Below are 57,671 nucleotides of genomic sequence, written 5' to 3'. Positions count from 1 at the left end.
TCAATTTTTGAGTTTGTATTTTCTATTTTTATTGTTTGGATAGTGTTTTGTCTAATCTTTTTTATCGTATTTTAACTGCTTTTGTTTTTGGCATCATTGCTTTGTATTTAACATGGTTTGGAGGAGCTTTATTTTTTTTGTTTGTATGGGCTATTGGTGGTTTTATTCTTTATGAATGGATGCGTATTACTAAAGAAAAGTGGCATGTTTTACAAAAAATATTAGCAAGTATTTTTTATTTGATTTTTGGTTCTTTTTTGCTATTTGGCGTCTCTGCTTCATTGATTTTTTGTATTTTGATCGTTTGCGCAGCAGTGTTGGCCATTGGACCCATGAAAAAGAGTGGTTGGGTTTTTTCAGGTTTTTTATATGCATCTTTTCCGGTTGTCGCTTTATCCTTTTTACGAGGCTATGAAACGTTAGGATTTCAAGCTGTTATTTTTTTATTTACGATCGTGTGGGGGACAGATATCGCTGGCTATTTTAGCGGACGGGCATTGGGTGGTCCTAAATTAGCACCACAATTTTCTCCTAATAAAACATGGGCAGGGGCAATTGGTGGTACGGTTTTTGGAGTTTCTGGAGGTATATTCATTGCTTTTCGATTTTTTGAGATCAATTTAACGAATTTTTTTGTACCATTGCTCGCACTTGTTTTATCCATTGTTTCGCAATTGAGCGATTTAGGACAATCATGGCTAAAAAGACAATTTTCTGTTAAAGACTCCAGCTCTTTCTTGCCTGGACACGGTGGGTTTATGGACCGTATGGATGGTTTGGTAGGAGCTGCTTTCCTTCTTTATTTAATTGGTTCGTTTATGTCTGATATGGATACACCTTTTAATCTTTTTTGTATGGTTTAAGTGGGAGGAAATATTTTGGAACTTTTAAATCATATGATCACTGTAGGCGATTTGCTTTTAAGAGTTTTTAGTGTTCTTTTTGTTATTATGATTATCATTTTTGTCCACGAAATTGGGCATTATCTTATTGGACGGTGGTGTGGTATTAAGGCATCGGTTTTTTCACTTGGGTTTGGTCCAAAAATAGTGGGATATACAGATAAACACGGTACACAGTGGTGTTTAGCGCTTATTCCTTTAGGGGGGTATGTAAAGTTTATTGGAGAGGAAGAAGGGATAAATGCGCCATCATCTCAGTCATCTCCGATTGTTAAAGGTTCATTTGCTAGTGCGCATGCTTGGAAAAAAGCTGTAACTGTTTTTGCTGGTCCCTTATTCAATGCTCTTTTTACCATTGTTATTTTGACATTTTTTTTCTTTATTTATGGTCGTGTAGCGACTGAACCAATTGTTGGTTCTTTAGTAAAAGATTTCCCTGCTATCCAATCCGGTTTGGAATTAGGGGATCGTTTTGTTGAGATGGATGGACAACGGGTTGAAAGCTTTGAAAGTTTGATGAATTATGTAGCTTTTCATGGCAAAGATCCTATAGAGTTTAAAATAGAACGCATGGGGCAAGTGTTTACGGCGGTGATTACACCCAAAATGATTGAGCGAGATGATGGATTTGGTAATCTGGTTCAAAGCAGTATGATAGGGGTAGGTGTTCCTGTTGATCCAGATAATCCTACGCGTTTAGATCCAGTTTATGTAAAACATATTCACTATGGTTTTGTAAGAGCTGTAAAAGAAGCATCGGAACGTGCTACGTTTATTGTTACGCAAACGATTTTTTTTATTGGTCGTTTAATAGGGGGGAAAGAAGATCATTGCCAGCTAAGTGGGCCTTCTAAAACCGTTAAAATTGCGTGGAAAGTAAGTGAGACAGGTTTTATCTCTTTGTTGAATTTTACAGCTTTTCTCTCGATAGGCATTGGTCTTATTAACCTTTTTCCAATCCCGCCACTTGATGGTGGGCACTTTTTACTTCATGTTATCGAGGTTTTTACGAGGAAGCCAGTATCCACTAAAATTCGAGAAATTATTTTTCGTATAGGGTTTTTCGTTGTTCTCCTCTTTATGGTTTTTGCATTCTTTAATGATTATTTTTGTTGGTTTAGCTAATAAATGATGGAAAATATTTTATAAATTAGGTAATAATGAAAGAAATAAATCAAAGGTCGTTTACCATGTCCACAAAATATTGTGGCGTCGTGTGTTATAATGAATTAAGGGGTGGAAAGTCTTGCTGTGAATAAGAGAGTTGTTATGGCAGTTAGCTTTTGAGGCATCATGTCCAAGGAATAAGATAAGGTAAAAGAAGCCAATGACTACAAATTCGAAGTTTTTAAATGCAGTATCTGTGTTAGTGTTAGGTATGGGGATAGTGGCTCCAACAACAGCCTTTATGTCAATTGCAATGGTTGGAGAAGTACAGGCATCTGTGGTTCGTTCTATTGAGGTTCGCGGGAATAAATTTGTAAGTGCTCAGGCAGTTCGAGACAATATGGATATTAAAACGGGACAGAGTTTTTCCAGTGGAGATGTCGATGCCGCGGTAAAGCGTCTTTTCGGATTGGGCTTATTTTATGAAGTGAAAATAAATCAGGTTGGTGACAAGCTGGTCGTGTTCGTCAAAGAATATGAGGTAGTCAACCAAGTGTTGTTTCAGGGAAATAAATCTCTCAAAGATCCTGATCTTAAACGATTTATTTCTTTAAAACCGAATGAGCCTTTTAATTCTGCTAAGCTTTCAGCTGATATTAATACGATTCGTGAAGCTTATAAGACTGTTGGTCGTAATAATATTGCAGTAAAAGTTCAAACTATTAATTTGGGAAAAGGGCGTGTAAATGTAGTTTTTAATGTTTCTGAAGGGCGGAAGACAAAGATTGGTGATATTGTTTTTAAGGGAAATCATGCTTTTGGAAGCCGTCGTTTGCGAGATGTAATTTCAACAAAGTCTTCGGGAATGTTCTCCTTGTTACTGGGGGGGGATGTTTATAGTGAAGAGCGTTTAGCTGCTGATGAAGAAGCTCTCCGTCGTTTTTATTTTAATCGTGGTTATGCAGATTTTCGCATTGTTTCTTCCAAAGCAACTTTTGATGAAGCGAGTAATGCATATAAAATTTATTTTGTTCTTGATGAAGGGGTTCGCTATAAAATCAGTGATATTCAGGTTGAAAGCGATGTTGATGGAATTGACATTCAATCTGTAAAAGGGATTCTTAAAACGCGATCAGGTGATATTTACAGTGCAGAGAACATTGAACAGTCTGTTGCAATTATCAACAATAAGGTTGCTGATTCGGGGTATGCTTTTGCTAAGGTTGAGCCACGGGGGAATCGTAATTTGGCAAATCATACAATTTCGATTTTATATAATATTGAACAAGGTCCGCGAGCTTATATTCAGCGCATTGAAGTACGCGGCAATGAAAAGACGCGTGATTATGTCATTCGCCGTGAGATTGATTTAAATGAAGGGGATGCGTACAATCAAACTCTCGTACAGCGAGCAAAGCGTCGTCTGGAGAGTTTAGGCTTTTTCAAAGCTGTTAATATTTCGATGGTTCCAACAGATCAGTCTGATCAGGTTACCTTAGTTATAGATGTCGTTGAAGCTTCGACAGGAGATCTTTCTTTATCTGGAGGATATACAACGGGTGGAACAAGCCCTGGTATGTCACTTGAGGTATCTGTTACCGAGCGGAATCTTGGAGGACGAGGTCAATATGTTCGGTTAGGATTAGGTGCTGGGCAAGAAAAGTCTCGTAATTACAATTTGTCGTTTGTTGATCCTTATTTTTTGGGTTATCGCTTATCTGCTGGTGTTGATATTTTTCGCAGTACTTACCGTGCTGATAAAGCATATGATGTACGGCAGACAGGTGGATCGCTTCGATTTGCGATACCTATTAATGATCAATTATCTGCTAATTTAGCTTATTCTTATGTGCAAGAAGAATATGATTTTGGTAAAGAGTATGACTTAAGCAAAGAGGCTAATATAAGAGAATTATATGGAAAATATTCTGGGGCAATTGTACAAGCAGCCAAGCACAGTCCTTGGAAGCGTTCATCAATTAGTTATGGTCTGACCTATAATACTATTGACGATATGAAAAATCCACATGATGGGTGGTACGTGCGTGTTCTTCAGGAGTATGCAGGGCTTGGTGGGAATGCGAAATTCTTGAAGACGACTGGTAAAGCGATGATGTATAAGACGCTTTCTGAACCAATGGATCTTGTTGGTTTGCTTTCTTTCGGAGGTGGCTATATTCATGGAATGGGTCGAGATGGTGTTCGTATCTTCGATATGTTTAAAGCAAATACTGATATGATTCGAGGATTCAAATACAATGGAATAGGTCCTCGTCAGGTTTCCAATAAAGGTGAAGCTTCTTTCTTGGGCGGAACAACATATATAAATGCGACTGCTGAAGTGCAATTTCCTGTACCTGTTGTACCTGAAGGATTAGGATTGCGTGGTGCTTTATTTGCAGATATTGCAACACTTTATGGAAATAAGTATCAACCCGTTTTTCAGGATGAAGCGCCTGTTACGCATACTAAAAATGCTTGGCGTTCGTCTGCTGGTGTAAGTTTAATATGGGATTCGCCGTTTGGTCCACTGCGTTTTGATTATGCTTGGCCAATAAAGAAGCAGGAAGGTGACAGTTTGCAGAAATTAAACTTTGGTATTTCTACGAAATTCTGATTTAAATTTTCTTGAGAAGGAAAAATTGAAGAGAATGGGTTAGGCTGGGAGAGAAAGTGTTTTGATGGCGGATACATTTTTTTTTACGCCGTCTCGGCGGTTGACAGTTGCTAATGTTGCAGAGTTAACAGGTGCTAAACTTCTTAATCCAGAGTTTTCTAACACTGTTATAAATACTCTTTCTTCACTTGAGAGTGCTGTGGAAGGTTCACTTGTGTTTGTGGAGCATCGGAAGTTTTCTGATGCTCTATTAGGCAGTTCTGCTGTTGCTGTTTTTTGTACGAATGAAGTTGTTTTTAAAGTTCCTGAATCTATGGCGATTTTGGTGACATCCACACCGCAGCGTGATTTTGCACAGATTGGTCGCATCTTATTTCCTGATTCTATAAAGCCAATGCCTTGGTTTGGACAGAGAGAAATTTCACCACATGCACATATTCATCCAAGTGCTAAATTTGCGCATGATGTGTGTATCGAAGCGGGGGCTGTTATTGGCCGTAATGTTGAGATTGGTGCAGGGACTCTTATTTCATCTACTGCTGTAATCGGTGAAAATTGTCGTATTGGGCGTGACTGTTATATTGCCCCCAAGGTAACAGTTCAGTATTCTTTAATAGGAGACAGAGTTCAGCTTTACCCTGGTGTTTGTATTGGGCAAGATGGTTTTGGTTATGTTGGCAGTGTTTCTGGAATTGAAAAAATTCCACAACTTGGTCGTGTTATTATCGAGGATGGTGTAGAGATTGGTGCGAATACAACGATTGATCGTGGGACATTTGAAGACACCATTATTGGTGAAGGAAGCAAGATCGACAATCTCGTACAAATTGCCCATAATGTAAAAATTGGTCGCTATTGTCTTATTGCTGCGCAATGCGGAATTGCTGGAAGTACATCGATAGGTGATATGTCGCAACTTGGCGGGAGTGTAGGAGTAGCAGACCACATTGTAATAGGTAAATGCGTTCAGATTGCGGCGGGTAGTGGTGTTATGAATGATATTCCGGATGGAGAAAAATGGGGAGGAAGTCCAGCCCGGCCATTTAAGCAGTGGTTCCGTGAAGTAGCGGCGTTGCGTAATATTGGCAAAGTTAAAAAGGAGAAAGGCTAATATGGTCAACACCGAAGAAATGAAAAGTCTAGAGGCTGTAGATATTGAAAAGTTGCTGTCAATATTACCACATCGTTATCCATTTTTATTGATTGATCGCATTGTTGAAATTGATGGTGAGCAAGAAGCTATTGGTATTAAAAATATAACGATTAATGAGCCACATTTTACGGGACATTTTCCCGCAAAACCAGTTATGCCTGGGGTCTTGATTTTAGAGGCTATGGCACAAACGGCTGGGGCGATTTCGCTTTTAAAATTAGGAAATAAGCAAACAAATTTAGTTTATCTTATGACTGTTGATCATGCGAAATTTCGTAAGCCAGTTGTGCCTGGTGATCAGCTAAAGATTCATGTGCAGCTTTTAAAAAAGAGGTCTGGTATGAGGCGTTTTTCGTGTGTTGCAAAAGTAGAGGATGTTCGCGTTGCTGAAGCGGAAATTGCTGCGATGATTATCGAAGAAGAGTAGACGATATTGATGGGAATTTAAAAATATGTCCGGTACGAAAATCCATCCAACTGCCCTTGTGGAGAAGGGGGCGCAGCTTGGTGAGAATGTACGAGTTGGGCCATTTTGTCATATTAGTTCAGAGGCTGTTATTGGTGATGGATGCAGTTTGATGAGTCATGTTGTGATAATGGGGAAGACAACGTTAGGAGCCAATAGTAAAGTCTTTTCACATGCAGTTTTAGGGGCAGATCCGCAAAATAATAAACATAAGGGAGGTCATACAACTCTTTCGATTGGTAAAAATTGTACGATTCGTGAAGGCGTAACAATGCATAGGGGGTCCGACTCGAGTATAGGAATGACGATTGTTGGCGATAATTGCCAATTTTTTTGTTATGCACATATTGCTCATGATTGCCATGTAGGAAATTATGTAACATTTGCAAATAATGCGATGATAGCTGGTCATGTTACTGTTGGTGATCACGTTATTATTGGTGGTGGTGCTGCCGTTCACCAATTTGTTCGTGTTGGGCATCATGCATTTATTGGTGGTGTTTCTGCACTGGTTGGTGATCTAATACCCTATGGGACAGCTGTAGGTGTACAGGCAAAACTTGCTGGATTAAATATTGTTGGTATGAAGCGTGCAGGACTTGAGCGTAAAGATATTCATGCTTTACGTCATGCAGTTACGATGCTTTTTGATCATAGTAAACCGTTTAAAGAGCGTGTTAGCGACGTTGCTTCTTTCTATTCTACTTCTCAGTCTGTTATTGACGTTGTTAATTTTATTAAAGAAGAAGGAAAACGTTTTTATTGCATACCAAAATTTGAAGATCATAGAATAAAAGAAAATAAGGATTGAAAATGTCTGTTTCTGGTGCCAGAAGTTTTCTTTCCGGCCGCACTGCTATTATAGCAGGAAATGGTGTTTTGCCGATCAGCGTTGCTCAGGCTCTTGAGAAGGATGGACAAAACCCTTTTCTTATACTTTTACGTGGTGAGGCAGATGCTGTGCTTTATCGCTATGAGCATTACGAGTTATCAATTGTAGAGTTGGGGCGACTCATTAAAATTTTAAAAACAGCTGAAATTCGTAATATTGTTTTGGCAGGTGGCGTGAGAAAACGGCCCCTTATTACACAATTACGACTCGATTGGACGACATTTTTAGCTCTGCCTCAATTAATCAGGGCTTTGAGAGGTGGGGATGATGCGTTATTAAAAGCTTTTATACGGCTTATTGAAGCGCATGGTTTTTGTGTACTTGGTGCTCACGAAATAGTCCCAGATCTTTTAGCACCAGTGAAATTTAATCTAACCTCACGGCGCGCTACTCAAAAAGAGAAAAAAGATATTTTCTTAGCTGTAGAAGCAGCAAAGCTGTTAGGTCGATTAGATATTGGGCAAGCAGCTGTGGCTATCAATGGGAGAGTGGTTGCGGTTGAAGGAGCAGAAGGAACTGATAATATGCTCTGGCGGGTGTGTGAAATGCGCGAAAGAGGGCAAATTCCGCCTAAAGGTGGTGTTCTTGTTAAATGTGCAAAACCACAACAAGATCATCGCGTTGATTTACCGTCAATTGGACCTGCGACAATAATGAATATTACAAAGAGTGGACTATCTGGCATTGCGGTTGAGGCAAATAAAAGTCTGATATTATCAGTAAAAACAACGATAGAAAAAGCCAATAAATATTCTCTGTTTATAGAAACATTTGAAAAGTTTGATCATGAATGATTGTTCCTTTAAAATTGCTGTTGTTGCAGGAGAGGAATCTGGTGATTTACTTGGAGCAGATTTAATTTCTTGTCTATCACAACAGACAGGGTGCAACATTCATTTGATTGGCATTGGTGGAAGGCATTTAAAGGCACTAGGTTTAAAAAGCTTTTTTGATCCTCATGATATTGCTTTAATAGGTTTAGGTGCAGTTTTAAAAAAACTACCTTTATTGTTAATGCATATTCGCAATTTGTCTAAATTTATTGCACAAGAACAACCTGATTGTCTCATTATTATTGATAGTCCTGATTTTACCCATCGTGTTGCAAAAAAGGTGCGTATTTTAGCCCCTTCTATTCCTATTATTAAATATGTTGCGCCCACTGTTTGGGCATGGCGCCCAAAGCGCGCTAAAGCTATGCGCAAGTTCGTTGACCATATTTTAGCAGTTTTTCCTTTTGAAGAAAAGATTATACGGGATTTGGGAGGCCCTCCCACTACTTATGTTGGGCATCGTCTTTTAATTCATCCTCCACTCTTGTCTATCAAATCAGATAAGAAGTACCAATCAGAAAAAAAACAATTGCGTGGTAAAGAAATATCATCGCCTACATTAGTGCTTTTGCCAGGATCACGCAATTTAGAAATTCGCTACCTCCTGCCAATTTTTCAAGAAGCAGTAGAAATTCTTCTACAACGTATTCCTCATTTACGTATTATTTTACCAACCTTGCCACATTTAGTGGATGAAATTCGTGATTTTGTACAAGGTTGGAAAAGCAAAGTGGAAATTGTTGTTGGTGAAGATGAAAAATGGCATGCTTTTGCGCAAGCAGATGTTGCTCTTGCAGCACAGGGGACGGTTTCACTTGAATTGGCCTTAGCAAAAATTCCCATGGTTCTTTGCTATAAACTTGATTATTTTTCTAAATTATTCATTTTTCCTCAAATACGGTTATGGAGTGCTGCTCTTCCAAATATTATTTCTGACAAGCCGATTGTTCCGGAATATTTTAATGAATTTTTACGTCCTGGCATGTTAGCAAGGAAGATAGAACAACTTTTGTATAATTCTTTAGTACGACAGGCACAACTTGATGCTTTTGAGATGGTGGAACAGACCATGAAGACTAAAGTACCATCAGGGGTCGTTGGTGCACAAACAATTATGACTCTTTTAAAAGACAAGACTCAAATTGTATCAATAAAACAACGTTGATGGTTAATGTTTAATTTTAGCAAGAAAATTGCAAGCACGTTGGCTTTTAGGATTAGTAAAAAATTTTTCAGAGGCTGTATCTTCAATAATCGTTCCATTTTCTAGAAAAAGTATTCTTTCTGAAACTTCGCGCGCAAAACCCATTTCATGGGTCACACAAAGCATTGTCATTCCTGTATTTGCTAATTGGACCATGACCTCTAAAACTTCTCCAACGCTTTCTGGGTCAAGAGCTGATGTTGGTTCATCAAAAAGCATTACTTCAGGTTCCATACAAAGGGCACGAGCAATTGCAACACGCTGTTGTTGTCCGCCAGAAAGTTGTAAAGGGTATTTGTTACAGTGTTTTTCAATTCCAACGTCTGTAAGATAACGAATGGCCCGTTCTTTTGCTTGTTTTTTAGAAAGCCCTTGAACTGTCATGGGGGCTAAAATGCAATTTTGCATAACGCTCATATGGGGGAATAAATTAAAGTTCTGAAAGACCATTCCTATTTTACGGAGAACATTTTTTTGTTGGTATAGAGGGGCAGCATGAATATCAATATTATGAACGCAAATTACACCTTTTTGTGCTTTTTCTAATTGATTAATACAACGAATTAAAGTTGATTTTCCTGATCCGGAAGGACCACAGATAACAATGCGTTCGCCAATTTGAACATCGAAATTAATATCATAAAGTACTTGGAAATCTCCATACCATTTATTTAAATTCCGAATAGAAATTACGGAGTCTTGAGTAGTATGAACAAATTTATTATTTTCCAAATTCATCTTATTATATTCTTTCATTAATAAATAAGTTGCTTAATTGAACATTTTGATTTGGTAAAGGTTTTTGCGATCATTTTATTTACCGTAAATATCGGGTTAGACGATTTTCGATAAAAATAACAAAACGACGAATGAATTCAACGATAAGGAGATAAATAAGAGCGGCCCAAACGTAAACTTGGAAATCGAATGTACGTGAATAAGTGAGTTTGGCAATTCCCATTAAGTCATAGACAGTAACTAATGAGGCAATGGCACTGGATTTAATCATTAAAATGAATTCATTTCCTAAAGGACGTAATGCTAAGACCATTGCTTGCGGTAGAATAACTCTAAGAAACGTTACAGAACGACTCAATCCTAAGGCTTTTGATGCTTCACGTTGTCCAATTTTTACAGAGAGAAAACTTCCTTTAAAGATTTCAGATTGATAGGCAGCAGAATTGAGTGCAAAAATGAAAAGGCAACAATACCATGCGTTTTGAAAGAACCACCATAAGCCAACCTGTTGCCAGAAATTGTTCATTGAACCAAGTCCGTAGTAAAAAAGGAAGAGTTGAGCTAATAGAGGAGATCCGCGAAAAAAATAAACATAAGCATATGCAGAATATTGCAAAAACCTATTATTTGATAAACGTGCAAACGTAATAAGCATCCCAATGAAAAAACCAATAGAGCAAGCAATAAAAACAAGCTCAAAAGTAATAATAAAGCCATCAATAAATTTCGGCCCATAACGGCTTAGAAGAGCAGGATTAAAAAGGAAATAAAGCCACTCGGGAATCATCAGCTCAACACCTTTCTATATCCCGCTTGAGTATATGTTTCCAGAGTGTGCAAGATTGCGGAAAAAAATGCTGAAAATAACAAATAAAGTAAGCATGCCACAAGATAAAACAGCATAGGTTTATCAGTTGCAGCAACTGCTAAATTTGTCTGTCGCATGATATCAACAAGTGAAATGGTTGACACGAGGGATGTATCTTTCAGTAGAGTAAGCCAATTATTAGAAAGTCCTGGCAAGGCATTTCGGAACAGTTGAGGAAAGACAATACGAAAAAATGTAGTCGATTTTGAAAGTCCCAGAGCTTTAGCTGCTTCATATTGCCCTTTATCAAAAACATTGAATGCTCCAAGCCAAACTTCACAAGAAAAGGCTGCAAGCACCATACTGAGTGCAACAACACCGGCGACAAAAGCGTTGATACTGAACATTATTTCGATATTAAAATAATCAAGAACAATTTGAATAATATTTTGCAAGCCATAGTAAACTAAAAATAAGGTCAAAAGCTCTGGTAAGCCGCGGAATACTGATGAAAAAAGGGATGCTATAGCTCTCGCTGTTTTAATATTAGATCGAATCATCACTGCTCCTAGAAGTCCTAGAGGCAGTCCCAAGAGCCCACAACACAAAGCCAGTGATAATGTTATTCCCGCACTAGAAAGTATAACTGCACCCCATCCACCATTGCTAAATGATAGCAATGCTAAATTTTCAATCATTCTTGCGCTCCTCACAAAGAGTTAAATAATGTTTTAGAAACAGTTTGTTCAATTTTAGTCCATATTGATATTTAATAAAGATCGAATGAAAAATACTTTTTCATAATTTTATCATAAGTTCCATCCAAACGGATTTCTTTTATCGCTTTATTAAATTTGTTTTTCAGATCATTATTGTTTTGACGTAGAGCAATTGCAATAGGAAATTTTGTTTCTTCCAAAGTTCCTAGAAGTTGGCAACAATCTTTTCCTTCATTTTTGAGCCAGTTTAATGCTTTAAGTTTATCAACGATAACGGCATCAAGCCGATGGCTTAAAAGATCACGATTAACTTCTATTATTGTAGGATAAAGTTTGATATTTGCCCCTTCAGAGGCATAATGATCTTCTGCATACGCAGCTTGTGTTGTATTTGATTGCACACCAAGATTTTTACCTTTAAAAGCTTCTGTCGAGATCTCTTTAATTTCTGAATCTTTGCTAACAATGATGGCCAATTCTGTATTGTAGTAAGGATCTGTGAAGTCAATCTTTTGTAAGCGCTCTTGTGTGAGTGCAAGGGAAGCGATGATCGCATCATATTTTTTCGCAAGAAGACCGGGAATCATTCCCTCAAAATCTTGAGTGATAAGAATACATTTGACATTCATTTTTTGACAAAGTGCATAAGATATATCAATATCAAAACCCTGAAGTTTATTATTTGAGTCAATGTAACTAAATGGGGGGTAGGAACCTTCATTTGCAATTTTCAACGTTTGAGCATTGGCAGATGGGCTGAACAGTATTGTGCTTACTATAAGAGCTACTGCTAATAATTTCATTATGGTCTCCTGTTGGATAAGCGAGAAAATATAAGACTGTCATGTTTTTATAATCTGTAAGCTCTTCTGGGAGCAATGCAAAAAATTTAGGAGTGTTCATTTTGATATCATGACGATGAAAATCTTTTATGAATGTAGCTACCATAAACTTCAAAGAAGGAAGAGCTTTCTCATTGAGAATATTACAGATTATTTTTCATGAGATGATTTATCTTTATCATTTTATTCAAAAAAAAATCAAAAATTATGCTTTGAGAAAAGGCTATTCAATGAAAGCACGAAGAAGAGCTTAGCTATCGAAGAACATATAGAACGGATCTTTTGATCAATATGAATGTTTTTAAAAATAAACAATTTATTTAATTCTAATACATATTGATATTTAATAAATATCGAACGAAAAATACTTTTTCATGATTTTATCATAAGTTCCATCCAAACGGATTTCTTTTATCGCCTTATTAAATTTGTTTTTAAGATCTTCATTATTTTGACGTAGAGCAATTGCAATAGGAAATTTTGTTTCTTCCAAAGTTCCTAGAAGTTGGCAACAATCTTTTCCTTCATTTTCGAGCCAATTCAGGGCTTTTATTTTATCAGAGATAACGGCATCAAGCCGATGGCTTAAAAGATCACGATTAACTTCTATTATTGTAGGATAAAGTTTGATATTTGCCCCTTCAGAGGCATAATGATCTTCTGCATACGCAGCTTGTGTTGTATTTGATTGCACACCAAGATTTTTACCTTTAAAAGCTTCTGTCGAGATCTCTTTAATTTCTGAATCTTTGCTAACAATGATAGCCAATTCTGTATTGTAGTAAGGATCTGTGAAGTCAATCTTTTGTAAGCGCTCTTGTGTAGGAGCAAGGGAAGAAATGATCGCATCATATTTTTTCGCAAGAAGACTGGGAATCATTCCCTCAAAATCTTGAGTGATAAGAATACATTTGACATTCATTTTTTGACAAAGTGCATAAGATATATCAATATCAAAACCCTGAAGTTTATTATTTGAGTCAATGTAACTAAATGGGGGGTAGGAGGCATCACTCGCAATTTTCAGCGTTTGAGCATTGGCAGATTGGCTGAATAATGTTGTGCTTATTATAAGAGCTACTGCTAATAATTTCATTATGGTCTCCTATTAGATAAGCGAGAAAAATAAGACTGTCATGTTTTTTATAATCTGTAAGCTCTTCTGGAGCAATGCGAAAATTTATTTAAGTTCATTCTGCTATTATTATCTCGTATGAACAAAGAGCATTCTCAATTTTATCGCTTTATTGAGAAAAAATTATCAGAAAATTTTCTGCACAACTTCTATGATGGTCTTACTTGCAAAAAGGGTTTCAAAATCAAGGTTTATAAAAAACACTGTTAGGATTGTACCATTGAGTCATTTACAATAAAGCTCCAGTAAATTGAAGCTTTATTGTTTGGTTTTTTTACTTCATTTAACTTATACGTTTTTCTATGGGAACATATTCGCGCATGGTATAGCCTGTATAGAGTTGGCGAGGACGACCAATTTTTTGTGCAGGATCTTCAATCATTTCTTTCCATTGCGCAACCCAGCCGACACTACGTGCTAATGCAAAAAGAACAGTAAACATTTCGGTAGGAAATCCTAAAGCTTTTAATGTAATGCCAGAATAGAAATCGACATTTGGATAAAGCTTTTTTTCAACAAAATATTCATCATTTAAGGCGATTTTTTCGAGTTCTATAGCGATATCAAGAAGTGGATCATCTTGAATATTGAGTTCTTTTAAAACCTCATGGCAGGTTTTTTGCATGATTTTTGCACGTGGATCATAATTTTTATAGACTCTGTGACCAAATCCCATAAGGCGAAAAGGGTCATTTTTATCTTTTGCACGTGCAATAAATTCAGGAATTCTCTTAACAGAACCTATTTCTTGTAGCATCTTTAGGCATGCTTCATTGGCTCCACCATGTGCGGGGCCCCAAAGACAAGCAACACCTGCGGCGATACATGCAAATGGATTAGCGCCTGATGACCCAGCAAGGCGTACAGTGGATGTAGAAGCATTTTGTTCGTGATCTGCATGAAGGATAAAGATTCGATCCATTGCTCGTGTGAGTACAGGGTTGGTTTTGTATTCTTCACACGGAACAGAAAAACACATACGGAGGAAGTTTGCAGCGTAACTAAGATCATTACGTGGATAAACAAATGCTTGCCCGATACTGTATTTATAAGCCATAGCAGCAAGAGTAGGAACTTTTGAGATGAGGCGAACAGAAGCAATCATTCTCTGTTGAGGATCTGTAATATCAATCGAGTCGTGATAGAATGCTGACATAGCTCCAAGGCACGCAACCATGACAGCCATAGGATGCGAGTCGCGACGGAATCCATGAAAGAAGCGCGCAAATTGCTCGTGTACCATCGTGTGCTGCATGATACAACGATCAAAGTCACTTTTTTCCTGTTGTGTTGGGAGTTCACCGTAAAGTAAAAGGTAGCAGCTTTCGAGAAAATCCCCTTTTTCAGCCAGTTGCTCGATAGGATAACCGCGATAAAGCAATATTCCTTTATTACCATCAATATATGTGATTTTTGATTCACAAGAAGCAGTTGATGTAAAGCCAGGGTCATAAGTAAAAGTATCGGTTTGTTTGTAGAGAGAAGCAATTTCAATAACATCAGGACCAAGAGTACCTTTACGCAATGGAAGTTCTATTTTTTTATCATTCACTGTAATATGTGTTTTATTCTCAGACATTAGATATTCCTTTCAGATCCTCCGCTTCTAAAAAACAAGATTTTGCTTTATCAAGTGGGGAGACATATAATTGAAGCTTTTCCTCCTGTATTGAAGGGTAGATTTACCCTAAAAGATGACTCATGCAATCTAAAAAATGCTTTTTATCTGTAATTTTAGAAAATGTATATTTTAATAACTCAAGAGAAAAGATAATTTTTATTTTGTATAGAAGCATTGGTACATGAATGGTATAATGCAAAATCCATTAGACGCTACTGTTTTTACGTTTATGAAGAATAAGCCGGCGGCGTCGTTAATCTACCACCTTCTAATGTTATAATTGATCTTGACATAGACACTTAAGAGGCATTTTCACATCTATTCTTAAATGTTTTTATCCAGACATTGACTTCTTTTGTGATATGTAAACGCACAATTTTTTAATTTACTATGCGTTAAAAGAAGAAAATCTTACAACATTTAGTTCTCTTATTAAATATATGAAACAACAAATTATTTTAAAATCAAAATTTTAATCATAAATACGCATCTCGTTGATAAGTTATGTAGATGTCGTTTTTATGAGTTGGTCATTGATACGGTTGAGAGATTCATCTCGTCCCAATAAAAGAAGAACATCAAAAACTCCAGGCGATATGGTGCGCCCTGTGAGAACAGCTCGAAGGGGTTGAGCAATAGATCCAAATTTCAGATCTTGTGTTTGTGCATAAGATCGGAGAGCTTCATCGAGCGTTTTTGACTCCCAAGAGGGGCATGCTTTTAGGGTAAGATAAAGCCCCTTTAAAATGGTTTGTCCATTTTTATCTAGGAGCATTTGTGCTTTTTCATCAAGCTCTAATGGCCGTTGTGCAAAAATGAAGGAAGCATTGTCGATAAGTTCGCACAGTGTTTTTGAACGTTCTTTCAAATTTGGTATCGCTGTTAGAAATTGAGTACGGGCTTTTTCATCGAGCCTTTTCATTATTTGTAATCCACCCTCAATTTCTGGTAAAATATTAAGAGCAGCATCAAAGAGGCCTTGATCATTGCTTGTGCGCATATAGTAGCCATTAATAGCATCAAGTTTTTTGAGATCAAAACGGGCTGCACCTTTATTAATATCATCAATATCAAACCAAGAAATCATATCTTCGAGTGACATGAGTTCATCATCACCATGGCTCCAACCTAGACGGACGAGGTAATTACGCAACGCAGCAGGAAGGTACCCCATTGTGCGATAGGCATCGACACCTAATGCACCATGCCGCTTTGAGAGTTTTGCACCATTTTCACCATGGATAAGTGGAATATGTGCCATAACAGGAATATTCCACTCCATTGCATTGAAGATGATTGTTTGGCGAGCTGCATTTGTAAGATGATCATCACCGCGTATGATATGGGTTACACCCATATCATGATCATCAACGACAACGGCATGCATATAGGTAGGTGAACCATCAGAACGCAAAATGATAAAGTCGTCCAGATCTTTATTAGGAAAACGAACATCACCTTGAACACGGTCATGCACAATCGTTTCCCCATCTTGGGGTGCTTTGATGCGAATAACAGGCTTGATGTCTTTAGGAGCTTGAGAAATATCACGGTCTCGCCAACGTCCATCATAACGCGGGGGACGTCCTTTTGCGCGGGCATTCTCACGCATTTCAGCTAATTCTTCAGGAGAAGCATAACAATAATAAGCTTTGCCATCTTTTACCAATTGTTCAGCAACTTGGCGATGACGTTCTGCTCGTTCAAATTGCGAAATAGGGACACCGTCATAGTCCAGTCCCATCCACTGTAAGCCATCTATAATGGCTTTTACAGCTGCTTCTGTCGAGCGTTCTCGATCAGTATCTTCAATACGGAGAAACATTTTGCCACCAGTATGTTTTGCATAAAGCCAATTAAAAAGAGCAGTACGAGCCCCTCCGATATGAAGAAAACCTGTTGGTGAGGGGGCAAAGCGAGTAATAACAGACACGGATATCTTCCTTTAAAATTAAGATGTTATTTATAGAACTTTATGGAAAGATTATGTTAACATAGGTGATAGGGTGTGCAATAGCTGCGTTGCAAGTAAAGTGGGGGATTTGCAGATGTTTAAACACAATAAAGTTAAGGATGGTTTATCCGAAAGCAGTATAACAGAAAGAAAAAAAACGAATTTTCTACGGCAAGATACATTTTCTATCCTTTATAAAAAAAATAACGAAAGCTGTAACAAACAAGAAATTCTTTTTTTTATACCTTTAAAAGAGGCAACAACTCTTTTTTGGGAGTGGTTGATAGATTGCATAAACAAAGAAATCTCTTTTGGAATTCTTTTTTCATTGGTTTTAGTCTTCTTTTCCATAGGGATTATTTTATATTTCAGTTTAGAGCAAGAGCCAAGTTGGGGGCAATTGGGGATATTGGTGAGTTTCTTTTTGGGCACACTTTTTATTTTGCGTGTTTACCGGAGAATATGGATTATTGCGGGATTTCTGTTTTGTATTGTATTGGGTGCTTTGGCTGCAAAAATAGAAACATGGCGTATCTCTACACCAATGCTGAGCAGCGATATCATCACTACGTTAACAGGAAGAATTTTGTCTCTTGAGTCAAGGCAAAAAGGGGAGTTTCATTTAGTTCTAGATGTTTTGAGTACAGAAAAGCCAGTATTACGTCATGCTCCTCATCGTGTTCATTTGTCGGGAAGACATTTACCCTATGAATTGGCAATTGGTGATGGACTCTATGGAAAAGTCAAAATGCGTGCATTATCTGGACCGGTGCGTCCAGGAGGCTATGATTTTAGTTTCCATAATTATTTTAAAAGAATTGGTGCGCAGGGAATTTTTTTGGGAAATCCAGTCAAAATATCAGTTTCACAGCCCGATGGAATATTAGGGATAGTCCTACAAAAAATTGAAAATTTACGGACGAACATGACGCAAAGAATCCGTATGGCAATTGATCAAGAAACGGGTAGCGTTGCGGCTGCTCTTATAACGGGACAGCGGGGAGGTATTTCAAAGGATACAAACGAAGCATTGCGTACAGCTGGATTAGCGCACATTTTATCAATATCAGGTTTGCATATGGCTTTATTGAGTGGCATAGTTCTTGTCAGTATCCGTAGTTTTTTAGCACTTTTTCCAGTTTTCTCATCTTATTATTCCGCTAAAAAATTGGCTGCTATTGCTGCATTAATGATGACAGCTTTTTATTTGCTACTGTCTGGTATGGCTGTATCAGCACAGAGAAGTTTTGTAATGATTGCCGTTATGTTGGTTGCTGTATTGTGTAATCGTTCTGCTGTCACAATGCGTAATTTTGCTATTGCGGGTTTGATAACTCTGGCTGTTAGACCACATGAAATATTAGGACCCAGTTTTCAAATGTCTTTTTCTGCGACCGCAGCTTTAATTGCTTTTTTTGACTGGTGGAGCAGTCGGTCATTTTTTCGTAAAAGAAAAACAACACCCTTTTATGTTGGAGGTGGTATGATTCGTTTTGTGTTCTTATCGATACTTTCAATATGTTCATCTTCGTTTGTAGCAGGAACTGCCAGCGGAATTTATGCCGCTTATCATTTCTCCAATATTGCATTTTTTAGTGTTATCAGTAACGCTTTAGCTTTGCCTATAGTGTCAATCCTCATCATACCTTTTGGATTAATTGCAGTCCTTACAATGTTTTGGGGGCTTGAATGGTTTCCACTTCAAATTATGGGTTTTGGTGTTGGTCTTGTGATAAAAATTGCTTACGCTATAAAGGACATTTCCCCTGATTTAAATCCTGGATTTATGCCGTTATCTGCATTGGTTTTATTGAGTACAGGTTTAGTTGGACTGATTTTTTGCAAAACATTTATCAGGCTCTTGTTTAGTTTTTTTATTTTGGCAGGTCTTTGTATTTGCTGGATGCATTCACCTGTACAACTGATTATAGCAGACAATATGAGACTCGTGGGTATTGTTGATAAAAAGGAATTATATATTGATCGTTACCACTTTTCTCAATTCACGACATCCATATGGGAAAAATCATTTCGTGTGAATGAGAGAATTAAACCAACAAGGTATGGTCCTTCATTTAAGGGACAGTTTATTTGTGATAATCATGTATGTGTATCCTTATTAGAAAATGGATCGAGAGTGGTTGTGTTGCGTGGAGAAACAGATCAATGTGTAGAGGCAGATATTCTGATTAAGACATTTGCAATGAGTGATCGAACATGTAACAAAAAGGCAAAAATAATATTTACGCGCCAACAATTTTTATCACGAGGGAGCATGATGATGACCAAAAGCGGAGATATCATTTGGTCGTCAATGGGGTTTCATAGACCATGGAATATACACAGACAGCATTCACAAAAATCGTACAATTTATCGCATTCTCCATCTTTTCTAAAGAACTATAGCATAGAAAATGATCGGCGCATTTTGTGACTATGCTTTGTTATTTTTCTAATTTTGGATTATCAATATTCACAATAACCGATGATTCATGAGTTTTCAAAAAACGAACAATTTTTTGATAGTGAAAGCTAAGCTGAAAAGGCTTATTGGATATGAAAAATGTCAATAAATTTTATAAAGAGATAAAATTGTTAATCATTCCATTTTATTATTGTTCTATGTTTTATAATAATGGACACTTTTTCAATCAAAAAGTGATGAATAAATTGATGGTAGATTGATACAATAGACTACTCTTTATTAAAAGTCTTGAGCAAATGTCACGGGTTGGTACAAAGGTAAAATAATTTCATGAATGTTCAGCAGTTAAAAAAAATAGCGGCTCTTAAAGCGCTTGAATTTGTTGAAGATGATATGCGGCTTGGTATCGGATCTGGTTCGACAGTCAATGAATTTATTCACCTTCTTGGTGAGCGTGTTGCTGATGGTCTGCGCGTAACAGGTGTTGCTACCTCACGGAATTCTGAACAACTCTGTCGTAAATTTGGAGTGCCTCTCAGCACTTTAGAACAAATGCCTGAACTAGATCTTGATATTGATGGGGCAGATGAAATTGGTCCAGAGATGTCTCTCATTAAAGGGGGAGGTGGGGCATTGTTGCATGAAAAAATTGTGGCAGCAGCATCTCATACAATGCTTATTATCGCTGATGAAACAAAGGTAGTAAAAAGACTTGGTGCTTTTGCACTGCCAATAGAAGTCAATCCATTTGGTATGAATGCGACGCGCAGAGCCATCGAAAAAGTAGCTGATGATTTAGGGCTTTCTGGAGAAATTGTATTACGGATGAACGGAGAAAATCCTTTTGAAACAGATGGTGGTCATTTTATTCTTGATGCGTTTTGGGGATGTATTTTGCAACCAAAACTCTTATCAGAAGCACTTCTTACAATTCCTGGTGTTGTAGAGCATGGTCTTTTTTTGGGATTGGCTTCACGTGCAATTGTAGCTATGGCAGATGGTCAAACAAAAGTTTTAGAATCTTTTGATTTTTAGAGAAGACAGTTACATAATGATATGTTAGCACAATACGATAAATAAAAAGTATTGAAATTTTGAACAAATAATGCATTTGAATTATAATTAATTATCGGGGTAATCATTAAATGAAAAAAATATTTTCTTTTCAGCGTTTTGTTGTATATTTAGGTGTAGTTGCAGTTTTTGTTGTGAATATTGGAATGGCTTATGCACAAGGTGTGAGCGATCAACATTTAGCTTCAGCTAGAAAGGCTATAAGTGCCATTCACGCAACGGATCAGTTTGATAGTTTTTTACCAAATGCGGTAGATGAGCTTAAAACTGCACTGATGAGGGATGACCCAAATTTGGCAGGGGCTATTTCTGATATTGTTGATAAGCAGGCGCTTGCTTTAGCTAAACGGCGCTCTGATCTAGAAAAAGAGATTGCTCATGTATATGCAAAATATTTTACGCAAAAAGAGCTTGATGCAATAACAGCATTCTACAATTCTGATACCGGTAAAAAGTTTATGACAGAAGTCCCCAATATCACACGTGATTCTTATTCAGCATTTGATGTATGGCGTTCTGCGTTTATGCGGGATTTTATAGAAAATGTGAAAAAAGAGATGTCTGAAACACTTAATTTGAATAATTCTACTATGCCTACAAATATGCCTATAAAATCAGAATCTTCAGAAAAGAAGAGATAGTTTGATTGGTATCGTAAAAATCATGTGCAATTTTTAGTTTATTTAGAAAAAAAACGGCGGTTTTCCCGCCGTTTTTGATAAAGAGAGGTCTTTTAAAGGGGAGCGCTTTGTAGAAAAAAGAGCACTTGGAAACAAAAAGACTTTCATTTTATTATAAATGACCATAGCCTATTGCTGCAGACATGTGAGAAGGAATAGTTCGTGAGATCTTTTGACTTTGATTTGTTCGTTATTGGAAGCGGTTCTGGTGGCGTGCGTGCTGCACGCCTTGCTGGAGGTCTTGGGAAGCGTGTTGCTATAGCAGAAGAATATCGAATAGGGGGAACTTGTGTTATTCGTGGTTGTGTTCCTAAGAAATTGTATGTTTATGCCTCACAATATGCAAAAGAGTTTAGGAAGAGCGTTGGTTTTGGATGGAAATATGCTGATCCCGTTTTTAGTTGGGAAAAACTCGTTGCAGCAAAAAATACAGAAATATCAAGATTAGAAGGGCTTTATCGCAAGGGATTGCAGGATAATAATGTTCATATTTATGAAAGTCGTGCGGCATTTGTGGATGATCATACATTAGAGCTTTCTGCCACGGGTGAACGGGTCAGCGCGGAAAAGATTTTAATTGCGACGGGGGCGAGAATTGCACCAAATACTGCGATAAAAGGCAGTGATTTATGCCTTACTTCTAATGAAATTTTTGATCTTGAAAAACTTCCAAAATCAATAGTCATTGTTGGTGGGGGGTATATTGGTGTTGAATTTGCTAATATTTTTCATGAATTAGGTGTGAAAACAACATTACTCCATCGTGGTGATTTAATTCTTCGTAACTTTGACCATGATTTACGACAGTTGCTTCATGATACAATGGTTGAAAAAGGGATTTCTATTATTTATGAGGCGGCAGTTTCCAAAGTACAAGCGAGTGGAGATTGTTATGATGTTGTTTTATCAAGTGGACAAACGATTACGACCGATCAGGTTATGTTGGCAACGGGGCGTGTGCCAAATACAACAGGTTTAAGACTTGAGCGGGCAGGTGTTAAAGTGAATGAATTTGGTGCAGTTATTGTTGATGAAAGAATGACAACAAATGTTCCCCACATTTGGGCTGTTGGTGATGTAACGGGTCATATTCAATTAACACCTGTTGCGATTCATGATGCAATGTGTTTTGTTAAGACTGCATTTGAGAATACACCCACGACACCTGATTATGATTTAATCACCACAGCGGTTTTTTCACAACCTGAGATTGGAACAGTCGGTCTTTCAGAAGAAGATGCATTACATCGTTATAAGCGTCTTGAGATTTATCGTACAGTTTTTCGTCCTATGCGCAATGTTCTTTCTGGAAGTACAGAAAAAATGTTTATGAAACTGATTGTTGATGGTGAAAGCCGGATTGTTGTGGGGGCTCATATTTTAGGGGAAAACGCTGGTGAGATAGCGCAGCTCCTTGGCATATCTCTCAAGGGGAAGCTGACAAAGGATATCTTTGATGAGACTATGGCGGTGCATCCAACGATAGCAGAAGAAATAGTAACGATGTATAAACCAAATTATATATATGAAAACGGGAAAAAAATAGAAAATTAAAGAGCGCAGGTTATAGTAGGCAACGAAGCTTTTGGTACGACAAGCTGTAAATTGTGGCTCGGAGAGAGTGTAATGATAAAAGAGTGGACGCCTAACTCTTGGAGAACAAGGCCAATTAAACAAGTTCCGACTTATCCGGATCAGTCTATGTTAGCAGATGTTGAACAAAAGTTACGGAGCTATCCTCCTTTAGTTTTTGCCGGTGAAGCACGTGATTTAAAAAATGAATTAGCAGCGGTTGCACAAGGTCAGGCTTTTTTATTACAAGGTGGGGATTGTGCAGAAAGCTTTGCAGAACATGAAGCTGATAACATTCGTGATTTTTTTCGTGTATTTTTACAAATGGCGATCGTTTTAACTTTTGGTAGTTTTAAACCAGTTGTTAAAATCGGTCGTATTGCTGGTCAGTTTGCAAAGCCACGCTCTTCTGATATGGAAAGCAGAGAAGGTATTGAACTTCCTTCTTATCGGGGAGATATTATTAATGGCATTGAGTTTGGAACGGATTCTCGTATTCCTGACCCACACAGGATGTCTATGGCTTATCGCCAATCTGCAGCAACGCTTAATTTGTTGCGTGCTTTTTCACAAGGAGGATATGCCAATTTAGAAAATGTTCATGCATGGATGTTGAGTTTCGTTTCTAATAGCCCACAGGGCGAACGTTATAAGATATTGGCAGAACGTATTTCTGAAGCGATTGATTTTATGCGTTCCATAGGAATTACATCTAAAACCAATTCTTCATTACGTGAAACATCTTTTTATACCAGCCATGAGGCACTTTTGCTTGGCTATGAGGAGGCTTTGACGCGGATTGATTCAACTTCAGGAGATTGGTATGCAACATCTGGCCATATGTTATGGATTGGTGATCGCACGCGTCAAATTGATCATGCACACGTTGAATATTGCCGCGGCATTAAAAATCCTATAGGCTTGAAGTGTGGCCCTTCTCTTGAACCTGATGCGCTTTTGAGGTTGATTGACATTCTAAATCCTGAAAACGAACTGGGTCGATTGACGCTCATTACGCGTTTTGGTTATGATAATGTTGAACAATATCTTCCTAAATTGATCCATGCAGTTAAGCGGGAAAAACGTAAAGTTATATGGTCATGTGATCCAATGCATGGCAATACGGTTACTGTGAATGGCTATAAAACACGCCCTTTTGATTATGTTTTAAAGGAAGTAGAGAAGTTTTTTTCAGTGCACTGTGAGGAGGGAACATATCCAGGGGGGATTCATATTGAAATGACTGGTCGTGATGTAACAGAATGTACAGGTGGGGCACATGCTATCTCTGTTGAAGATTTGTCTAATCGCTATCATACGCAATGTGATCCACGGTTAAATGCAGATCAAGCGTTAGAATTGGCTTTTCTTGTTGCTGAACTCCTTAAAAAAAATCGCAATTCTGATTCATTTGCTCTTGTCGCAAATGGGTAGATAAAAAGTTGCATAACATTTTTTTATCTTAAGCTTTTTATAAAAGAAGCGTTTTTTAAAAAAGAATATTTCCGATGATTAAAACAGATTTTTAAGTCACAAAATTGATGAAATGATATAAAGGTATGAAAAATGATTTTCGGGTAGCAGTTGCCCAATTAAATCCTGTTGTTGGTGATATTCAAGGAAATTTTTCTCTTGCTGTCATGGCACATCAAAAGGCTAAAGAAGAGGGGGCTGATCTTGTTTTATTCACGGAACTTTTTATCAGTGCTTATCCGCCAGAAGATCTTGTTCTCAAAGCTGCTTTTATAAAAACATGTGAAGATGCTATTAAAGAATTAGCAAAGATAACGGTAGGGGGACCGGGGATCGTTATTGGTCTTCCACTAAGGCATGATGGTAATATTTACAATGGTGTTGTCCTTCTTGATGAAGGACGGATAATTGCTGAAAGCTTGAAGTTTGATTTACCTAATTATGCTGAATTTGATGAAAAGCGATTATTTTCTCCTGGTCCACGCCCCGAGCCGATTGTTTATCATGGAATAAGGCTCGGAATAGTAATTTGTGAGGATATTTGGAATGATCCTTCTCTGTGTGCAGAGCTTGGTAATAAAGGAGCTGAGATCATTCTTGTCCTTAATGGCTCTCCCTATTCTCGCAACAAAACGCTAAAACGTATAGAAGTTGTTCGTGCGCAAGCTCTCCAATCCGGCATGCCTATTATTTATGCGAATCAGGTGGGGGGGCAAGATGAGCTCGTTTTTGATGGAGGGTCTTTTGCGTTAAATGGACAAGGCAAAATGGTCTTTCAAATGAAACATTTTGAAAGCCATATTGCTGTAAGTCATTGGCAACGGATAACAACAGGATGGCAATGTGTTTCTGGTCCAAATGAAAATCTTCTCAATGGGTTAGCTGCTGATTATAAAGCGTGTGTTTTGGGTTTAAAAGATTACGTTAATAAAAACCGCTTTAAGGATGTTATTCTTGGACTTTCAGGAGGAATTGATTCAGCTCTTTGTACGGCAATGGCGGTAGATGCTCTAGGCGCTGAGAGAGTTCGCACCGTGATGATGCCCTATCATTATACTTCGCAGGCATCATTGAAAGATGCCAAAGAGTGTGCACATCTTTTAGGATGTGATTATCAAATAATACCAATTGTGCAGCCTGTTGAGATTTTTTTAAATACAATGGCGCCTCTTTTTTTAGGATTGCCATCTGATGTGACAGAAGAAAATCTTCAAAGTCGTATACGCGGCACTATCTTAATGGCTCTCTCGAATAAATTTGGCTCAATGGTGATAACAACAGGCAATAAGTCAGAAATGGCTGTGGGATATGCGACACTTTATGGTGATATGAATGGAGGGTTTAATCCTCTGAAAGATATTTATAAAATGCAGGTTTATGCATTAGCAGAGTGGCGCAATAAAAACCACTTGCAAAATTTGAGGGGCCCAGAAGGAATTGTGATTCCACAAAATATTATAGAAAAAGCACCTTCCGCAGAGCTACGAGAAAATCAAAAAGATGAAGATTCTCTTCCGCCTTATCCTATTCTAGATGATATCTTGCAATCTCTTGTAGAAAATGACATGAGTATTTGTGATATTATTAAACGTGGGTATTCACGAGAAACTGTTGAGAAAGTTGAACAGCTTCTTTATGGTGCTGAATATAAAAGACGACAATCTGCACCCGGTGTAAAAATCAGTTACAAGAGTTTCGGACGCGATCGTCGCTATCCAATAGTCAATCATTTTCGCGATAAAAATTGAGTATTATTTTATGGTTAAAGTTCGTTTTGCTCCCTCTCCAACAGGTTATATTCATATTGGCAATATCCGTAGTGCGCTTTTCAATTGGCTTTATGCGCAAACGTATCAGGGAGAATTTATTTTGCGCTATGATGATACAGATGTTGAACGTTCTAAACAAGAATATATCGATGCTATTGCTGTTGACCTTGAATGGCTTGGTATTCAACCAGATGAAATTTATTACCAATCTAAGCGATTTAATCGATATGATGAAGTTGCGGAAATTCTCAAACAACGTGGGCTTCTTTATCCCTGTTATGAGACTGCAGAAGAATTAGAGCGGCGTCGTAAAATCCAGCTTTCACGCAAATTACCGCCTATTTATAACCGTGCAGCATTAAAATTGACAGCAGAAGAGAAAAAAAACTTTGAATCTCAAGGTCGTAAACCCCATTGGCGTTTTCTTCTTCCTAATTTTGAAAGTGATCCTTTGCAAACAAAGCGAACAGAAGTTTGCTGGAATGATGCAATAAAGGGAAAGCAAACGATTGATTTGGCTTCTCTTTCAGATCCTGTTCTTATTCGTGAAGATGGAAGCTATCTTTATACATTGCCGTCTGTTGTTGATGATGTAGATATGGCTATTACGCATATTATTCGTGGGGATGATCATATTACAAATACAGGCGCTCAAATTGCTCTTTTTAAAGCTCTTAATGCAGAATTACCGGTTTTTGGTCATACAAATTTATTGGCGACAGTTTTAGGAAAAGGATTTTCAAAACGTAACAATGATCTTTCTATTCGTTCTCTAAGGGAAGAAGGATTTGAATCTATGGCTGTTCAATGCCTTGCCGTTTTGATTGGGACATCGCAAAATGTGCATCCCTATCCCAATCAAGCAGCGCTTTTAGAGCATTTTAATCTCCAAGATACGTCAAGATCCGTTGCAAAATTTGATATTGCTGATCTTCTTGCTTTGAATAGTCATCTTGTCCATGAGTTAACCTATCAGGAAGTAAAAATGCGCCTTAAAAAACTTTCTATTGATGGAGAAAAAGCGGAGCTTTTTTGGAATGCGATAAGGGGCAATATCGATAAAGTGAATGATGCTGTTTTATGGTGGAAAATGCTTCATGATGAACAGAGCTTTGATACAGTGGCGCTTGAAGATCGTGCCTTTGTGCGCCAATCACTCAATTTTTTGCCTGAAGGTGCATTGAATGATGAGAGTTGGAAAGTTTGGACGACCACATTAAAAGAAAAAACCGGTCGTAGTGGGAAAGCGTTGTTCATGCCGTTACGTCAGGCCCTTACTGGAATGGATCATGGACCTGAAATGGGAAAAATTTTGCAACTTTTGGGACGCGAAAAAATAGTAGAAAGATTGGTTGCCCAAGGGGCATAAGAGCAGCTCTTTCAGAGAATTTTGTTCGTCTTTCGTATGATCAAAAATGATAAATTTCTCGTTTAATGGCGGGTTTTTATGAGCATAAATGCTGGGATATCATCGCCAAACCCAAGAGGAGAGGAATCTTTATTTTTTCGAGGGTGGTGTTGTTCAGATGGTTTTGCTTTATGATTTGCGGTTTGAAGGTAATCTACTTTATCATCTTTTAAGAACTTTTTAGTTTGAACAACACGCTCTTTTTGAGAAGTTTTCTTTAACGATGTTGGAGATTTTTTTTTAAAAATAATATCATCTTCTTGATCACCGGTCGTTAAAGTAGAGAGATCTCCGTTGAACCATTCAATTTTTTCGCTGCTCATTTCTTCAATGGCACTGATATATTTTTGGTCAGCTTTTGTAACGATCGTAAAAGCTTTGCCACTACGATTTGCACGTCCTGTACGACCAATTCGATGAATATAGTCTTCAGCATGTGTAGGAACGTCATAGTTGAACACATGACTTACAGCTGGGATATCAAGTCCACGGGCAGCTACATCAGAAGCAACAAGAAGTTTGAGTTTATTATTTTTAAAATCGGCGAGTGTGTTCATACGCGCGTGTTGGTCCATATCTCCGTGAAGTGCGCCTACACTAAAATTATGTCTGACGAGCGATCTAAAAAGTTCAGAGATATCTTTCTTTCGATTACAAAAAATAATAGCATTTTTTAGTTCATCGCCTTCATTCTGGATAAGTTCTCGCAAAACAGCTCTTTTATCCCATGAATTATTTCCGGATTTCACAAGGCGCTGTGTAATTGTGGTCGCAGTTGAAGATGCTTTTGTAACTTCAACAGAGACAGGAGAATGTAAAAATTGCTGTGTTAATTTGCTGATTTCTGGCGCCATTGTTGCAGAAAAGAATAAAGTCTGACGCGTAAAAGGGGTTAGTTTACAGATACGTTCAATATCAGGAATAAACCCCATATCCAACATGCGATCAGCTTCATCAATAACAAGAATTTCAACACCCATCATGAGCAATTTACCGCGTTCGAAATGATCAAGAAGGCGTCCTGGTGTTGCTATAAGGACATCGGCTCCCCGTTCAAGTTTACGATCTTGCTGTTCAAAAGAAACGCCACCAATCAGAAGTGCAACATTCAAACGATGATTTATGCCGTATTTATCGAAATTTTCTTCAACTTGGGCTGCAAGCTCCCGTGTTGGCTCTAAGATGAGAGTCCGAGGCATTCGGGCTCTTGCACGGCCTTTTTCAAGGAGTGTGAGCATAGGCAAAACGAAAGAGGCTGTTTTTCCCGTTCCTGTTTGAGCGATTCCTAGAACATCTTTTCTTTGAAGGACGTGGGGAATTGTTCCACTCTGAATAGGCGTTGGAACTGTATACCCTGCTGATTTTACTGCTTTGATAACCTTTGTCGAAAGACCTAAATCATCAAAACTCTTTAAAGATGGTGTCATTTTTCTATCAATTGCTCTGTGATTTTAATTTCGTTATCCAAACTATCCGTAAGATTAAGGAGTTTACTCTCGTTTAGAGGGTTAAGGTGCTTTCACAAAAAAGTCAACTATAACAGCCATATACGTATAGAAGGTATAATACAATAATTAATAGCGAAATTGTTCAGATAAAATCCGTTCATCCCATGAATGGTTAGAGTCAAAAAGGATTGAGGCTGTTACTTCTTGTGCTGTTGAAATAGTAACTGAATGGACAGATTTTACTTCAACATTATCGGCTGCGGCATTTACGGGGCGTTTGTCCGGTTCGAGCATATCAAAGCGTACGGTTGCCGTATTGGGAAGCAATGCTCCATGCCAGCGACGTGGGCGAAAAGGACTAACGGGAGTGAGTGCCATAAGTGGGGCCATAAGGGGCAAAATAGGTCCTTGTGCTGATAAATTATATGCAGTAGAACCTGCTGGTGTAGCAACAAGGATACCATCGCAACTTAACTGTTCCATGCGTACCTTATTATCAATACTAATACGAATTTTAGCTGCTTGATAAGATTGACGAAACAGAGAGACTTCATTAATTGCTAGAGCTTCAATAGTTCCTTGACATTCAGCTTCTGCAATCATACGCAGAGGATGGATTTCTTTTTTATGTGCGGTCGCAATACGGGTTGGCAATTCTTTTTCATGAAATTCATTCATAAGAAATCCTACAGAGCCTTGATTCATACCGTAAATAGGTTTTCCAGTATTCATAACGTCCCGCACTGTTTGTAACATTGTTCCATCGCCACCGATTGCAACAACAACATCAGCTTCTTTCAGCGAAGAATGACCGTAAACAGAAATTAATTTATGAGTAGCTTTGATAGCCTCCTCAGTTTCAGAGGAAATAAAATGAAAGCGGTTTGGTAATGTCATCATTAAGAATTATCCTGATATTCACAATTTATTTTTAGCGCATTTTGGGGGAATTTTGAAGCTGTATAAAAAGCAATCTGTTTAAGCTCATTTATCATAGCAGAATAGCGCGAAAAGATTGTGTGGGGATATAAACCATAAACAAGTATTTTTAAAAGAATGATAATTCTTCATTGAAGCTGAGAGTATGATCAGTTAAAAGGTCACTGTTCAGTTATACGCACCCGTAGCTCAGCTGGATAGAGCGCTGCCCTCCGAAGGCAGAGGTCACAGATTCGAATTCTGTCGGGTGCACCAAACTTTTCAATTCCATTTTGTATCATGTAATAATATTATCTAAGAAAAGCAAAACTATTTTTAGTGAAATGGTTATAGGGAATATTGATTCGTTATGTACAGATAAATAAATGATGTTAGCGAATTAAAATTTTTTCTGTTTGTGTAATCTTTTCTTTCGCGTTCTTTGCATTTAAATAAAAATGAGCAATAAAAAAATTTATCACGTAAAGCCATTTTACTTTATTACTTAAGAAATGGATTGAAATATAAAAACTGTATTTTGTTATCTACTTAAGAGAATATTATTATAAAAATATTCGTAAAATGGTATCGATTTATACTATTGGTATTGTATATTTTGTAATATCATTAAACAGTTTGTAATAGCTATAAAAGTTATAGTTTGTCGGCATTCATAATTTTCATTTATATATTTTAGATAAATTTATTATATAATTGAGCTTATCTATTTATGTTACATTCCTATAAAATTAATATAGAAAAAATCTATAAATTCTCAAATATATATCATAGATGAGTTTTTCATTATCATAACTGCTTCGTTAGATGATATATTATTTTTAATAAACTATTATTTATACTTTAAACATTATTTTTATTATACATAAATAAAATATTTATATTTGTAATAAATTAATCAACAGGATTTCAAGTATCCTGAAGGGAAGTTCGGAACACAGAAAATACACGACAGAATTCTCAAACAATAAAAAGCGTATCCTATCTCAAGCTGGGAAAGGATGCATAAAGGATTTTTCTGATAAAGTGGTGCTTAAAAAGGTAAAGGGTTGATCTTGTTGTTATAATTAAAAAATAAGCAGAATTTATTTATCTTGAAGATTTTAATTCTTCTAAAGAGAAGCCATATCTTTTTTGTTTTATAGAAAGGTCAAGAATGCTAAGTATTATATTTAATCTATAAAGAAGAAAGAAAATTATGACTATTATACTAAAACCGGGTGAGGTAACGCTTAGAGAACTTGAGACTATTTATTTCAATGGCGAAGTGAGTAAACTCCACGATGATACGCACCCCGCTATCAGGAAGGGAGCAGAACGCATTGCGGAAATTTCTGCTGGAAGTAAGCCAGTTTATGGCATCAACACTGGTTTTGGCAAATTGGCGTCGGTTAAAATTGATGCAAATGATGTAGCTCTTTTACAAAGAAATCTTATTTTGTCACATTGTTGTGGTGTGGGAGAACCTTTAGCTGAAAATATAGTGCGTTTAATGATGACACTAAAACTTCTTTCTTTAGGGAGAGGGGCTTCTGGTGTTCGTTTAGAGTTGATACATTTGCTAGAAAATATGCTTGAGAAAGGCGTTATTCCTGTTATCCCTGAAAAGGGATCTGTTGGTGCATCAGGTGATCTTGCCCCACTTTCTCATATGGCTGCTGTTATGATGGGAGAGGGAGAAGCGTTCTTTCAAAATATTCGCATGAGTGGGGAGTCCGCTCTGAAGAAAGCAGGGTTGTCTCCCATTATTTTAGAAGCAAAAGAAGGTTTAGCGCTTATCAATGGTACTCAAACATCAACCGCACTTGCTCTTGCTGGTCTTTTTCATAGTCATCGTGCATTGTGTGGTGGGCTTCTTGCTGGAGCATTAACAACAGATGCTATCATGGGATCAACGGCACCGTTTCATTCTGATATTCATACTTTACGGGGCCATTATGGGCAGATTGCTGTATCGCAAACATTAGAAAAGCTTTTAGAGGATTCAGAAATTCGAGCTGCACATTTGCGTGGTGATGATCGTGTACAAGATCCTTACTGTATACGTTGCCAACCACAGGTTATGGGTGCTTGTTTTGATATTCTTCTTGCAGCAGCAAAAACACTCATTATTGAAGCAAATGCGGTTACAGATAATCCGTTGATTTTAAGTGATGGTGAGGTTGTATCAGGTGGAAATTTTCATGCTGAACCTGTAGCATTTGCTGCCGATCAGATTGCTCTTGCTTTATGTGAGATAGGTTCTATTTCTCAAAGGCGTATTGCTCTTATGGTTGATCCAGCAGTCTCTTATGGACTTCCAGCTTTTTTGGCACAAAATGCGGGTCTTAATTCAGGTTTTATGATTGCTGAAGTAACTTCAGCTGCTTTAATGTCTGAAAATAAACAAATGGCACATCCTGCTTCGGTTGATTCAACACCAACTTCAGCAAATCAGGAAGATCATGTTTCAATGGCTTGCCATGGTGCTCGTCGGTTATTAGCAATGAGTGAAAATCTTTTTACTATCATTGGCATTGAAACGCTTGTTGCAGCACAAGGGATAGAATATCGTGCATCTTTAAAAACAAGCTCTTTCTTGCAGTCTGTTATGGAATATTTACGTAAAAATATTGACACTCTTAAGGAAGATCGCTATCTGGCTCCAGATCTTCATAAGGCGCACATTCTGGTGCGTGAAGGGTATTTATTATCTATATTACCGAAAACAATTTTTCCTCAATTAGAATCAAAATAATACGGTTTTAAGACCAATAATGAAGAAGAGGCATTTAATTTTTAAATTCTCATAGATTTTCATAGAAATTTGAGAGAAAGCAAGAATGTATTTGAATATTTAAAGAGATATGTGTCCAATTATTTTCTGAATATTGTATTTCATAGTGGTCTGATATTATCAATAAAAGCTTATGAAAGATAATATTGTAGAAAGCAATTTTTTGTATTTTTTTAGTGTATTATAGATACAAATACAGATTATATTTTATCATTATACGAAGTTTATTATGTGAATTTTATAAAATAAAATTATTTATTGTTTGTTATTTTTTAAAAATACTTTGTAGTTTTATATTTTTTAAATCAAAACGAAGAGAAAACAAATGTTTAAAAATAGCATACTATGTATTTTAATAACCGTTATTTTTTTGTTTGCGCAAATTGTGGAGGTTAATGCAAATCTTTGGAAAGGGAGAACTTAAAGGGGTGCTGTTATTGCTATGGTAGCACAAGAGAAAGATATTTTTTTTCAGGTAAAAAATAGAGCTGTTAGCGTATTTCAGATCAAAATACCGGAGAAAGTCGTAGATCTATTATTGGACAACAGATTGAAAAGGCCGTTTTTTCTGCAATAGTTTTTTTCCTTGGAAGACTGGCATTTAAGGCGGTTAGAGTTCTTAAGAGATGGGCTGGGGCTGCACTCTCTCAAGCCTTTGAAGATTGGCGCGATTCACTTTATCATTGAATAAATTTTTTAATTGGTTTTAGAAGTTTATTCATGCGCCATTATGTATAGTTTATGATTATTATAAGCTCAAAAAGGAAGAGAGAGTTTTTTTCAAATCACTAAAAAATTGAATGTATTTTCTTTTAAGATATAGCAGTACGAGTTTTAAGCTTTTATTTCAATAACTGAAAAGAAAGTATGAGGAGTGATGCTGCATTAAAGCTGATATGTTTTTTGTAGAAAAAGAGAGATTGTAAAAATGAATTCAATGACAATTATTGAAAAATTTATTATCACTTGATCTAAAGAAAATGATACAAAATTTCAGGCTATAAAAAAATCTAAATTATTCACAATAAAAGCATTTTTTCATTGTTTAAGATAGAGTATCTGCCTAGGCATTGTTCAGTGCTTTTTTACAATATATTGGTGAGAGAAACATGAAACTTTATTGATCATAAAGCTGGTGTTGAGGTATGAGTTTTGGTCAACATTTCAGTGAAGAAAGAAAGAAATGGGAACAAATGAACTGAAGCGAGGTATGAGCAAGCGCCAAATTATTTTTTTAGCTCTTGGCTCTGCTATTGGAACAGGTCTTTTTTACGGTTCTGCTCAAGCAATTAAGCTTGCCGGTCCAAGTGTTTTGATTGCTTATTGTATTGCGGGTTTAGCTATTTTTATGGTTATGCGGGCTTTGGGTGAAATGATTATTCATAATCCACTGCCAGGTTCTTTTGCCCGTTATGCTGCAAATTATATATCACCATTGGCTGGTTTTTTAACGGGGTGGACGTATGTATTTGAGATGATCCTTGTTGGTTTGGCTGATATCACAGCTTTTGCGACTTATATGGGATTTTGGTATCCTGATGTTGCACCTTGGATATGGGCACTTAGCATTACACTGATCATTACTGGAATTAATTTAGCAGCGGTAGAAGTATATGGTGAACTAGAGTTTTGGTTGTCTTCCATTAAAATTATTGCGATTATTGCGATGATTGTTTTAGGGATAGCAGTTATTTTGTGGGGTTGGGATACAGGTACAAATTCCTCTACTGTGAGTATCCAGAATTTGTGGAAAAATGGTGGTATATTTCCTAATGGCTGGTTTGGTTTTTTAGCCTGTTTTAGCGTTGTTGTCTTTGCGTTTGGTGGTATAGAGATCATAGGGATGGCAGTGATGGAAGTGCAAAATCCTCCTCAAACGATCTCAAAGGCAATTAATTCCACTCCAGTTCGTATTTTACTATTTTATATCATGACTTTAGCTATTTTAATGTCACTTTATCCTTGGAATAAAATAGGCCTTATGGACAGTCCTTTTGTTTCAATTTTTGAAAATCTTGGGATTTCATCCGCCGCAAATATTCTAAACATTGTTGTTGTTACAGCGGCTATTTCGGCGATGAATAGTGGAATGTATGGTGCTTGTCGTATGATACACGGGCTATCACAGGAAGGTTATGCTTTAAAGAGGTTTCAATATTTATCAAAAAACGGTGTACCAATTTTTGTGATTTTATTAATCTTTGTCATTTTCCTTCTTGGTGTTGTCCTTAATTATTTTTACCATGAGGGACTTTTCTTTCTCATTGCAGCAATGGCAACATTTGCAACGGTTTTCGTTTGGATGATGATTTTACTTTCGCAGGTTTTTATGCGGCTTAAAATGTCCAAAGAAGAGCAGGGCGGTTTAAAATTTCCAATTCCCTTTTGGCCTATAGGATCGATTTTTTCTATTTTGTTTATGGTTTTTATTTTTATTTTGTTATGTTTTTTTGATGATACACGGCCAGTTTTGATTGTAGGTTTTAGTTGGATTATTTGGCTTATTATTTGTTTCTATGCACTTAAATTGTATAATTTTAAAAAAACCAAGGTGCACTAAAACACGAATAATAAGGAGAAATTAAGAAAGAGAGCTGATAATTTCAGAGCAGAGGGCCTCCAAACGAAGCCATTCCCAAAGCGCTTTGGCGAATGTTGAGTGCAGTTTAGACAAATATTTTTAAAAATGATTCTTGGAGGTTTTAATTCATGAGAGCGTCTGGAAGGGAGGGATAAATGTTCTCGTTACTTGGGCTAGAAAGCTACTTGGATGGTTTTTTCGCTCTATAGCAACACCAGCGGGTAATTTTCCGTATTCCACCGTCCTCATTATGTCGGACAGCATAAAAATACTGCTGATGAGGGAATACATGCCATTGCATATCGCGTACGATAACAGCAGTATTACCGTGTGGTGCTACATAATCAATGAACCACATATATTCTCCACTTTGCCAATCGGCATTGGACAAAAGCTCTCCTTTTTCAAGCATAGATTGATGATTTTTTTCATCTAAAAAAGCCCAAGTGACAAAGGCGCAAAATTCTCCACGCTCATTTTTATAGAGCCTATACTGCCCAGTTCGTAAGGCTGATCCTATATTGAATTCAATATCCCAAATCCGCCAGCGGCGGTGTAAGGGGGATTGAAGCATTAAAACCATCATAGCTCCTAAGGCTGTAAGAGGGTCTATGAGTGGTGGTGAAGAGTTTTCATTTGCACACATTATCTTTCCTGTAGGGATTGTTCTAAAATTTTAGTGATAGGTTCAAAGAAATAGGAAATGAGACGCCGTTTTGCTGTAATGACATCGGCTGTCACGGTCATGCCTGGGATAAATTTAAGCTGTTTACCATTCAAACTAATATAATCTTGATCAATTTTGATCAAAACAGCATAGGCACCATTAACTTCTTTATCATAGCGTGCTGTAGCGCCCACATTAACAACTGTACCATAGATAACACCAAAACGTTCAGGCGGAAAGGCGGAAAACTTTATATAAGCACGTTGGCCCTTTTCTAAAAAGCCAATATCACGGTTATCAAAAAACGCTTCAACAATGAGACCTCCTGCGCCTAGAACAATACGCATGAGAGTTTTTCCAGCTTCGACAAAACCACCCAAAGTGTGGATACTTAAATCATCAATACGACCATCAACAGGGGCATAGAGTGATAAATGGTCAAGGCGGTATTGAGTGCTATCAAGCTTTGCTTTTAATCCTTGAAGATTCAGTTCTGTTTCACGCGAAAGCTGACGATATCGGGCGACTTCATCGGAAATGAGGCTTTGTCGTTGTTGCTGGAGGGTGTTTATTTCGGCAGCATTTTCTTCCAAGCGCCTTTGATTAGTTAAAATCTCATGCTCTACATTTTTAAGATCATGTAAACGCTCTAAATAAAGAGCTTGGCTGATGACTTTTGTTTCCATCAGGCTTTTTGCAGCTTTTAATTTTCCTTGGCTTAATTGACGATCATCTTCCAGCCTATCTAATTGCGCATGTTGTGTTGCACCGCTGCGCTCGACACGGTCCGCTTGTGCTTTTAGTGCTCTTAATTTATCTTGGAGAGATTGAAGGGTAGCGCTAATGAGTTTTTCCCCTTCTATTCTTGCAGTCTTATTGCTAGAAGGAGGAACTGGCAGATAGGCAAGACCTTTGCTGACAAAGTCTTTATCCAAAGGATCACTTTCACTCAAAGCTGTTAAAATAGCTGCTGCGATTTGTGCTTGAAGAGTCTGCTGTTCGATATCTGCTTGAACACGTGCGCGTTCATTAATGGCTTCGCGCTGATCTAATTGAATAAGGAGATCACCTTGATGAACAAATTGCCCTTCTTTTACAAGAATTCTCTCAATGCGACCTGTATTTTGTGCTTGGACCAGCTGAACGTAAGCGGTGGGAATAACACTTCCTTGCCCCCGTGCAACAATCTCTTTTTTTGCGATAAAGCTTCCGATCACAATAAAGAGAAATAAGGCAATCAAAACAGCAACCACCATATGAAGCGTTGGTGACAAAGGGCGTAAACAAGGTGTTTTATCCGCCATTTTTTACCTCCAGATCAGTGAAGTTTAAGACGGTTGCGTGCTGAGGAAAGAGGTCACGTTTGTGGGTAATGACGAGAACGATGCGCTCTTGCGAAAGCTGATATAAATGCTCAACAATCTGTGCACTGACAGTGTCATCCAATGCGGAGGTTGGCTCATCCAAAATAAGAAGGCTTGGGTTTATGAGAAAAAAACAAGCCAAAGCCAAACGTTGGCGTTGACCACCTGATAAAAATCCTCCTTGCTCACCCACTTGGGTATCCAGTCCTTGAGGCAACTGAGCAATCAAATCATGGCAGGCACTAACATATAGTGCAACATCGATTTCATCTTTAGTGGCATCTGGTTTAGCAAGAAGCATATTTTCAAGAATGGTTCCGGAAAAAAGGCAAGGATTTTGGGAAAAATACGCGATTGTTTTACGCACGCTACGGACATCAAAATTTTGTAAAGGTTGTGCGTTAATCAATATCTGCCCGCTTGTAGGAGGATAGAGACCACAAAGGAGTTTAGCCAAGGTTGTTTTTCCACATCCTGAAGGACCAAGTAACATAATTGGTTGCCCAGGTTGTAAACAGACATCAAGATGCTTGATAATGGGCTTCTCTCCATAAGAAAAACAGATATTCTTAGCTTCAAGATGAGGAGGAGCGCTGAGTTGAAGAGGCGGCTTTTCTTCTTCCCATTCTGGAGGGGAGTTAAGAATATCGCCCAAACGAAGACGAGAGATTTTTAAGTGTTGCCATTCTTCCCATAGGGATGCAAGGCTTAAGATAGGACCAGAAACGTTGCCAGCGAGGAGATGAAAGGCAATAAGTTGCCCTAGCGTAATCTGGTTTTGAAGAACTGCTTGAGCACCAAAAAAGATAATAAAAATAGTGAAAAGATCACCAAAAACATGACTCATGGCTCCATTGAGAAGATGCAATTTACGGTTGTAAGGCTTTGATCTAAACTACGGGCTAAAGTTTCTTGCATGCGTATCGTATGAGCAGCTTCTTTTACGTGTGCTTTAATGGCTTCAAGATTGGTAAAACTTTCAATAAGGCGCGATTTATGAGCAGCTTGCAGAGTGAAAGTACGGCGTAATTGGCGGCGCAAGAAGGGACCGACCAACGCTAAAGAACTCATTTGCAAGGGTAAAATAATAAGGACAATAAAGGTAAGTTTCGGACTAATGGAAAAGAGTGCTGCGAGATAAATGATAGCAAAAAGAACATTCAGGACGGTTGTTGCAATGGTTCCTGTTAAAAAACCACGAATTGTATCAACTTCTCCGATTCGTGTGAACAGTTCTCCTACTTGCCAACGGCGTAAAATAGGCAAGGAGAGGCTTAACACATGGGTGTACTGTTGGAGATTATCTCTCTGCAGGATTTTTCAATGGGACATACGGGACATGATATGGGAGTGGTAGTTGGTGGACTTATGGGGTGGTCAGTCGGAGGACCAATAGGCGCTATGGAAGGTCTATCATTAGGAGGAGTTGGCTCTACAGTAGGATTTGCCACAGGTATAGGAAATACAATCTATGGGTGTTATCGCTAATATAAAAATCAGCAGATATTTCTAAAATGAACAAGCTTGTAGGCATAATTATGTGTCTACAAACTTGACAGGAAAGTTTAGGTGCATAATTTTACAAAATTATATATTTAATTTGGATTTTTTTTATGAATGAGCTTATTCGTATTATTGTAGAATTATTATTTTCTATAGGTGCTTTATTTATATTTTTCTATACATTGTTTTCATATTATAAATCTAAAGGTTATAGTAACAAAGAAATTGTGAAAAATTTTTTTTAAGAACATTTTTTTTCATTATATTTGTTATATTACTTTCTATAACAGTTTTTATTTGTATACGTTATTTATATGAAAAATGATTATTTATTATCTTTAAAAAATGTTTAATGATTACATTGGGATAGATACTTTAAATCAGTATTATCATAAAGAATTCTGTTTTTTATTTCCTATTTTAAATATTTTTAATTATTTCAAGCATGTGTTGTTTTGAGATTATTATCTTTTGTATAAAGATTATCAGTTTATAGTTTTTGAAAAGTGATTGTTTGCTTATGTATCATATTTATTGAAAAATAGGCAATTGTTATGGACATAAAATGCCTTATCTCTCTTGATTGTTATTCATCATCTTGAGAAAGGGGGAGGGAAGCGACTTCTGTATCAAGTGCATCCATAAAATCGATAATAAAAGCAGCATTTGTTCCCAAATCTCTTGGCAAATAACGCGAAGCAGAACGCATATCAACAAAAGTTGTACCCCCTTCATCAGTTAAACGAATGACAATGTCCGAAATAAAGCCAAGGTAAAAAGTCTTTGCCATTGTTTCAATATAAATTTCATCTTCTTTTCCTTTAAATTCCCGTTGTGCGACAATAGGCCAATCATGAGCAGCTAAGACATTGAGAACCGAATTGCGAATACGATCAGGTGAGCCATCATAACGACGTCCTGACATTTCCGGCCATGAGGACATCTGTACAGCTGTTTGTTCGGTTAAAACACTCTTAAGTGGCAAAGCATCGCTGGGGCGTATTGTGCGAAAAAAAGCTGGCGGGCTTTGTGTGTCGGTAGAAATATCGTAAAGAGCCGGTGAGGTAAACCAAAGTCCAAAAAATAACATCAATGGTGTAGCAGTTATTAATGAATAAATGATCCCTTTTAAAGCTTTCATTCCTCCTAAAGCACCAAACACCCACAAACTGTAAAGTGCTTTTACAGCAAGAGAAAGAGAAACAATAACACAGCCGGCAGAAATGACAATTAAAATGATAAAATCAACAATATGAATTACAGAAAAGCGCTGTAAAAGCATTGAAAATAACAAAATAAAGAATGCCAATCCACCAAAACGAGGAGACCATACTGCCGCTCTTGAAATTAGCCGAACATATTTTTTTTTCATGAAGTTCTCTTTTTCCCTCAACTATGAACCATAAGCAAAATTCTCTTCAGATTTCATATCTTACAAAAAAATTCTGGTCATACGACAAAAGTAAAGCACTTATTTTTGAGATCAAGGACGCATGATGCTCTATCAATTTCTCATAATTATTTTGGCAAATTCATTGAGAGGAATAATTATTCCCTCATAGTTTATGATAATAGGCCTAATTTTATGAGAAGTTTTTTTCTTATCGGATATGATGATATGCAACAAAAGATCTCCTTTTATTTCAATCAAAAAGAGATGTTTAGAAGTTGCTTTCTCATTCTGATATTCGATTGATTGAGGTTTTAAATAACCATTTTGATATATTTTTGTTTACCCTTAATACAAAGCAAGCATTTGTATAGGGAGAGATCATTGTGCTTTTATCCATTAAATATGCGACAGGTGGCCGATGAAAAGAACTCTTCGCTTTTTTTCTTTTCAAGTAAAGAAGGAGCAAAAATGCGTAAGAGCGCAAAACCTTTATTCAAATTTTTAGCAACTAAAACGGAATTACGATTGTTTTTCATTTTTGACTGTTTAAACTCTATGATTTGTATTGGTTTTCCAATGATGAGATCGAGTGTAGCATGAGGGGCAGTTCGGTCATTAAGGCTATAGAAAATATTTCCGTCGTATGTATAGGCTGCTAATGACCAAAATTGTGTTGTTTTTAAAGCCTTTAAATGAACGGGACCATTTTCGAGATCAAATCTGCAGACTTTAAGAAGAAAGAACGGATCAGTAACCCGTTGAATAGGATTACGAGCATCCAAGTCAACAAAGTGATAAGGAGCTCCTGATTTTTTAAGCTCTGTCCATATATTATTTTGTGTCCAATAAGGTATCAGAAATAAAACGCCAATATGAACGATAATAGCACCAATGCCGGCAAGAAGTGCTGCGTGAATGAATCTAGTCACAGTTTTTTTGTCCTGATGGGATTTGTTCTAAAATTGGCATGGTGAGTTTTTGCAATGCCGTTGCGGAGATGATGGGGGTATCGTATAGGGTCAGAATAAGTCCGAATTCTTTTTGACTAACCACTGCAAGCCAATTACCGATTTGCGGTGTTGATGAGATATTAATGCGGAATGAACCATCACTTTCATAGATAATATTGTCAGTATAGAGTTCGAAAGGGATTTCTTTTGCGGACGTATATGGTTTGAGTGATCTGTCAGCTGTATAAAGTGTAAAGAGGCGGGCTTCAGGGATGTGTCCTTTGAGTAAGTAATGGCAATGAGGGTGTAGCGGATGCCCGTGGTTATCTTTCCAAATTTGGAAAATGAGCCCTTCTGTGCTTCCGAGTGAAATATCACCTCGTTTGGCAGTGTGTGCACGAGTATAAGGATCAGTGTTGGCCGTTCCTACTTGAGGATAAGCGCTCCATTCTCCAATTGTGAAACGTTCAAAATTATGAAAAGAATTGAGCACATAATTAACACTCACTGTTCCACATAAAATGGAAAAAACCAAGATAAACAAGGGAAGAACAATATAGACGAACATTATAGAATATTTCGAATTCAATGGGTTAAAGCTCCCATAGTTTTCAACTTTAAAGAGATTGGAGATGATTTTTTCAGATCCTTGTTAATCAGACGCACAATATTCAATGTTTCAGGAGAGAGCGTATAGGGTATTTGAGGTGCGAGATCGGAATCATTTTGGGAGGGAGTTGTTGGTGGTTGATAAGGGAGGAGAGAATCTTTAACACCATAGAGTTGTTTGAGCATGATATTTTGGTGTGCGTGGAGCATGATATTATGCCATATCATAGCAGGGACACCACCACCAAAAGCACGATTCATCGGCGAAAAATTATCATTTCCCATCCATACAGCTCCAGTATAATTACCTGTAAAGCCAACAAACCAAGCATCACGATAGGATTGTGATGTTCCGGTTTTTCCGGCAACAAGAGTCATAGGGAGAGCAGCACGTTTACCGGATCCTCGTGTGGTGACACCAACCATCATTTGGTTCATATAAGCTGCTGATTGTTCACTGAGAACCCGATGTGGTTTATGACCGTTATGCTCGAAGTCCCACACAACCTGTCCATCTGTTGTTCTGATTTGCGTAAAACCGTGGCGATTTCCAGCCATGCCTCCATTAGCAAAGACATTAAAACCAGTTGCTTGATCCATGGGAGTCATATTGGATGTGCCCAGAACCATTGTTTTGTGTGATAAAATATGCGCATGAATATCCATACTTTTAATGAGATTGATGATAGGTTGGGTATCGCGGTTAAGATATTGATAGGTAAGATAGACAGGTACTGTATTGATAGAAAAGGCTAAAGCCGTGGCCAAATCGATTTTACCAAGATAATGACCAGAATTATTTTTAGGTGTCCAACCTCCCCAATTGATGGGGGCGTCTAAGACTATTGTTGAGGGGGACAAACCATGCTCCATTGCGGCTGCGTAAACATAAGGTTTAAATGAAGAACCAGGTTGCCGACCGCCTTGTGTTGCTCTGTTAAATTGACTTTTGCTATAATCCAGTCCTCCAACCATTGCACAGACAGCTCCGTTATTATCAAGTATGACAGTGGCGGCTTGTGTTGCACGATATTGTTGACCGTATTGATGTAAATGATAGGCGATTGCTTCTTCTGCTGCTTTTTGAATATCAGGATCAAGAGTGGTTTGAATGATCAAATTATGGCTGGGAAGTTGATCATGCATTTTTTTGATTTCATCGAAGACCCAATCAAGAAAATAATCAGGTTGCGTATTTTTTATTTTTGTAACAGGCTTGGCAGGATGACGATGAGCGTTAATAACTTGGCTCTCTGTCATGAATCCACTGTTAACAAGATTAGAGAGTACCACGTTGGCCCGTGTTTGGGCAGCAAAGAGATGACTATGAGGCGCGTATTTGGTTGGAGCTTTGAAGAGTCCTGCTAACATAGCGGATTCACTAAGGGAGAGATTGCGTATGTCTTTGCCAAAATAAAATTTTGCAGCAGCTGCCATACCAAAATTGTTTCCACCCATATAGGCTCGGTCAAGATAAAGTTGTAAAATCTGTTTTTTGCTGAAGTTTGCTTCTAACCAAAGGGCAAGATAAGCTTCTTTGATTTTGCGTGTTATTGTTCTTTCATTTGTTAAAAACAAATTTTTAGCCAGTTGTTGTGTAAGGGTTGAACCACCTTGAACTACACTTTTAGCCTGCATATTTTGTGAAATTGCTCGCGTGAGACCCTGTAAATCAATCCCCCAGTGATCAAAAAAACGCCTGTCCTCTGTCGCAAGAACCGCTTTAATAACATAGTCAGGTATTTCTTCAACAGGGACAGAAACAGCTGGTAATGTTCCACGATGACCGATGGGATTTCCATATCGATCTAGAAAAAGAATGGAGAATTTTTTGAAAGAATACCAATCTTTTTTTGTCAATTCGAGAACCGATATGCCAACAATGGTGAAAAGTGTAAAACCAATCACCCCTAATGTGAGTGTTTCATCAAGGATTTCTACTATAAAGCGTTTCCACCCTCGGATATGAAAACATTGTGAGATAATTTTTGCCTTACACCAGAAAAAATTGTTAGCAGAGCGGATACGATAAAGTGCTGTGTCGAACAATGCATCTATTTCAATAAGTTTAGGACTATGGAATAGTTTATTGTGTTGCGCTTTCTTTTTTTTTAAAAAGTTAAACATTGAAAGAGAGCCTGTGACAAAGTGATGCAACCAAATAAATCTATAATGATTATATGGAGTAAAAGGACTTTTTTGCTATAGTGATAACAGAGAAAGATTTTCATTTAGGATTACGATCATTTATTTCTTACAATTTTATATTCATCTTATATAAATTATGTAGTTTTTTGCTTTTATAATGATTGTATAAGCATTAAGAAGATTTTATTTTTAAAATTATTAAATTTTAGAAGTGTATTTCTTTATTAAGTTATTAAATAGAAAGAAAATGAGTTTTTATGTATAGTTTTGGAATAACTCAAAAAAAACATTATTCATTTTATATTCAGGTAGAATAGGGTATAAAATATCTATGATGAGAAAAGTTTTCTTTTTTGGAATGATATTGGTTTTTCTAGGTGCGGATTCTGTCATAGCTTCTGGGTGTATTGAAATTGGTAGGGAGATTGCTGTCCAAAAAAGTGGGGTTTTGGTACGTTCAACACCTGTTGTTAAGGATGGAAGAGATACATGTGTGGTTGTGGTCGTAGTGCCTGCCCGAGAGGGTGAAAAGTTACGTCGTGTTGAGGTTGCCGTTCCCGCTGATTAGGGCTTAGCAGATGTTGTGATGCGTATTTTAATTGTTGAAGATGATCGGAATCTCAATCATCAATTAGCGGAAGCTGTAAAAAGTGCGGGGTATGTTTCCGATAGTGCTTTTGATGGTGAAGAGGCTTACTTTTTAGGAAGTACAGAGTCTTATGATGCTGTAATTCTCGATATCGGTTTGCCACATAGAGATGGAATTCATGTTATTGAAAGGTGGCGTCAAGAAGGGTATTCCATGCCTGTTTTAATGCTTACAGCGCGAGATCGTTGGTCTGATAAGGTGTGCGGCATTGATGCAGGTGCTGACGATTATGTTGTTAAGCCATTTCATTTGGAAGAAGTGATGGCGCGGTTACGTGCACTAATTCGTCGAGCAACGGGGCATGCGACAAGCACATTATGCTGTGGTGGTGTTTTGTTGGATACCAAGACCTCTCGTGTTTTTGTTAATGATCAATTGATTAAATTGACATCCTATGAATTCAGACTTCTTTCCTATCTCATGCATCATTGTGATAGAGTGGTTTCAAGGACAGAGCTTACTGAACATCTTTATGACCAAGATTTTGACAAAGATTCGAATACGGTAGAAGTTTTTGTGGGGCGGTTACGTAAAAAGCTTGGTGTAGATTTGATTGAGACTATTCGAGGAATGGGTTATCGCGTGAAAACGCTAGGTGATCAATGAATGTTTTAAAAAAGAATAATTGGTTTAGGAGGCTATTTTTTTTCGTTAGTAAATCTCTCAGTTTACGCGTTATGATCTTATCAACATTCTGGGTGGTTATTTCGCTTTCATCGATTTGTGCAGTCAGTATTTTATTCTATCAGCGCTTAAGTGAACAAAACTTAGAGCGTATTCTTTCTACCCAACTTTATAGTCTTATTGCAACAGTAACGGTCTCACCTGAGGGGAATTTGGGGGGAAGTGTTGGGATTGATGATATTCGTTATTCTGATCCAACAACGGGATGGTATTGGGAAGTTATTGCTTTATCACATAATCTAAAAGGAAGATTGACATCTCCATCATTGGGAACAGGAAGAATATTTGCACCGAGTGATGTCGATATACCTTTTGACAATAAATTCTTTCGTTCTTATCGAATAAAAGATAACAATGGACAGAAGTTACAAGTCATTGAGAGTGATGTTGTTCTGGATAATCAAAATCATATTGCGCGTTTTCGCCTTATTGGGAATATTGATGAAGCACATGCACAAGTACGGGGATTTAAGCGGACTTTACAAATTTTTCTTTGGAGTTTTGGTATAGGGAGTGTTCTTATCAACATCGCTATTGTTTTATTTAGTTTTCAACCATTGAAGCTTATCCAACGAGCATTGAATGATATTCGCGAAGGCAAAAGTCATTATGTGAATACGGATTTAGTAAGCGAAGTTATGCCACTAGCACAAGAAATGAATGCACTCATCAAGAATAATCAGCGTATTATTGAACGGTTTCGTACACAGGTTGGTAATCTTGCTCATTCGTTGAAAACACCTCTGTCTGTGACTATAAATGAGATTGATAAGATGTGTGGAGAACAGGCTTTTGTGTTGAGAGAGCAAATGCAAATAATGCAAGCTCAAATAAATCATTATCTTCAGCGTGCCCGAATTGCAGCACAGAGTGATAGTATTATTTATCAAACATCTGTTCGCGGAGTGATTGATCGTTTGGTACGGGTTATGAAAACACTTAACCCTGAAAAGCAGTTTCAATTTGTTATGGATGTTGATAATGTTGTTTTTTCTGGTGAAAAGGAAGATCTAGAGGAAATTGTAGGAAATTTGATTGAGAATGCTGCTCAGTGGGCGCGCACAAAAGTTCTCATCTCCTGTCATTTTGAAGAAAATGTTAAAGAAAAAGAATCCTTCAGTATTCTCGTAGAGGATGATGGCTCTGGTTTAGCAGAAGACAAGATTGATGAAGCTTTAAAAAGGGGGCGTCGGTTTGATGAAAGTAAGCCAGGGACAGGTTTAGGGTTAGCGATTGTTTCAGATTTGGTCAATGAATATGGTGGAAGTCTTTTTTTATCGCGTTCTGACCTAGGAGGATTATATGCAAAAGTTTTATTACCTTCAGGTAAGAAATAAAATATTTTGTTTTCGTATTATTGACACGTATGAGAAGAGTGAAAGATAAGTTTTACGGTGATTTTTATAAGAAAATGCGTTTCTATTTTATATCAGTTCTTGCAAACAAGGGAGAAGGAGAGATTGGTCATGCTGTTTCATTTTCCTGTTTCTACTCAAATGATATACTTATTTTTATAATACTTTTTCTCACTGTTCTGAAGAGTGTTCTTTTACTATATTCTAGCGATGGAATAGAAAAAGAGCAGAAAGCTGAAAACATTGATAGTTATAAAGCTGTCTCTATTCGTTTAACTCTAACAAGACCCGCATGCATTATAAGAAAAAACATATTTTAAACGCTCTTAGTATTTTATTTGTTCTTTGTATAACATGGAGCATTTACAGTTTAACAGGTAATCCAAAAGTTAAAAGCTATTTTTTTAGTGAATTAATGGATAAGGATCCAAAGGCACTTAGTAGGCATGAACAACTTGTTCGTTTACAAGTGCTTTTTTTTCGTGCTCCTCATGATGGTAAGCTAGCAGATGCATTAGCAGTAGGATATCTAGAGGAAGGTTATTTTCAAGATGCCGTCAATATTTATTTAGATGCGCTTCGCTTGAATGGAGAATCTGCTCCAAGGCTTGTTGGGTATGGGTTGGCATTGGTTGGTTATGAGGGGGGAATCATAACACAACAAGCACAAGATGCTTTTCAAAAAGCAGCAGATTTAGCGCCAAAAGATTTTTATCCTCGTTTATTATTAGCCGAGGCGCTTCATCAGGAAGGCAAGTCTGCGCAGGCAGTGCGGTTTTTACAAAATTTTCTTGATACTATGCCTGAAGATTTTTTAGGACGATTGCGTGTTGAAGCCATGATAGCTCAGTTACGTAATTTACCAAATTAAATATTGAAAAAGTAATGATTATAGCAAGTTCAGACTATTAAATCAGAAGAAGTAAAAAATCCAGAAGAGTAAGTAAAGTAGTGGTTACGCTAGGTAGTTTAAGATACGTGATGAGGAAATGAAAGAACTACAACCAAGGAATGATGTGACAAAATAAACTAAGGCATGATGAGGGAGAGTTTTGAGCAAAAGTAACTATTTTATAAAGAAGTAAAAAGGCATTGAGAAGCTCTTTAGGAAGGAGAAGATATTAGACTAAAAAGTTGCGTGCATAGATAAGATATGCGAAGCTCTTATAACGTGTTTATAAAGAAAATTCTCGTAGAATGTCTATGAACAGTCAATTGTTCCATAACTCTCCTTCATTGAGAGTCATTTTAAAGCAACGAAAAAAAAAGCGATTGCTGATGATTTTATTATGTTGTTTCGTGATAGCGTTTGCAGCAAGTCTTCTTATCTATGCAATGCGTAATACGGTAAGTTTTTTTCGAACGCCATCTGAAATTATAAGAGAGGATATACTAACGGGGCGCTCTTTACGTTTGGGCGGTTTCGTTGAAAAGGGGACTGTTCAATATGTTGGAGAAAGGGGCATTATTTTTTTCGTAACGGATAACATAAAACACGAAAAAGTGATTTTTGATGGAGTTTTACCGGATCTTTTTCGTGAAGGTCAGGGGGTTGTTGTAGAAGGTTATTTTGATAAACAGGGTTTTTTTATAGGGACGCGTATTTTAGCAAAACATGATGAGACTTATATGTCTAAAGAAACGGCTCGTTACTTGAACAAACGTCACAGTGTGGAGAGATAATTCGATTGTGCTTGTCGAACTTGGCCATATTTTTTTATCAGCAGCTTTTGCAGTGAGTTTATTGCAAGCATTCTTCCCAGTTTTTGGTATTTTATGGGGGGAGCGTTCATTGAAGCAAATGGTTGTTCCACTCACATATATTACTTTCACATTATTGCTTTTATCTTTTTTGATTATTGTTCATGCACATTTGGTATCTGATTTTTCTGTTTTGAATGTTGTGGAGAATAGTCATTCGGAAAAACCAATATTGTATAAAATCACTGGTGTTTGGGGAAACCACGAAGGGTCGATGTTGTTATGGGTTTTAAGCCTCGCTTTTTTTAGTACATTGATGGCGTTTTTTAGCCAACATCTGCCAGAACAGTTTAAGGCACTCGTTCTCATTTGCCAAAGTTGGATTACAAGCGCTTTTCTTTTATTTATTCTTTTTTTATCCAACCCATTTTTACGTGTTAATCCACCAGCATTACAGGGGAATGATCTTAATCCTCTTTTACAAGATATATCCCTAGCAATTCATCCACCGCTTCTTTATTTAGGCTATGTTGGTTTTTCAATTTGTTTTTCTTTTGCAATAGCTGCCTTAGTCACAGGACATGTCGATAGAATTTGGGCACACTGGATTCGCCCTTGGGTTCTCCTTTCTTGGATTTTTTTAACACTTGGTATCATGGTTGGGTCCTATTGGGCTTATTATGAGTTAGGATGGGGGGGGTATTGGTTTTGGGATCCAGTCGAAAATGTTTCATTTATGCCATGGCTTTCAGGAACAGCTCTTTTGCACTCTACCATAGTTCTTGAAAAGCGGGATACATTGAAAAGTTGGACTGTATTTTTAGCTCTTCTGACTTTTTCTCTTTCTCTGATGGGGACTTTTCTTGTTCGTTCCGGTCTTTTAATGTCGGTTCATAGTTTTGCTGTTGATCCAGCACGGGGATGGGCAATCCTTTTACTTTTATTCTTCTTCATGGGAGGAGCTTTTTTTCTTTTTGCTTTGCGTGCACCTGTTTTGCAAACAGGGCGATTATTCCAACCAATTTCACGTGAAGGCTTTATTATTTTAAATAATTTGTTCCTTACAACAATAACAGCAACAGTATTGGTTGGTACGCTCTACCCTTATTTTATTGAGGCATTCATTGGACAGAAAATTTCTGTAGGTGCTCCTTTTTTTAACCTCACCTGTGGACCTTTAATGATATTATTGTTGTTGTTGGTTCCATTTGGATCAATGATGGCATGGAAACGTGGTGATTTTTTTGCAGTTTTTGAACGGTTGTGGTTTGTTTTTGCGTTAGTTTGTGTAGCCTGTTTTATAACATTTTATGCTGCATCTTTTCGTGATATTTTTGCTGCTTTAGGAATTGGACTTTCAGTTTTTGTTTTTTTAGGCAGTTTAGCTGATCTTTGGGAAAAAAGTGGACCTCGCAAGATAGCTTTATTGGTGCGGATTAAAAGATTTATGGGATTACCATGGTCGGTTTTTGGTGCGGCAATAGCGCATATGGGATTAGGTGTTACATTATTTGGTATTGTCTGTGTTGCGACTTTTGGGCAAGAGCGTATTCTCACCATGGACATAGGAGATAGGGTCACGATAGCGGATAAAACCTTGTATTTGGATGAAGTACGCGATGGTGCTGGTCCGAATTATTCTACGATGGAGTTTCATTTTACAGTATATGAAAATAAAAGCGCTGTGCGTAGGGTAACAGCATCAAAACGATTTTATTCAAGCCAAAATACGTCAACAACGGAAGTTGGTATTCAAAATCATGGCTTATCTCAATTATATATTGTACCAGGACGTATAGATGATCAGGGGCTTGTTTTACATATATGGTGGAAGCCTTACGTAATATGTGTTTGGTTAGGGGCATTCATGATGGCTATGGGGGGGGGGCTTTCTCTTTTGGGTTATTTGTTCCGCATGAAAGCGCACAACAGGAGAGATTGCTTTAAATTTTCTGGAAAAACATTAAGATGAAAAACCTATTGCTTTGGACTTTATTTTTTTTAATTATGATTTTTCCTTTGCGGTTGGTGATAGCAGTAGAGCCGGATGAGATTTTAGAGGATACAGTTCTTGAATCGCGTGCGCGAGATATCTCGTCACATTTGCGCTGTCCGGTTTGCCAAAATCAATCCATTGATGATTCAGAGAGTTCTTTGGCACGTGATCTACGATTTTTAATTCGGGAAAGATTGAAAATGGGACATACTAATCAGCAAGTTATTGATTTTCTTGTTGAACGATATGGTGCGTTTATTCTCTTGAAACCGCCATTTAATAAGACAACTTGGTTTTTATGGTTGTCGCCTTTGGTCATTCTTATTATTGGTGCAAGCACTATATTTTTTAGGATAAGACACTGCAAAAGCACAAAAAAATAATGATTTTGAATGGAAATGAAGAAAAAACAGTCGAAAATATCGTTGTGTTAAAAGAGGTGTTGTATAAAGAAAAACTCAAGTTATTTAAATGAGTTATTCAGCCTTATGGAGAAGTGAGGTGTTGTTGTGACCTTAAACCTTACAAAACTTTAATATTTTAGACAGAAAACGGTAAGGTCTGCTGTTTTATAAGGGATCGCAATCTAGATAAAAATATGATGGAATAGGAGTGTATACCAAATGATTAAAAAAACTTTCTTTAAAACATTAATCGCAGTCAGTTTTTCTGCTGCGTTGGAAAGTGCACTGTTTTTTAGTGGATGTGGATCAAGCTTGTGGACGACAGCGGCTCATGCCAATTCTGTATTTACTTCATTCATGCAACAGCCGGGATTTGCAGATATTGTTTCTCAAGTAAAACCTGCGGTTGTTTCAGTGCAAGTGAAGAGCAATAAAAAGAAAGACGAGTGGTCTTTTAGCAATTTTTTTAGTGGTCCAGGTATCGACCAGTTACCAGATCAACATCCTTTGAAAAGATTTTTTAAAGAGTTTTATGATTTAGACAAGCCTAAAAATAAGTTTCCATCACATTCACACAGACTTCGTCCTATAGCTTTTGGATCAGGCTTTTTTATTTCATCTGATGGTTATATTGTAACCAATAATCATGTGATTTCTGATGGCACCAGTTATTCTGTTGTTCTTGATGATGGTACAGAATTGAATGCTAAGCTCATTGGATCAGATCCACGAACTGATCTTGCAGTTTTGAAAGTGAACGACAAAAGAAAATTTTCCTATGTTGATTTTGGTGATGATACAAAGCTTCGCGTTGGTGATTGGGTCGTTGCTATTGGTAATCCATTTGGTCTTGGTGGCACTGTAACAGCCGGTATTGTTTCGGCACGTGGACGTGATATTGGAACGGGTTCCTATGATGATTTTATTCAGATTGATGCCGCTGTTAATAGAGGAAATTCTGGTGGGCCAACTTTTGATCTCAATGGAAAGGTTGTTGGAGTTAATACAGCAATTTTTTCTCCTTCTGGAGGGAATGTTGGGATTGCTTTTGCTATTCCGGCAGCGACAGTGAAACAGGTTGTGCAACAACTTATCGAAAAAGGTTCTGTTCAGCGTGGTTGGCTGGGAGTTCAGATTCAACCAGTAACGAAGGAGATTTCAGACTCAATAGGTTTGAAAGAGGACAAAGGTGCTTTAATCACTGATCCATTAAAAGGACCAGCAGAAAAGGCTGGTATCAAGGCAGGGGATGTCATTATTTCAGTGAATGGTGAAAAAATTAATGATGCGCGTGATTTAGCGAAGCGTATAGCAAATATTAGACCAGGTGAAACAGTGACGTTGGGTATTTGGAGATCCGGTAAGGAGGAAAATATAAAAGTTAAGCTTGCTTCAATGCCTGAAGATGAAGGAAAGAAAGAGGGTTCAAAATATTCAAATAAGCGCAATGATGCAGATGAAACATTAGAAGATTATGGTTTGATTGTTGCTCCTTCTGATGATGGTATAGGATTGGTCGTAACGGATGTAGATTCAGATTCAGACGCTGCAGATAAGGGGATACGCCCCGGTGATGTGATTATAACAGTGAATAATAAGTCTGTTAAAAAGGTTTCTGATATTACCGATACAATCAAGTATGCTCAAAAGCTAGGGCGAAAGGCAATACTCCTACAAGTGCGAACAAATGGTCAAAATCGTTTTGTTGCTCTTCCAATTTTCAAAAAATAACATTTCGTTTGTTGTAGGGCAGAGATTTTGTAGATCTCTGTCCTACAACACAATTTGATAAAATAACGGAGATACGTTTTATGAAGATACTCGTTATTGAAGATGATCGTGAGACGGGCCGTTATCTCGAGAAAGCTTTTTCGGAGGTGGGACATTCAGTTGATGTTGCCTATGATGGAGATACTGGATATGCTTTAGCTGATGCGGAAAGTTATGACGTTATGGTTGTTGATCGGATGCTTTTGCATCGTGATGGTCTTTCTATTATTTCTGAATTACGTGCTAAAGGCAATGAAACACCCGTTCTCATCCTTTCAGCTTTAGGGCAAGTAAATGATCGTGTAACGGGTTTACGTGCAGGGGGTGATGACTATTTGACAAAACCTTATGCTTTTTCTGAGCTTCTTGCGCGTGTTGAAGTGTTGCAGCGGCGGAAAAATCCTAAAGAGGCAGAAACTGTTTATTACGTAGGAAATCTTGAACTTGATCGGTTAGCACATACAGTAAAACGGGGTGATAGAAATATCATATTGCAACCAAGAGAATTTCGTTTACTTGAATATTTGATGCGCTATGCTGGTCAGGTTGTTACACGCACTATGCTTTTGGAAAATGTTTGGGATTACCATTTTGATCCGCAAACAAATGTCATTGATGTCCATATATCCCGTTTAAGAGCAAAAATTGAAAAAGATTTTGATCTCCCACTTCTCCATACTGTGCGTGGAGCTGGATATATGCTGAAAGCACCAGATAAAAAAACATGAATCGTCTGATCAATGTAATACGTACGACTGCATTTAGGCTCTCAGCACTTTATATTTTGTTGTTTGGCTTAGTTGCAATAGGGCTTTCTATTTATATGATGGCATTTTCTGCTTCGTTGTTAACGGAGCAAACCGAGCAGGCTCTCCATGAAGAATTAAAGTATATTGAAAACGCTTATAATTATGGTGGGCTTCCTTTATTAATGCGGACTATCGATTATCGTTCGCGACAACCTGGGGCTTTTCTTTATCTTGTTGCTGATCCTATGGGGCGCATTTTAGCAGGCAATGTTGCGCGGATTGAATTAGGTCTTTTGAATCATAATGGTTTTATTGCAAATTCTTTTTTGTATTCACGTTTTGGAGAATATGGCAAAACAAGTGAACATCGCGCTTTAGCAATTGTTGTTGATTTGCCTAATGCTATGAAGGTTCTTATAGGGCGAGATTTGGATGAACCAGAACGTTTTGCAGTGGTTATTCGTAAAGCAGTTATAATTGCTCTTGCAGCAATGCTTGGAGGGGCTTTACTCATATGGTTTTTTGTTGGTAGGCGGGCATTGCAAAGGATTGATCATGTGACAGCTGCATCCCAGCGCTTGATGGATGGTGATTTCAGTGAGCGTTTGCCTGTTTCTGGGGTAGGGGATGAGTTTGATCGATTGTCCGCTAATCTTAATGTTATGCTAGACCGCATTGAAGAATTAAATATTGGTTTGCGTCAAGTATCTGACAATATTGCACATGATCTGAAGACACCGCTGACACGCCTTAGAAATCGTGCTGAGGAAGCACTTTCTGGGCAAAAGACAAAGCTTGAATATCGTCAAGTACTTGATGGGGTTATTGCTGAATCTGATCAACTTATTCGTACTTTTAATGCCATTTTAATGATTTCACGCATTGAAGCGAGCAGCGCAATTGAACATCTTGAGATTATGAATATGAAGCTTATCCTTGAAGATGCCGTTGAACTTTATGAGCCTTTTGCTGAAGAAACAGGTGTTTTGCTTCGGTTGGGGGATACATTTGATAAAGAGCTTAAATTAAATCGTGAGCTTGTTGCGCAATCAATTTTTAATCTTATAGATAATGCAATTAAATATGCCTCTAAAGATGGAAGAGAGGCGAAGGTTTGCTTATCGATGGAATATCGGGATGAACATTTATTGGTTGTTGTGAGCGATAATGGTCCAGGAATTGCAGCGGATAAACGTGAAAAAGTAACAGAACGATTTGTTCGCCTTGAAGAAAGTCGTACACAGCCTGGTTTTGGTATTGGTCTAAGTATAGCAAAAGCTGTTATGAAACTTCATGGTGGTGAGCTTTTACTTGAAAATGCAAATCCAGGATTGAGGGCTGTTTTATTATTTCCTTAAAGATATTTCTGCTTCATTATTTTATTTTAATATCTATGGCTGTTTTTCCTTGCAGTATAATGCAAGAGAAAAAAGGTAAAATACCTTTCAAGGAAATATAGATGAAAGCTGCTTTTTTAAAAACACAATTGCTCCCTTTATGCCCCCTTGATGAGAGCGGTTCTCAATGGCTGAAAGACCTTGAAGAACAAGCAAGGAAAGAAAAGTTAGAATCGCTTGTTTCCTTTCTTTTAAAGAGGGGAAAACAAATTGAGTTTATAAGGGCGGTTATGACTTTATCTCCTTTTTTGCGTGAAGTCTTAATCGCCAATCCATCGTATCTTAACCCCTTATTGGATGTTGATATAGAAACAAGACTAAGCGAAATTATAGATGATATTGCAGCCATTGATAAGAATGAAGCTATACAGGAAACTTCATTGATGGCTGCTTTAAGGCGCAAAAAAAAAGAAGCACATGTTCTCATTGCTTTAGCTGATTTGAGTGGTGTTTTTACTTACGAAATTTCATGCGCTTGGTTAACACGTTTAGGAGAAGCCGCATTAGGTGTAGCACTCCGTTTTCTTTTGAGAGAGGCGCACGATCATGGTAAGATAAGTTTGTCAAGTCGTGATAATCCTGAAAAAGACTGTGGTTTAATCATTTTAGGAATGGGAAAATTGGGAGCAGGAGAACTTAATTATTCTTCTGATATTGATCTTATTGTTTTCATTGATGAAATGTCACCTCATATTGGTAATCTTTCTAAGAGTGTTGATGTATTCTCTAAAATGGTACGCCGCTTGATCCGTATCATTCAAGAACGTACAGCGGAGGGATATGTTTTTCGTCTCGATTTTCGGCTTCGACCAGATCCTAGTTCAACCCCTCTGGCTTTACCAGTAAGGACTGCGTTGCGTTATTACGAGGGACGCGGCCAAAATTGGGAGCGAGCAGCTATGATTAAAGCACGCCCCGTTGCTGGCGATAAAAAGGCGGGCTTTTATTTTCTTAAAGAGCTTTTTCCTTATGTGTGGCGGAAATATTTAGATTATGCTGCTATTGCTGATATTCATTCGATCAAACGTCAAATTCATGCGTACAAAAATTATGGTCAAATTGCTGCTTATGGGCATAATATAAAATTAGGGCGAGGTGGGATTCGCGAGATTGAGTTTTTTGTCCAGACACAACAACTCATTGCTGGTGGGCGCTTTCCCCAATTACGTGGACATCAGACAGTTGCAATGTTAGCAGAACTTCACACGCTTGGTTGGATCAGTGAGAAAACGAAAGATAGCCTTGTAAAAAGTTATGCTTTTTTACGAAATGTAGAACACCGTATTCAGATGCTTGCAGATGAGCAAACGCATCTTCTCCCCCATGATATTTCTCAATTTACCAGTGTTGCCTATTTGATGGGGTATCAAGAAGCGAGTAGCTTTATTCGTGATTTATTAAAAACGCTTCAGGTCGTTGAAAAACATTATGCTGCATTGTTTGAGAATGAGCAAGAACTTGGTTTAGAAATTGGCAATTTAGTTTTTACAGGTGAACAAGATGACCCAGAGACATTAATAACATTAAGTCGTTTAGGTTTTGAAAGAGCAAGTGATATTTGTCGTATTATGCGTACACTCCATTGTGGGCGTTATAAAGCAACGCAATCTGCTGAAGCGCGTGAGAGATTAACGGAATTAACACCAGCTCTTTTGAAAGCTTTTGGTGCGACAAAACGCGCCGATGAAGCGATGTTGTGTTTTGATAGTTTTTTACAAGGTTTACCTTCAGGAATTCAGCTTTTTAGTTTATTGCAATCTAATCCCTCTCTTTTGGATATGTTGGTACTTATTATGGGAGCGGCACCACGTCTTGCGGAAATTATTACACGTAAACCCCATGTTTTTGATGGAATGTTAGATCCAAGCATTTTTTCAGAATTACCAACAAAAATTTACCTAGAAAAACGGCTTGAATGTTTTCTTGAAGGCGTAACTTCTTATGAAGAAATTCTTGATAATTTAAGGATTTTTGCTGATGAGCAGCGTTTTTTGATTGGTATTCGAATTTTAAATGGTGCAATTACAGGAGAAAGAGCAGGTTTTGCATTTACCGCGCTTGCTGACCTTATGATTGCAAAAACTTTTGCTGCGGTTCAAAAGGAATTTTTTCGTCTTCATGGCAGCATTAAAGGAGGACGTGTTGGCATACTGGGAATGGGGAAACTTGGAAGTCGTGAATTAACTGCTGGTTCGGATATTGATCTTATTTTGCTTTATGAACATGATGAGGATGCGGAAATATCTGATGGAGAAAAGCCTCTCTATATTTCTCAATATTACACGCGTTTGACGCAGCGTTTGGTTGCTGCTTTATCTACTCTTACAAGCCAAGGGGTTCTTTATTCCGTTGATTTAAGATTGCGGCCGTTAGGTAATAAGGGGCCTGTTGCGGTTTCGTTTCAATTTTTTAAGAAATATTATCGCCAAGAAGCGTGGATATGGGAACATCTTGCTTTAACACGAGCACGGGGTATTGCTGGTGATCCTGACTTTTTACAAAAATTAGAAAATGAAGTTCGTACAATTATTTCGTTTCCTCGTAAAAGGAAGGATGTAACAAAAGCAGTATGTGAAATGCGTACTTTGATTGCAAAAGAAAAACCGCCAAAGAATCGATGGGATTTAAAAACGATGCCCGGTGGTATTATAGACTTGGAGTTTATTGCTCAATTTGCCCTTATTACGCATGTAATTGTATTTCAAATTGGAGCAACGACAGCGGATATTTTAGTACAATTACCGAACAGTTTTCTTAAACGGTCGTTTATTTCTGATTTGCGTCATGCCTATAGCCTCTATACAAATTTAAGCCAAATTATACGACTTTGCTTAAATGATTCTCTCGATTCTCATGAGATGCCACCTGGATTAAGCGATCTTTTGTTAAGAAGTGTTGGGGAGCCTGATTTGCTTCGCGTTGAAACATTAATTGAGGAAACAAGGAAATCGGTATGTTCAATTTTTACGCATTTGATGAAAAATAAGTTATTTTAATAATTTATATAATTTTAGCTAAAATATAAAAATAATAATGTAATAAATATGGCAATATAAGACTATAAATAAATAAAATTTTTTTATCTATTTTATATATTTAATAAACAAAAACATTTTTTATTAAATAATAGAATAATTATTTAAATTATTTTATTAATTCTTCTGAAAATAATAATTTTCATTAGTAATATGTATAATTA

46 protein-coding genes and 1 tRNA gene are annotated in these 57,671 nt (G+C 37.4%); 30 read left to right on the top strand and 17 right to left on the bottom strand.

All coding sequences use genetic code 11. The features are described 5' to 3' along the window. Positions 1-47 precede the first annotated feature (47 nt). The 8 genes from J7R12_RS03675 to lpxB all read left to right on the top strand — a co-directional run bounded on the left by J7R12_RS03675 (position 48) and on the right by lpxB (position 9,135). The gene (locus J7R12_RS03675; protein WP_126602854.1) at positions 48-863 is read left to right on the top strand and encodes a phosphatidate cytidylyltransferase; all 816 of its coding nucleotides are present in this window, start codon (positions 48-50) and stop codon (positions 861-863) included. Between the two features lie 15 nt (positions 864-878). After that, positions 879-2,027 (top strand): M50 family metallopeptidase, encoded by a 1,149-nt coding sequence (locus J7R12_RS03670; protein ID WP_126602856.1) that lies wholly within the window; start codon positions 879-881, stop codon positions 2,025-2,027. A 202-nt stretch (positions 2,028-2,229) separates the two neighbouring features. Further along, entirely contained in the window at positions 2,230-4,626 is a 2,397-nt protein-coding gene (gene bamA, locus J7R12_RS03665; protein ID WP_126602858.1) for an outer membrane protein assembly factor BamA, read from the top strand. Positions 4,627-4,690: 64 nt separating this feature from the next. Then, positions 4,691-5,737, top strand: coding sequence for a UDP-3-O-(3-hydroxymyristoyl)glucosamine N-acyltransferase (gene lpxD, locus J7R12_RS03660; protein WP_126602860.1), 1,047 nt, complete (start codon positions 4,691-4,693; stop codon positions 5,735-5,737). Position 5,738: 1 nt separating this feature from the next. After that, on the top strand, positions 5,739-6,206 hold the full coding sequence (gene fabZ, locus J7R12_RS03655; protein ID WP_126602862.1) for a 3-hydroxyacyl-ACP dehydratase FabZ: 468 nt from the start codon (positions 5,739-5,741) through the stop codon (positions 6,204-6,206). A 25-nt stretch (positions 6,207-6,231) separates the two neighbouring features. Further along, a complete protein-coding gene (gene lpxA / locus J7R12_RS03650; protein WP_126602864.1) occupies positions 6,232-7,056 on the top strand; it encodes an acyl-ACP--UDP-N-acetylglucosamine O-acyltransferase in 825 nt (274 codons plus the stop codon). A 2-nt stretch (positions 7,057-7,058) separates the two neighbouring features. Next, positions 7,059-7,931, top strand: coding sequence for an LpxI family protein (locus tag J7R12_RS03645; RefSeq protein ID WP_126602866.1), 873 nt, complete (start codon positions 7,059-7,061; stop codon positions 7,929-7,931). Then, positions 7,924-9,135 carry a lipid-A-disaccharide synthase gene (gene lpxB, locus J7R12_RS03640; protein ID WP_126602868.1) on the top strand — a complete coding sequence of 404 codons (1,212 nt, stop codon included), beginning with the start codon at positions 7,924-7,926 and terminating at the stop codon, positions 9,133-9,135. Before J7R12_RS03645 ends, lpxB begins: the two co-directional genes overlap by 8 nt. Positions 9,136-9,138: 3 nt before the next feature. Here the strand turns inward: lpxB and J7R12_RS03635 are convergent, their stop codons facing one another. The 7 genes from J7R12_RS03635 to gltX (J7R12_RS03605) all read right to left on the bottom strand — a co-directional run bounded on the left by J7R12_RS03635 (position 9,139) and on the right by gltX (J7R12_RS03605) (position 16,970). Beyond that, a complete protein-coding gene (locus J7R12_RS03635; protein ID WP_126602870.1) occupies positions 9,139-9,912 on the bottom strand; it encodes an amino acid ABC transporter ATP-binding protein in 774 nt (257 codons plus the stop codon). A gap of 79 nt (positions 9,913-9,991) precedes the next feature. Continuing rightward, complete coding sequence (locus tag J7R12_RS03630) at positions 9,992-10,699, bottom strand: ABC transporter permease (RefSeq protein ID WP_126602872.1); 708 nt, start codon at positions 10,697-10,699, stop codon at positions 9,992-9,994. Continuing rightward, on the bottom strand, positions 10,699-11,418 hold the full coding sequence (locus tag J7R12_RS03625) for an ABC transporter permease (RefSeq protein ID WP_126602874.1): 720 nt from the start codon (positions 11,416-11,418) through the stop codon (positions 10,699-10,701). The genes J7R12_RS03630 and J7R12_RS03625 overlap by 1 nt, the downstream gene beginning before the upstream one ends. A 71-nt stretch (positions 11,419-11,489) precedes the next feature. Then, a complete protein-coding gene (locus tag J7R12_RS03620) occupies positions 11,490-12,242 on the bottom strand; it encodes a transporter substrate-binding domain-containing protein (protein ID WP_126602876.1) in 753 nt (250 codons plus the stop codon). A 382-nt stretch (positions 12,243-12,624) separates the two neighbouring features. Continuing rightward, positions 12,625-13,377 (bottom strand): transporter substrate-binding domain-containing protein, encoded by a 753-nt coding sequence (locus J7R12_RS03615; RefSeq protein ID WP_126602878.1) that lies wholly within the window; start codon positions 13,375-13,377, stop codon positions 12,625-12,627. 322 nt (positions 13,378-13,699) lie between these two features. Continuing rightward, positions 13,700-14,995 carry a citrate synthase gene (gene gltA / locus J7R12_RS03610; RefSeq protein ID WP_126602880.1) on the bottom strand — a complete coding sequence of 432 codons (1,296 nt, stop codon included), beginning with the start codon at positions 14,993-14,995 and terminating at the stop codon, positions 13,700-13,702. A 544-nt stretch (positions 14,996-15,539) separates the two neighbouring features. After that, positions 15,540-16,970 (bottom strand): glutamate--tRNA ligase, encoded by a 1,431-nt coding sequence (gene gltX / locus J7R12_RS03605; RefSeq protein ID WP_126602882.1) that lies wholly within the window; start codon positions 16,968-16,970, stop codon positions 15,540-15,542. 115 nt (positions 16,971-17,085) lie between these two features. On the opposite strand from gltX (J7R12_RS03605), the gene J7R12_RS03600 reads away from it, so the two are divergent. The 7 genes from J7R12_RS03600 (at position 17,086) to gltX (J7R12_RS03570) (ending at position 27,353) form a co-directional block, all read left to right on the top strand. Beyond that, entirely contained in the window at positions 17,086-19,425 is a 2,340-nt protein-coding gene (locus tag J7R12_RS03600) for a ComEC/Rec2 family competence protein (protein ID WP_126602884.1), read from the top strand. A 321-nt stretch (positions 19,426-19,746) separates the two neighbouring features. After that, positions 19,747-20,451: a ribose-5-phosphate isomerase RpiA gene (rpiA, locus tag J7R12_RS03595; protein WP_126602886.1), complete on the top strand. Its 705-nt coding sequence runs from the start codon at positions 19,747-19,749 to the stop codon at positions 20,449-20,451. Between the two features lie 110 nt (positions 20,452-20,561). Then, entirely contained in the window at positions 20,562-21,131 is a 570-nt protein-coding gene (locus J7R12_RS03590) for a DUF2059 domain-containing protein (protein WP_126602887.1), read from the top strand. 201 nt (positions 21,132-21,332) lie between these two features. After that, the gene (gene gor / locus J7R12_RS03585) at positions 21,333-22,724 is read left to right on the top strand and encodes a glutathione-disulfide reductase (RefSeq protein ID WP_126602889.1); all 1,392 of its coding nucleotides are present in this window, start codon (positions 21,333-21,335) and stop codon (positions 22,722-22,724) included. Positions 22,725-22,796: 72 nt separating this feature from the next. Beyond that, positions 22,797-24,176, top strand: coding sequence for a class II 3-deoxy-7-phosphoheptulonate synthase (locus J7R12_RS03580; RefSeq protein WP_126602890.1), 1,380 nt, complete (start codon positions 22,797-22,799; stop codon positions 24,174-24,176). A 125-nt stretch (positions 24,177-24,301) separates the two neighbouring features. Beyond that, complete coding sequence (locus tag J7R12_RS03575) at positions 24,302-25,963, top strand: NAD+ synthase (RefSeq protein ID WP_126602892.1); 1,662 nt, start codon at positions 24,302-24,304, stop codon at positions 25,961-25,963. Positions 25,964-25,973: 10 nt separating this feature from the next. Further along, positions 25,974-27,353 carry a glutamate--tRNA ligase gene (gene gltX / locus J7R12_RS03570; RefSeq protein WP_126602894.1) on the top strand — a complete coding sequence of 460 codons (1,380 nt, stop codon included), beginning with the start codon at positions 25,974-25,976 and terminating at the stop codon, positions 27,351-27,353. A gap of 62 nt (positions 27,354-27,415) precedes the next feature. Here gltX (J7R12_RS03570) and J7R12_RS03565 read toward each other — a convergent pair whose 3' ends face one another. Together J7R12_RS03565 and J7R12_RS03560 are read right to left on the bottom strand one after the other, a co-directional pair. Next, on the bottom strand, positions 27,416-28,819 hold the full coding sequence (locus tag J7R12_RS03565) for a DEAD/DEAH box helicase (RefSeq protein WP_126602896.1): 1,404 nt from the start codon (positions 28,817-28,819) through the stop codon (positions 27,416-27,418). Positions 28,820-28,966: 147 nt separating this feature from the next. Continuing rightward, complete coding sequence (locus J7R12_RS03560) at positions 28,967-29,740, bottom strand: NAD kinase (RefSeq protein ID WP_126602898.1); 774 nt, start codon at positions 29,738-29,740, stop codon at positions 28,967-28,969. 217 nt (positions 29,741-29,957) lie between these two features. On the opposite strand from J7R12_RS03560, the gene J7R12_RS03555 reads away from it, so the two are divergent. The 3 genes from J7R12_RS03555 (at position 29,958) to J7R12_RS03545 (ending at position 35,112) form a co-directional block, all read left to right on the top strand. After that, positions 29,958-30,034 (top strand) — tRNA-Arg (locus tag J7R12_RS03555). A 940-nt stretch (positions 30,035-30,974) separates the two neighbouring features. Then, positions 30,975-32,513, top strand: a complete 1,539-nt coding sequence (hutH, locus tag J7R12_RS03550; RefSeq protein WP_126602900.1) for a histidine ammonia-lyase — start codon at positions 30,975-30,977, stop codon at positions 32,511-32,513. Positions 32,514-33,735: 1,222 nt separating this feature from the next. Beyond that, positions 33,736-35,112, top strand: a complete 1,377-nt coding sequence (locus J7R12_RS03545; RefSeq protein WP_126602901.1) for an amino acid permease — start codon at positions 33,736-33,738, stop codon at positions 35,110-35,112. Between the two features lie 202 nt (positions 35,113-35,314). Here the strand turns inward: J7R12_RS03545 and J7R12_RS03540 are convergent, their stop codons facing one another. Genes J7R12_RS03540 through J7R12_RS03525 form a run of 4 tightly spaced genes read right to left on the bottom strand, consistent with a single transcriptional unit; the run spans position 35,315 to position 38,445 of the window. Next, a complete protein-coding gene (locus tag J7R12_RS03540) occupies positions 35,315-35,779 on the bottom strand; it encodes a toxin-activating lysine-acyltransferase (RefSeq protein WP_126602903.1) in 465 nt (154 codons plus the stop codon). Continuing rightward, entirely contained in the window at positions 35,779-37,104 is a 1,326-nt protein-coding gene (locus tag J7R12_RS03535; protein ID WP_126602905.1) for an HlyD family type I secretion periplasmic adaptor subunit, read from the bottom strand. The genes J7R12_RS03540 and J7R12_RS03535 overlap by 1 nt, the downstream gene beginning before the upstream one ends. Beyond that, positions 37,094-38,011 (bottom strand): ATP-binding cassette domain-containing protein, encoded by a 918-nt coding sequence (locus tag J7R12_RS08935; protein WP_234924829.1) that lies wholly within the window; start codon positions 38,009-38,011, stop codon positions 37,094-37,096. The genes J7R12_RS03535 and J7R12_RS08935 overlap by 11 nt, the downstream gene beginning before the upstream one ends. Further along, positions 38,008-38,445 carry an ABC transporter transmembrane domain-containing protein gene (locus J7R12_RS03525; RefSeq protein WP_208439030.1) on the bottom strand — a complete coding sequence of 146 codons (438 nt, stop codon included), beginning with the start codon at positions 38,443-38,445 and terminating at the stop codon, positions 38,008-38,010. The genes J7R12_RS08935 and J7R12_RS03525 overlap by 4 nt, the downstream gene beginning before the upstream one ends. On the opposite strand from J7R12_RS03525, the gene J7R12_RS03520 reads away from it, so the two are divergent. After that, on the top strand, positions 38,446-38,652 hold the full coding sequence (locus J7R12_RS03520) for a hypothetical protein (RefSeq protein WP_126602909.1): 207 nt from the start codon (positions 38,446-38,448) through the stop codon (positions 38,650-38,652). Positions 38,653-39,253: 601 nt separating this feature from the next. Here J7R12_RS03520 and J7R12_RS03515 read toward each other — a convergent pair. From J7R12_RS03515 to J7R12_RS03500, 4 genes are all read right to left on the bottom strand, one after another. After that, on the bottom strand, positions 39,254-40,039 hold the full coding sequence (locus tag J7R12_RS03515) for a DUF1499 domain-containing protein (RefSeq protein ID WP_126602911.1): 786 nt from the start codon (positions 40,037-40,039) through the stop codon (positions 39,254-39,256). A 410-nt stretch (positions 40,040-40,449) separates the two neighbouring features. Further along, complete coding sequence (locus tag J7R12_RS03510) at positions 40,450-40,989, bottom strand: DUF1254 domain-containing protein (protein ID WP_126602912.1); 540 nt, start codon at positions 40,987-40,989, stop codon at positions 40,450-40,452. Then, complete coding sequence (locus tag J7R12_RS03505; protein ID WP_126604019.1) at positions 40,982-41,578, bottom strand: DUF1214 domain-containing protein; 597 nt, start codon at positions 41,576-41,578, stop codon at positions 40,982-40,984. Before J7R12_RS03505 ends, J7R12_RS03510 begins: the two co-directional genes overlap by 8 nt. Positions 41,579-41,595: 17 nt before the next feature. Then, positions 41,596-43,746, bottom strand: a complete 2,151-nt coding sequence (locus tag J7R12_RS03500; RefSeq protein ID WP_126602914.1) for a transglycosylase domain-containing protein — start codon at positions 43,744-43,746, stop codon at positions 41,596-41,598. A gap of 352 nt (positions 43,747-44,098) precedes the next feature. Here J7R12_RS03500 and J7R12_RS03495 point away from each other — a divergent pair, with 352 nt between their 5' ends. The 11 genes from J7R12_RS03495 to J7R12_RS03445 all read left to right on the top strand — a co-directional run bounded on the left by J7R12_RS03495 (position 44,099) and on the right by J7R12_RS03445 (position 57,468). After that, positions 44,099-44,335 carry a hypothetical protein gene (locus tag J7R12_RS03495; RefSeq protein WP_126602915.1) on the top strand — a complete coding sequence of 79 codons (237 nt, stop codon included), beginning with the start codon at positions 44,099-44,101 and terminating at the stop codon, positions 44,333-44,335. Between the two features lie 18 nt (positions 44,336-44,353). After that, positions 44,354-45,022, top strand: coding sequence for a response regulator transcription factor (locus J7R12_RS03490; RefSeq protein ID WP_126602917.1), 669 nt, complete (start codon positions 44,354-44,356; stop codon positions 45,020-45,022). Continuing rightward, positions 45,019-46,437, top strand: coding sequence for an ATP-binding protein (locus J7R12_RS03485; RefSeq protein WP_126602919.1), 1,419 nt, complete (start codon positions 45,019-45,021; stop codon positions 46,435-46,437). Before J7R12_RS03490 ends, J7R12_RS03485 begins: the two co-directional genes overlap by 4 nt. 433 nt (positions 46,438-46,870) lie before the next feature. Then, positions 46,871-47,326: a tetratricopeptide repeat protein gene (locus J7R12_RS03480; RefSeq protein ID WP_234924828.1), complete on the top strand. Its 456-nt coding sequence runs from the start codon at positions 46,871-46,873 to the stop codon at positions 47,324-47,326. Between the two features lie 332 nt (positions 47,327-47,658). Then, positions 47,659-48,138, top strand: coding sequence for a cytochrome c maturation protein CcmE (ccmE, locus tag J7R12_RS03475; RefSeq protein WP_126602923.1), 480 nt, complete (start codon positions 47,659-47,661; stop codon positions 48,136-48,138). Positions 48,139-48,145: 7 nt separating this feature from the next. Continuing rightward, positions 48,146-50,128, top strand: coding sequence for a heme lyase CcmF/NrfE family subunit (locus J7R12_RS03470; RefSeq protein ID WP_126602925.1), 1,983 nt, complete (start codon positions 48,146-48,148; stop codon positions 50,126-50,128). Continuing rightward, positions 50,125-50,535, top strand: a complete 411-nt coding sequence (locus J7R12_RS03465) for a cytochrome c-type biogenesis protein (protein ID WP_126602926.1) — start codon at positions 50,125-50,127, stop codon at positions 50,533-50,535. The genes J7R12_RS03470 and J7R12_RS03465 overlap by 4 nt, the downstream gene beginning before the upstream one ends. 240 nt (positions 50,536-50,775) lie before the next feature. Beyond that, entirely contained in the window at positions 50,776-52,287 is a 1,512-nt protein-coding gene (locus J7R12_RS03460) for a Do family serine endopeptidase (RefSeq protein ID WP_126602928.1), read from the top strand. Between the two features lie 80 nt (positions 52,288-52,367). Continuing rightward, entirely contained in the window at positions 52,368-53,054 is a 687-nt protein-coding gene (locus J7R12_RS03455) for a response regulator transcription factor (RefSeq protein ID WP_126602930.1), read from the top strand. Next, on the top strand, positions 53,051-54,433 hold the full coding sequence (locus tag J7R12_RS03450) for a sensor histidine kinase (protein WP_126602931.1): 1,383 nt from the start codon (positions 53,051-53,053) through the stop codon (positions 54,431-54,433). Before J7R12_RS03455 ends, J7R12_RS03450 begins: the two co-directional genes overlap by 4 nt. Before the next feature lie 101 nt (positions 54,434-54,534). Continuing rightward, positions 54,535-57,468, top strand: a complete 2,934-nt coding sequence (locus J7R12_RS03445; RefSeq protein WP_126602933.1) for a bifunctional [glutamine synthetase] adenylyltransferase/[glutamine synthetase]-adenylyl-L-tyrosine phosphorylase — start codon at positions 54,535-54,537, stop codon at positions 57,466-57,468. The last annotated feature ends 203 nt before the right edge of the window (positions 57,469-57,671 follow it).

This window comes from Bartonella vinsonii subsp. vinsonii, assembly GCF_902825235.1.
GTDB lineage: Bacteria > Pseudomonadota > Alphaproteobacteria > Rhizobiales > Rhizobiaceae > Bartonella > Bartonella vinsonii.
The sequence above is the reverse complement of the archived record's forward strand: the minus strand, read 5'-3'. Positions and strand labels throughout refer to the sequence as shown.

Bases quoted from the DNA above. Each gene is read 5' to 3' on its own strand.
- J7R12_RS03565 (WP_126602896.1), bottom strand. From the start codon at position 28,819: ATGACACCATCTTTAAAGAGTTTTGATGATTTAGGTCTTTCGACAAAG.
- J7R12_RS03520 (WP_126602909.1), top strand. From the start codon at position 38,446: ATGGGTGTACTGTTGGAGATTATCTCTCTGCAGGATTTTTCAATGGGA.
- J7R12_RS03450 (WP_126602931.1), top strand. From the start codon at position 53,051: ATGAATCGTCTGATCAATGTAATACGTACGACTGCATTTAGGCTCTCA.
- rpiA (WP_126602886.1), top strand. From the start codon at position 19,747: ATGAATGTTCAGCAGTTAAAAAAAATAGCGGCTCTTAAAGCGCTTGAA.
- J7R12_RS03635 (WP_126602870.1), bottom strand. From the start codon at position 9,912: ATGAATTTGGAAAATAATAAATTTGTTCATACTACTCAAGACTCCGTA.
- fabZ (WP_126602862.1), top strand. From the start codon at position 5,739: ATGGTCAACACCGAAGAAATGAAAAGTCTAGAGGCTGTAGATATTGAA.
- J7R12_RS03495 (WP_126602915.1), top strand. From the start codon at position 44,099: ATGATGAGAAAAGTTTTCTTTTTTGGAATGATATTGGTTTTTCTAGGT.
- J7R12_RS03630 (WP_126602872.1), bottom strand. From the start codon at position 10,699: ATGATTCCCGAGTGGCTTTATTTCCTTTTTAATCCTGCTCTTCTAAGC.
- J7R12_RS03615 (WP_126602878.1), bottom strand. From the start codon at position 13,377: ATGAAATTATTAGCAGTAGCTCTTATAATAAGCACAACATTATTCAGC.
- J7R12_RS03545 (WP_126602901.1), top strand. From the start codon at position 33,736: ATGGGAACAAATGAACTGAAGCGAGGTATGAGCAAGCGCCAAATTATT.
- J7R12_RS03645 (WP_126602866.1), top strand. From the start codon at position 7,059: ATGTCTGTTTCTGGTGCCAGAAGTTTTCTTTCCGGCCGCACTGCTATT.
- J7R12_RS03460 (WP_126602928.1), top strand. From the start codon at position 50,776: ATGATTAAAAAAACTTTCTTTAAAACATTAATCGCAGTCAGTTTTTCT.
- J7R12_RS03575 (WP_126602892.1), top strand. From the start codon at position 24,302: ATGAAAAATGATTTTCGGGTAGCAGTTGCCCAATTAAATCCTGTTGTT.
- ccmE (WP_126602923.1), top strand. From the start codon at position 47,659: ATGAACAGTCAATTGTTCCATAACTCTCCTTCATTGAGAGTCATTTTA.
- lpxB (WP_126602868.1), top strand. From the start codon at position 7,924: ATGAATGATTGTTCCTTTAAAATTGCTGTTGTTGCAGGAGAGGAATCT.
- lpxD (WP_126602860.1), top strand. From the start codon at position 4,691: ATGGCGGATACATTTTTTTTTACGCCGTCTCGGCGGTTGACAGTTGCT.
- J7R12_RS03535 (WP_126602905.1), bottom strand. From the start codon at position 37,104: ATGGCGGATAAAACACCTTGTTTACGCCCTTTGTCACCAACGCTTCAT.
- J7R12_RS08935 (WP_234924829.1), bottom strand. From the start codon at position 38,011: ATGAGTCATGTTTTTGGTGATCTTTTCACTATTTTTATTATCTTTTTT.
- J7R12_RS03465 (WP_126602926.1), top strand. From the start codon at position 50,125: ATGAAAAACCTATTGCTTTGGACTTTATTTTTTTTAATTATGATTTTT.
- J7R12_RS03590 (WP_126602887.1), top strand. From the start codon at position 20,562: ATGAAAAAAATATTTTCTTTTCAGCGTTTTGTTGTATATTTAGGTGTA.
- bamA (WP_126602858.1), top strand. From the start codon at position 2,230: ATGACTACAAATTCGAAGTTTTTAAATGCAGTATCTGTGTTAGTGTTA.
- J7R12_RS03505 (WP_126604019.1), bottom strand. From the start codon at position 41,578: ATGTTCGTCTATATTGTTCTTCCCTTGTTTATCTTGGTTTTTTCCATT.
- J7R12_RS03600 (WP_126602884.1), top strand. From the start codon at position 17,086: ATGTTTAAACACAATAAAGTTAAGGATGGTTTATCCGAAAGCAGTATA.
- J7R12_RS03455 (WP_126602930.1), top strand. From the start codon at position 52,368: ATGAAGATACTCGTTATTGAAGATGATCGTGAGACGGGCCGTTATCTC.
- J7R12_RS03485 (WP_126602919.1), top strand. From the start codon at position 45,019: ATGAATGTTTTAAAAAAGAATAATTGGTTTAGGAGGCTATTTTTTTTC.
- J7R12_RS03515 (WP_126602911.1), bottom strand. From the start codon at position 40,039: ATGAAAAAAAAATATGTTCGGCTAATTTCAAGAGCGGCAGTATGGTCT.
- lpxA (WP_126602864.1), top strand. From the start codon at position 6,232: ATGTCCGGTACGAAAATCCATCCAACTGCCCTTGTGGAGAAGGGGGCG.
- J7R12_RS03580 (WP_126602890.1), top strand. From the start codon at position 22,797: ATGATAAAAGAGTGGACGCCTAACTCTTGGAGAACAAGGCCAATTAAA.
- J7R12_RS03445 (WP_126602933.1), top strand. From the start codon at position 54,535: ATGAAAGCTGCTTTTTTAAAAACACAATTGCTCCCTTTATGCCCCCTT.
- gltX (WP_126602894.1), top strand. From the start codon at position 25,974: ATGGTTAAAGTTCGTTTTGCTCCCTCTCCAACAGGTTATATTCATATT.
- J7R12_RS03560 (WP_126602898.1), bottom strand. From the start codon at position 29,740: ATGATGACATTACCAAACCGCTTTCATTTTATTTCCTCTGAAACTGAG.
- J7R12_RS03625 (WP_126602874.1), bottom strand. From the start codon at position 11,418: ATGATTGAAAATTTAGCATTGCTATCATTTAGCAATGGTGGATGGGGT.
- hutH (WP_126602900.1), top strand. From the start codon at position 30,975: ATGACTATTATACTAAAACCGGGTGAGGTAACGCTTAGAGAACTTGAG.
- J7R12_RS03540 (WP_126602903.1), bottom strand. From the start codon at position 35,779: ATGTGTGCAAATGAAAACTCTTCACCACCACTCATAGACCCTCTTACA.
- J7R12_RS03620 (WP_126602876.1), bottom strand. From the start codon at position 12,242: ATGAAATTATTAGCAGTAGCTCTTATAGTAAGCACAATACTGTTCAGC.
- gltA (WP_126602880.1), bottom strand. From the start codon at position 14,995: ATGTCTGAGAATAAAACACATATTACAGTGAATGATAAAAAAATAGAA.
- J7R12_RS03490 (WP_126602917.1), top strand. From the start codon at position 44,354: ATGCGTATTTTAATTGTTGAAGATGATCGGAATCTCAATCATCAATTA.
- J7R12_RS03480 (WP_234924828.1), top strand. From the start codon at position 46,871: ATGGATAAGGATCCAAAGGCACTTAGTAGGCATGAACAACTTGTTCGT.
- J7R12_RS03500 (WP_126602914.1), bottom strand. From the start codon at position 43,746: ATGTTTAACTTTTTAAAAAAAAAGAAAGCGCAACACAATAAACTATTC.